Origin of the sequence: Streptomyces sp. NPDC060205, from assembly GCF_042728395.1 — a bacterium.
Taxonomy (GTDB): Bacteria; Actinomycetota; Actinomycetes; order Streptomycetales; family Streptomycetaceae; genus Streptomyces.
This window is the reverse complement of the sequence record NZ_JBHWZP010000029.1, coordinates 1-49848: the sequence shown is the minus strand read 5'-3', so window position 1 is coordinate 49848 and position 49848 is coordinate 1. Positions and strand designations below refer to the sequence as shown.

Sequence of the window (49848 nt, the reverse complement as noted above, 5' to 3'; positions counted from 1 at the left end):
GCTCCGCCGCCGACCCAGTTGGAGCCGCCATGACCTCCGGAGCCCCCACGAACTCCGCCGGACCCGCCGCCGACGAGGCCTCCCTCACGGACCATCTGCGGCACTGGGCCGAACTCCGTCCGCAGCAACGCGCCTTCAGCCACGTCGCCTTCCCCGACAGCTCCTGTGGCGGTCTGCACCGCACGCTCGGCTGGCGGGCCCTGCACGCCCGGGCCCGAGCGGTGGCGGCCCGCCTCGCCACCGTCGCGTCCCCCGGCGAACGGGCCGCCCTCGTCCTGCCCCAGGGCCTGGACTACGTCGCCGGGTTCCTCGGCTGTCTGTACGCCGGCGTCATCGCCGTACCCCTTTTCGGACCCGAACTCCCGGGCCACGGGGACAGACTGGCGGCCGTCCTCGCCGACTGCGAACCGGCCTGCCTGCTCGCCGACTTCGGCACGACCCCGGCGATCCGCGCCTTCGTACGGGACCACGGACTGCCCGACGTCCCGGTGATCCCCGTCGACCAACTCACCGTCCAGCGCCACGGGTTCGGCGCGTACGACGACGGCGGCCGAGCGCGGTCGCGCCCGGTGCCCGGTCCTCGGTCGGGCCCGGAGCCGAGGCCGCGGCCCGACGACGTGGCCTACCTCCAGTACACCTCCGGATCCACCCGCAGCCCGGCCGGCGTGATGATCAGCCACGCCAACGTCGTCGCCAACGCCCGCCAGGCACTCGACGCGTTCGTCGCCGACCCGCGCACGAGCACGACGGTCGGCTGGCTGCCGCTCTTCCACGACATGGGACTCGTCCTCAGCATCGCCGCACCCGTGGTGGGCGGCTTCCCGTCCGTCCTGATGGACCCCGCCGACTTCCTCCGCGACCCCGCCCGCTGGCTGCGCCTCCTCGGCTCGTACGAGGGCACGATCAGCGCCGCCCCGAACTTCGCGTACGACTACTGCGTGGCCCGCACGGCCCCCGAGGACGTCGGCGAACTCCGCCTGGAGCGCGTACGGGTGCTCATCAACGGCAGCGAACCGGTGCGGGCCGGCACGGTGGAGCGCTTCCGCAGGGCCTTCGCGCCCGCGGGCCTCGACGCCACGGCGCACTGCCCGGCGTACGGCCTCGCGGAGGCCACCGTCTTCGTGACCGCGAGCCCCCTGGACGAACCCCTCGCGGCCGTCGCCTGCCGGGCCGACGCGCTCGCGGAGGGGCGCGTCGAGGTGGTGACGACGGACGACGGGCACACGGAGTCGACCGTGCTGGTCTCCTGCGGCACCCCGGTCGGGCAGGAACTGCGGATCGTCGGCCCCGACGGCGGCGTACGGCCGGCCGGGCACGTCGGGGAGATCCAGCTGCGCGGGCCCAACATCGGCCTCGGCTACTGGAAGCAGGCCGGACTCACGGCCGAGACCTTCGGCTTCGGCGCGGGGGAGGACTGGCTGCGCACGGGCGACCTCGGCGCCCTGCACGAGGGGAGGTTGCTCGTCACCGGCCGCCTCAAGGACGTACTCGTCGTGGACGGGCGCAACCACTACCCCCAGGACATCGAGGAGACCGTGCAGTCGGTCGTCCCCCTGGTCCGCCGGGACCATCTCGCCGCCTTCGGAGTGACCCGGCCCGACGCCGTGGGCGAGGAACTCGTCGTGGTCGCGGAGCACCGCCGGGACGCCGACCCGACCGCGGACGACAGCCGCGGCGCCGAACGCGCCGTACGCGCCGCCGTCTCGGCCCGCCACGGGCTGCGCCTGGGCGCACTGCTGCTCGTACCGCCCGGCTCCGTGCCGCGCACGAGCAGCGGCAAGGTGTCCCGCGCGGCCACGCGGAAGCGGTTCCTCGACGCCGGGTTCGGGCCGCGATGAGCGCGTCGCGCACGGCGGTCCGCGCGCTGGTCACCGAACGGCTGCACGGCTGGTACGGGCTGCCGCCGGACGAGTTGACCGACGACCGTCCGCTGGCCGAGGCGGGTCTGACCTCTCGCGACGCGCTGGCCCTGACGGCCGCGCTCGGTGAACTGGTCGGCCGGCGGCTGCCGGACACGCTGCTGTGGGACGCGCCGACGATCGAGGCGCTGGCGGAGCGCCTGGCCGAGACCGAGGCCGAACCGAAGGCGGCCCCCGCCCCGGTCCCCGTACCGGCGGCCGCTGTCGCCGTCGCAGTCGTCGGCGTGGGCTGCCGCTTCCCCGGCGGTGTCACCTCCGCCGACGCGTACTGGCGGCTCCTCACCGGAGGCCGGGACGCCGTCGGCACCCTTCCGGCGGGCCGCTGGGACCCCTTCGTACCGGACCCGGCACAGCTGCCGGACGACGTGGTCCGGCACGGCGCCTTCCTCGGCGGGCTCGACGCCGTCGCCGGTTTCGACGCCGAGTTCTTCGGTATCCCGGCCCACGAGGCCACCGCCATGGACCCCCAGCACCGCATGCTCCTGGAGGTCACCCGCGAGGCCCTGGACCACGCCTGCCTCCCGGCCGACGCGCTCGCGGGCACCCGTACCGGTGTCTTCGTGGGCATCAGCGGCAACGAGTACGCGCTCCTCACGACCGCCGACCCGCGTGCCGTGGACGCCTGGACGGCCACCGGCGCCGCCCTCGGCGTCGCCGCGGGCCGGCTGTCGTACGCGCTCGACCTGCGCGGCCCCAGCCTGTCCGTCGACACGGCGTGCTCGTCGTCGCTGGTCGCCGTGCACCACGCCGTCCGCAGCCTGATGTCGGGCGAGAGCGACACGGCACTGGCCGCCGGAGCGAACCTGCTCCTGACCCCCGCCGTCACCCTCGGCTTCCAGCGCGCGGGCGCCCTCGCACCCGACGGCCGCTGCAAGGCCTTCGACGCCGCCGCCGACGGGATCGTACGCGGCGAGGGCTGCGGGGTCGTCGTCCTGAAACGGCTCACGGACGCCGAACGCGACGGCGACCGCGTCCTTGCGGTGATCCGCGCGACCGCCGTCAACTCCGACGGCCGCTCCAACGGGCTCACGGCCCCCAACGCCGAGGCCCAGCGCGCCCTCCTCGCCGTAGCGCACACCGCTCCGGCGACCGTCGACTACGTGGAGGCCCACGGCACGGGCACCGCCCTCGGCGACCCGATCGAGGCGAGCGCGCTCGGTGCCGTCCTCGGCCGTGACCGCGCCCCGGAACAGCCCCTCCTGATCGGCTCCGCGAAGACCAACCTCGGCCACCTGGAGGCCGCCGCCGGTGTCGCCGGCCTGATCAAGACCGTGCTGGCCCTGCACCACGGCGAGATCCCCGGCCAACTGCACTTCACCCGCCCGGGACCGCACGCCGACCTCGACGCGCTCGGGCTGCGCGTCGTCACCTCGCCCGAACCCTGGCCCCGCTACTCGGGCACCGCCACCGCGGGCGTCTCGGCCTTCGGCTTCGGCGGCACGAACGCCCACGCCGTCCTCACCGAACACCGCCCCGCCGCTACGGGACCGCCCGCGCCCGGAACCACCGGGCGGTCCGAGCGGCCCGCGCTGCTCCTGCTCGACGGCCCGACCACCGACCGCGTACGCGCGTACGCCGGTGAGCTGGCCGCCTGGCTGGACACCCCGGGCAGCCGACGCGTCCGCGACGCCGACCTCGCCCGTACCCTCGCGGGCCGCACCGGCCGCGGCCGGCACCGCGCGGCGCTCGTCACCCGCGACCGCACGCAGACCGTCACCGCGCTCACCCGCCTCGCCGACGGCCTTCCCTCCCCCCACCTGATCACGGGCCACGGAGCCCCCGGCGGACCCGGACCGGTCGTGTGGGTCTTCTCCGGTTACGGGTCCCAGTGGCCCGGCATGGGCAGCCGGCTCCTCGCGACGGAACCCGTGTTCGCGGCGGCCGTCGACCGCCTCGAACCCCTCCTGCGCGCACACGCGGACCTCTCCCTGCGCGCCGGACTGCGCCCCGACGCCGACCTGTCGACCCCCGCCACCGTCATGCCCGTCCTGTACGGCACGCAGGTCGCCCTCGCCGAACTGTGGCGCTCGTACGGTCTCGAACCCGCCGCCGTCATCGGCCACTCGCTCGGCGAGATCGCGGCGGCGGTCGTGTCCGGCGAACTGGACCCGGCGACCGGCGCCCGCACGGTCGCCGTACGCTCCCGCCTGCTCGCCCGACTGAAGGGCGGAGCCATGGCGGTCGTGGACCTACCGGCCGCCGAAATCCCCCTCGCTGCCAGGGAGTTCACGACCCTCCAGGTGGCCGTGCACGCCTCGCCGGCCCAGAGTGTGGTCACGGGATCGGCCGAGGACGTCACGGGACTGGTCGCCCGGGTGACCGAGGCAGGCGGCTTCGCCCGCTCGCTCGGGGTGTCCGCGGCCGGACACTCGCCCGAAGTCGAGCCGCTGCTGACGGAGTTCGCGAGGGAGTTGGGCGAGGTCCAGCCCGCGTCCCCCCGCTGCCGCCGCTACTCCACGACGCTCGACGACCCCCGGGAGGCCGCCCCCTGCGACACGGCGTACTGGGCGGCCAACCTGCGCAACCCCGTCCGCTTCGCCCAGGCGGTGCGCGCGGCGGCCGAGGACGGACACCGCGTCTTCGTCGAGGTCGCCCCGCACGCCACGCAGTCGCACCCGCTCACCGAGACACTGCGCGAGGCGGGGGCGCAGGACGCACTCGTGGTCCCCACGCTGCGCCGCGGCACCGACGACGCGGTGGGCTTCCGCACCGCGCTGGCCACGCTGCTCGTCCACGGCGTACGAGTGACCCGGCCGCGGGAGGGGCTTGCCCCGGGGGGCCGCATCGTGGACGTCCCGCCACCCCGCTGGCGGCACCGCCGGTTCTGGGCGGGCGAGGAGACACCGCCCGAGACCCCGCTCCGGACCGCGCCGGCCCCCGCCACGACCCCGCTCGACCGTCTCCGTCTGTGCGTGGCAGGGGTGATGGGCTACGCCCCCGACCACCTCGACCCCGACACCCCCCTGACGAACCTGGGCCTGGACTCCCTCACGGCCGTCCGCATCAGAACAGCACTCCACCACGAATTCCACACGGACGTGCCCCCAGCCACCCTCCTCAAGCAAGGCACGCTGAGAGCGATAGCAACCCTCCTGACGACAGCCCCGCCAGGGGCGCCGGAAACGGCGCGAGCAACCGCCCCGATAGGGGCGCGGGGAACGGCGCGAGCAACCACGACGCACCCGCACCCGAACGCCCCGATAGGGGCGCGGGGAACGGCGCGAGCAACCACGACGCACCCGCACCCGAACGCCCCCCTAGGGGCGCGGGGAACTGCGCGACCAGCCCCCACGCACCCGCACCCGCACCCGCACCCGCACCCGACAACCCTGCGCACCTTCCCCCACACCGGCAGAGCCACCCCCCTCTTCCTCGCCCACGCAGCAGGCGGCGACGCCACCGTCTACGCCCGCCTGGCGGCAAGCCTCGACGCCGACCGCCCCCTGTACGGGTACGACAGGCAACCAGAACCCGACGACGTCCCGGCCCGCGCCGCGGAGTTCGCCCGACGCATACGGCGGACGAGCGCCGACGGCCCATGGGCGATCGGCGGCTGGTCCTACGGCGGCCTCGTCGCCCAAGAGGCCGCCAGACTCCTCGCCCCCCAAGGCCAGGTCACGGCCTTGATCCTGCTCGACTCCGTCCTCCCCCTCCCCACCCCCCTCACCCCCGCCGAGCAGGCCCTCCACCACTTCCAAGACTTCGCCGCCTACGTGGAACGCACCTACGGCCCGGCACTGAACCTCCCGTACGACGAACTCGCCGAGCTCGACGACACGGCAAGGATCGACCTCGTCATCAAGGTGCTCAGGGACACCGTCGAACTGCCGGAGGCCGTCCTCGAACACCAGCGGACCTCCTACCTGGACCTGCGCAGCGGCGAACGGCACCGGCCGGGAACGTACGCGGGCCGCACCCTGCTCTACCGCGCGAGCGAACCCGCTCCGCACACCGTCCGGGACCCGCGCTACGAGCGCGAGGACGCGACGCTCGGCTGGGACGCGCACTGCACCGACCTGACCGTCGTCCCGCTGCCGGGCCACCATCTGTCACTGCTCGACCCACCGGTCGTCGACCACCTGGCCCGGTTGCTGACACGCGATCTGCGGGACTTCCGAGGCGTGACTCCTGACGCGTGACTCCTGACGCGTGACGCGGACTCCTGACGCGGGACTCTTGAAGGGACTTGCCCCATGACTCGTAAGCGCAGATGTGCCGCTCTGGCGGTCACGACGGCCCTGCTCGGCACGGGCGTCGTCCTCACCGCCCCGCCGACCGCCGCCGCAGCCGCCGCCCCCGTCGCGGAGGCCGCCGCGACCGCCACCGTCGTCGGCGAGACATGGCTCGACGCCCGGACCGTCGACCTCACGATCGCCTCCCCGGCGGTCGGCGCCGCCCTGCCCGTACGCGTCGTCCTGCCGACCGGCTACGCAGCGCAGCCCGACCGCACCTGGCCCGTCCTCTATCTCCTCCAGGGCGCGCACGACGACTACACGTCCTGGACCAGGGAGACGGACGCCGTCGACTTCCTCGCCGGCCACGACGTCCTCACCGTGATGCCCTCGTCGGGACCCACCGGCATCCCCACCGACTGGTGGAACTACGGAAGCGCCGACGCGCCGGACTACGAGACCTTCCAGGTCGACGAGTTGATGGGCGTGCTGCAGCAGAGGTTCCGGGCCGGGACGAAGCGCGCCGTCGCCGGGGTGTCCACCGGCGGCTACGGCGCCCTGGCGTTCGCCGCACGGCACCCCGGCACCTTCGGCGCGGCGGCCTCGTACAGCGGGATCCTCGACACCACGGCCCTCGGTATGCCGACCGTGCTGAACGCCATCGTGGCCCGGGAGTCGCTGCTCCCGCTGACCCTGTGGGGCAGCCATCTGCTCAACCGGGGCAACTGGAACCGGCACAACCCCTACACCCAGGCACGCGCCCTCCAGGGCACCGGGCTGTACATCTCCCAGGGCAGCGGGCTGCCGGGCGGTGTCTTCGGCAATCTCGAAGGCGCCCTGCTGGAGGGCACGCTCTGGGCGCAGGCCCACCGTTTCACCGCGCAGCTGGACGCCCTGGGCATACCGGCCCAGGTGCATTTCTACAGCGGGGGAGCGCACGCCTGGCCGAACTGGCGGCAGGAGTTCAAGGCGTCCTGGCCGACGCTCGCGCAAGGCCTCGGCCTGAGCTGACCCCCGGTCCGGGCGGACCCGAGCCGACCCCCACCCAAGGAGGAACCACCATGGACGCGCTGGCGCAGGCAGTCGTCGCGGGAGCCGACCGCACGGAACTGGCCCACCTCCCCACCCCCGGCCACTACACCGCCGCCCATCTGCGCGCGGAGGACGTGGGCAGTTTCGCCGGAGTGGCCGACAAGGACGTCCGCAAGTCGATCCACCTCGGTGACGTACCGATGCCCGAACTCGCCCCGAACGAGGTCCTGGTGGCCGTGATGGCGAGCGGCATCAACTACAACACCGTCTGGTCGGCGATGTTCGAGCCCATCCCGACCTTCTCCTTCCTGAAGCACTTCGGCCGCCAGGACCGGTGGGCGGCCCGGCACGACCAGCCGTTCCACGTGATCGGCTCGGACGCGTCCGGGGTCGTCGTCCGCGCCGGTTCGGGCGTGCGCAGATGGCAGGTCGGCGACCAGGTGGTGGTGAGCCCGGTCTACGTCGACGAGGAGGATCCGGCGACCCACGCCGACGGCATGCTCGGCAACGGCATGCTGGCCTGGGGCTTCGAGACCAACTACGGGGCACTCGCCCACTACGCGGTCGCCCGGGCCAGCCAGCTCCTGCCCAAACCGGCCCACTTGACCTGGGAGGAGGCCGCCTCGAACCCGCTGTGCGCGGGCACGGCGTACCGCATGCTCGTCAGCGACCGGGGTGCCCGGATGACCCAGGGCGACGTCGTCCTGATCTGGGGGGCGGCCGGCGGCCTCGGCGCGTACGCGGTCCAACTGGTCCGGGGCGGCGGCGGGATCGCGGTGGGTGTGGTCAGCAGCGAGCGCAAGGCGGAGTACGCCCGCCGCCTCGGGTGTCACGTGGTCATCAACCGCGAGGAGATCGGACTCGTCGGCGGCGAGGCGCCCGCGGACCCTGCCGTCGTCGGCAAGCGCCTCGGCAAGCGGATCCGGGCCGCGACGGGGGAGGACCCGCACATCGTCTTCGAGCACGTGGGCCGGGCCACCTTCGGGATCTCCGTCTTCGTCGTGCGCCGTGGCGGCGCGGTGGTCACCTGTGGCTCCAGTACGGGGTACCAGCACGAGTTCGACAACCGTTATCTGTGGATGCGCCTCAAGCGGGTCATCGGCAGCCATGGCTCCAACCTCCATGAGCAGGCCGCCGTGCACCGCCTTCTCGACCTCGGCCAGCTGGCTCCGGCGCTCACCGAGACCTATCCCCTCACCGACACCGCGGAGGCGGCCAGACTGGTCCAGAGCAACACCCACCTGGGCAAGGTCGGCGTCCTCTCCCTCGCCCCGGAGCCCGGTCTCGGGGTCACCGATCCGGCGCGCAGGGAACGGGTCGCCCGCCCGGCGTGATCAAATCGTAGTAACCCGCGGTAATGGCTCGGACGCGCCCAGGCCCCGTCACTCACGGCGGGGCCTTGGCCATGAGTGCGCCAATCCCCGGCAGGTATCCCGTGCCGTATGCACCTATTTACCCCGCGCATGTTGGATCATGATGGTGAGTCAAGGGATTTGTCGACCCAAAGGGCCTGGTCGGAGCCTGACGAAACCTTCACGGCGAGGGGTCGGCCACGGTGATCCGCTAGAGATCAAAACCGATAAGGTTCCCTGAGGTGCGGCGAGTTGACGCGACAGCGATCGTTTCTCGCTCGCCTTCCACGTATGCCCGTCACGGGGTCGACCACCTCGTGACGAGTGCAGCCCCCGAGTATCCCCCCTGTTCGATCGTGTTGCTTTGAAGGATGCAGATGGAACTTGCCACTCCGCCACCGGCGGCGCGGGCACCGGTCCCCTGGTACGGCTGGTGGCTGCTGCCACTGGCCTTAGGGGCCGGCACCGTCGTCGCTGCGGTCGTCGGCTCCGACCAGGTCCGAATACCCGCGATCGTCTCCGGCGTCGTCGTCACGGCCGCGAGCGCCGTCACCGTACGACTCCTGATCCGCTCCCAGCGCCAACTGCGCAGCAGCGCAGGTGAGTTCAGAAACGCGCAGGCCGAGCACGCCCAGCAGTGGCAGCAGCACCTGGCCGGCCTCGAACGTCAACACGCCGCCGAGCGCGCCGCCCACGACGCACAGCTCGCCGAGCAGGCCACGGCCTACGAGACGCGGATCGCCGAGCAGAACCGGGCCTGGCAGGACCAGCTGGACCTGCGGCTCGCCGCGGTCGCCCGGCTCGCCGACGACCTGCTGCCCCAGGCGCTGGAGCGGCTCAGGGCCGGTGACTCCATCGACGACCTGCTGCCCACGGCCGGCCAGGGCGCCGAGATCGGCGCCGATCTGCAGGCAGCGCTGCGCAAGGCGCTCAGGACCGCCCTCATGGGTGTCGAGCAGGAGCTCGACCGCTCCACCTCCGCCGAGCAGGCCGTCGTCAGCATCGGCAGCCGTATCCACGTACTGACGAGCAAGCTGCGCGGCCGGCTGCACGAGATGCAGGGCGAGCACGGCAGGCTGCCGTCCGTCGCCCAGGGCCTGATGGAGCTGGACCAGGAGCTCGGCCCCGCCGACTCCCTGGCGGCGAGCATCGGCGTACTCGGCGGCACCGACCGGCCCGGCCGTCAGTGGCAGGAACCGCAGCGGCTGCTCAGTGTGGTGCGCGGCGGCATCGGCCGGATCAGGGACTTCGACCGCGTCCAGGTGCAGTACCTGCCCGAACTCGGCGTCGACGGCGGTCTGGTGGACCACCTCACGCTGATCTTCGCCCATCTGCTGGACAACGCGGCGCGCTACTCCCCGCCCACCGAGCCCGTGATCGTGTCGGGCAAGGAGGTCCCGAACGGCGTCGGCGTCGAGATCCAGGACTCCGGCAAGGGCCTGAGCGAGGAGAAGAAGCAGGAGGCCCTCCAGGCGCTCGACGGCGTGGCCCCCGGCCCCGGTATCGGCGGCGTGTCCGAGGACGCGCACCTCGGCCTGCGGGTGGTGGGAGTACTGGCCCGCCGGTACGGCATCAGGGTCACCTTCGCGGACTCGCCCTGGCTCGGTACCTCGGTCGTCGTCGTGGTACCTCACAAGTACTTCAGCCAGCTGCCCGCCGCCGTCACCGCGCCGGCCCCGGCCGCCCAGGTCACGGCCGCGCCGGACACCGGGACCGCCGGGAGCGACACGGCGGCCACGGCCGCGCAGCCGGAGGCGACCGCGGACACCACGCCCGGCGGTCTGCCCAGGCGCCGCAGGCGAGCCGGGACCGAGCGTCCCGAGCAGGCCGCACACGAGGACGACTCCACCGCCACCGCCTCGCACGCGGTACCGCCGGACGCGTCCTTCACCGGCCTGGCCGCCTTCGCCACGGCGGGGCGTGAGCCGATCGCCGACCGTGAGCCGGCCTCCGGCGCCGAGTCCACAGAGCACCGCACGGAAGAGAGCGACTAGTCCTCATGACGCAACAGGGAACCGACGTGAGCTGGGCGCTCCGCGATCTGGTCGAGAGCATCCAGGAGATCCGCTTCGCCCTGGTGGCCTCCAGCGACGGGAAGGCCATCACCTCCTACGGCGCCGACGACCCGGACGACGTGGACCGCTTCGCCGCCGTGGTGGCGGGACTGCAGGCACTGGCCCAGCCGGTGGCCGAGCAGTTCCCCAAGTACGCCGGGCAACTGCGCCTCGCGATGATCGAGGTCGACGGCGGTCACCTCTTCGTGGTGCGCGCGGGTGTGGAGACCTACCTCGGCGTCCTGGCCAGGGAAGGGCTCGACCAGGGCCTCCTGGGCCATCAGATGAGGGACCTGGCCCGCAGGATGGGTGAGCTCCTCGGCACCACTCCGCGCCTGGAGGAGCACTCTGGATGAGTGGTCCCCGCCGACCCACGGACCCGTCCGGTCTTGAGCGCTACTACGTCCTCACGGGCGGCCGCAGCGGACCGGGCGGTTCGTCGTCGAGCCTTGACGTGGCGACCCTCATCACCTCCCGTGCGACGGCCGGCCCCGGCATGCAGCACGAACACGAGGAGATCCTCCGGCGCTGCCGTGATCCGTTGTCGGTCGCCGAACTCGGCGCCCACCTCGGACTGCCCTTCAACATTCTCGCGGTGCTCTTGGCCGATCTGCTGGACGCAGGCCGCGTTGAGGCCCGTGATCCCATCCCGGCGTCAGGCGCCGGTCGCGGGCCCGACCTCGCGCTCCTTGAGGAGGTACTCAGTGGACTTCAAAGGCTTTGACCATCCCGACCGCGACCCGGCCGACGGCGCGGCCGGTGCCCGCTCGGTGAAGGTGATGATCGCCGGCGGATTCGGCACCGGAAAGACCACCATGGTCCGGTCCGTCAGCGACATCAAGCCGCTCACCACCGAGGAGACGCTGACCCAGGCCAGCGCCGACGTGGACAACCTGATCGGGGTGGCGGACAAGCAGGAGACCACGGTCAGCCTGGACTTCGGCAAGATCGGCATCAACGACCAGCTGATGCTCTATCTGTTCGGCACCCCCGGGCAGGAGCGATTCTGGTTCCTGTGGAACGGCCTCTTCAAAGGCGCCCTCGGCGCCGTGGTCCTCGTCGACACCCGCAGGCTGGCCTCCAGTTTCCGGGCCATCGAGGAGATGGAGCGGCAGGACGTCCCGTTCGTGATCGCCCTGAACGTGTTCCCGGACTCCAAGGACCACCCGGTCGAGGAGATCCGGGACGCCCTGGACATCTCCCCGGACATCCCGGTGGTGGCCTGCGACGCCCGCGACCGGGCCTCCAGCCGTGATGTGCTCATCGCGCTGATACGGCACCTCAAGGACCGCTCCGCAGTCGCACTGGAGTCCCGATGACCGAGCAGCCCTTAAACGACGGCTCCGGCGCCCCGCGCGGCTGCCCGGTCGCGCACGGCGGGGGAGGGGACCTCACCCGCCTCTACGGGCCCGAGGCGGCCGTCGACCCGATCGGCATCTACGGGCGGCTGCGCAAGGAGCACGGGCCCGTCGCGCCGGTCCTGCTGGAGGGCGACGTGCCCGCCTGGCTGGTGCTCGGCTACCGGGAGAACCGGCGGGTGCTCGACAACCCCCGCCAGTTCAGCCGGGATTCGCGGATCTGGCGGGACTGGAAGGAAGGGCGTGTCGAGAGCACGTCCCCGCTGATACAGATGGTGGGCTGGCGGCCCGACTGCGTCTCGCAGGACGGCGAGCCGCACCGCAGGCTGCGCAGCGCCGTCACCGACAACCTGCAGGCCGTCTCGGGCCGCGGCATCCGCCGCCATGTCACGCACTTCGCCAACAAGCAGATCGACGCGTTCGCCGGAGCGGGCACCGCCGACCTGGTGTCCGAGTACGCCGAGTACCTGCCGATGCTCGTACTGACCAGGGTGTTCGGGCTCGCGGAGAGCGAGGGGCGGCGGCTCGCCGAGTCGTCCGCACAGGTCATCAAGGGTGGCGCCGAGGCGCTCGCCCACAACGACCGCATCATGCGGATCCTCGGCGAACTCACCGAGCGCAAGCGGGTGGAGCCCGGGTCCGACTTCACCACCGGGCTGCTGGAACACCACGCCGACCTCGACGAGGACGAGATCGTCAACCATCTGCGGCTTGTGCTGATCACCGCGCACACCACCACCAGCAACCTGCTGGCCCGGGTGCTGCAACTGGTCCTCACCGACGAGGGGCGGCTCTCCGGGCTGATCAGCGGGCAGCTGAACATCTCCGCCGTCGTGGAGGAGGTCATGTGGAACACCCCGCCGCTGGCCGTCCTGCCGGGGCGGTTCGCGACCGCGGACATGGAACTCGGCGGGCACCGGCTCCAGGAGGGCGACCTGCTGGTGCTCGGGCTGACCGCGGGCAACATCGATCCGGAGATCCGGCCCGACGTGGGTGTCTCCGTGCACGGCAACCAGTCGCATCTGGCGTTCAGCGGGGGGCCGCACGAGTGCCCGGGGCAGAGCATCGGGCAGGCGATCATCGAGACCGCCGTCGATGTGCTGCTGCATCGGTTGCCGGGGCTGCGGCTCGCGGTGGCTCCGGAGGAGCTCACCGCTACCGCGTCCACGTGGGAGGCACGGTTGGATCGGTTGCCCGTTCAGTTCGCAGCGTAGGCCCGTGGGCCCGTCGCCCCGTCGCCCCGTCGCCCGTAGGCCCGTTCGCCCGTTCGCCCGTTCGCCGGGCGGCGGGCCTTCGGCCGTTCTGGGTTGAGTGTTCTCCGCGGGTGCGTGGGGGCCGGGCGCGCAGTTCCCCGCGCCCCTCAAGGGGCGGCCCCTCTTCGGTGGTGCTGCCGAAGAGGGGCCGGGACATCGTTGTCAGACTGTCAAGAGGTCGTCCAGGGAGCCCTTGCCCGCCAGTTCCGCCTGGGAGGCGGGGGTCTCCTTGTCCGCGGCGTAGCGGCCCGTGGTCAGGGCCCATTCGTAGTTGCCGTTGATCCAGTGCTGGATGGCCTCCACGCCCATCCGGACCCGGCCGCGCTCCTCCTCGTCCAGACCGAGCTCGTCGCACATCTCCGGTACCTGCGCCTCCAGTCGGAGGTACTCGGCCAGGCACTCCGAGGTCATCCGGAACGCCTCGTCGGCCGCCTCCTGCCAGCTGCAGCGGCGCTCACGGTGCAGGACGGCTATCAGGTTGTGCCCGTCCCCCCGGCGTTTCTCGCGCTCGAAGGAGTGGATGTCGTTCATGAAGCCGATGGTGTCGGCGGCGAGGTCCCGCATCCTCTCCATCAGCGGATGCGCCTGCGCCGCCGCGGGCACCTCGAAGCCCCGGCTGCGCTCCCCGGCGTCGATGCTGTGGTGGATGCCCACCGTACGGCGCCGGAACGCCGCGTACTCCTGAAGGTCGAGCGTGCCGGCCAGACCGCGCGAGGCGAGGTCGACCTCCTCGGTGTGCGCCACCAGGAAACGGCCCCAGGAAGCCGCGAACCGTGTACGCCATGTCAGAGACATGCCATCCGAAAGATGGGCCCACACCTCGGCCCAGGCGACCGTGATGGGGCAGACCACCCGGGGGGTGATGCCCGCGGGCCGCAGCGGGGTGACGATGAGTTCCCGCGCCACGTCCGCTATGCGGTCGGCGCGGTCGGGCCTGCCCGAGTCGAACTGGTCGTCGAAGAGGAAGGCCAGCGAGAACCAGTTCATCAGGACGACCATGTCGTCGGCGGAGGCATGGGGATAGGTGCGGGCGGCGGCCTGGGGCAGATCCCAGGACCGGTACTCCTCGAAGCCGGCGTTGCTGCGCACCAGACCCTTGTCCCACACCCAGCGCAGATGGCGGGCCTGGGCATAGTCGAGATGCGTGCTGACCGGGGTGGCGAAGGGGAGGTCGAACCTGACGTCCTGCGGCATTCGCGTCCTTCCTTGATACGAATTCACAGGGCCCCCCACCCCTGCGCGCGGGCGTGCCAAAGTGACGCCCACTGACTCGAACTGCGCTTCCTGAGGCGAAAGTTGACTCGATTTACGCTACGAGGCTGCCCTGATCGTAAATGATCTATGCCGCGATCTGTTGCACGGGCTGTTCCGTACGCCACGGGGTACCCGGTCGACGAGCAGTGGACGGAGGGCCGTTCGCGCTCGACCGGTCTTCGGAGGAGAGATATGGCACTGGTAGTGGCAGGGTTCGTGGTTCTGGACTGTTCCGAGCCCGAGAAACTCGCCGCGTTCTACAAGGAGTTCCTCGATGGCGAGGAGACCGACGCGACGGCGAACCGGGTGGAGATCCAGGGTGCCGACGGCATGAGGATGGCGTTCCGGCGGGACGTGAACGCGACCCCGCCCAGCTGGCCGCGCCCTGAGAACTCCCTGCAGGCGCACCTGGACTTCCACGTCGACGACCTCGACGCGGCCGAGCGCAAGGTCATCAGTCTGGGCGGACGTGCGCTGGACGCCAAGGACGCGGGCGGCCCGTACGAGGAGCGGGGCTACGCCGACCCGTCGGGCCACTCGTTCACCCTGCGCACGGGCGCGGCGACCGCACCCAAGCAGGGCTGAGCGCGAGCAGGGCTGAGCGCGCTGGGCCGAGCCCGGGCGGCAGCAGGTCGTTCAGGCGCGGTGCGCGCGCAGGGCCGCCAGGGCGCGGTCCGCGTGCGCGCTCATCCGCAGTTCGCTGCGCACCACTTCGAGGATCGTCCGGTCCTCGGCGATGACGAACGTGACCCGCTTGGTGGGCGCCAGCGAGAAGCCGCGCTTCACCCCGAACAGCTCGCGGACCTTGCCGTCCGGGTCGGACAGCAGCGGATAGCCGAGGGTGTGCTTCTCGGTGAACTCCTGCTGGCGTTCGACCGTGTCACCGCTGATCCCCACCGGCCGCGCCCCGGCGGCCGTGAACTCGGCGGCCAGATCGCGGAAGTGGCATGCCTCGGCGGTGCAGCCCGAGGAGAGCGCCGCCGGATAGAAGAAGAGGACGACAGGGCCTTCGCCCAGCAGCTCGGAGAGCTGCCGGGGCGTGCCGGTCTCGTCCGGGAGGGTGAAGTCCTCGACGGTGTCGCCCACCGCTGCCTGGTTCGTCACGACTGGCTCCCTGACTGTCGGCCACCTGTAGGAAGGCCACCGTACTGGACGGTACGGAGCGTCAGTCGCGGCCCCCCTTGTCATCGCCGGGCCACACTCCGGTGGACCGCTCGATGGCCTTGGCGCCGGTGCGGTCCGCCGCGCTGCGGACGACCGCGAAGATCGCGCCCTGGACGGCCGCCGCGAGGAGCACCTCGCCCCAGCCGCGGTCCTTGTCCAGCGCGTCGGGCGCGTCGTCCTCGTGGCGGATCACCTTCCACACCTTCTGGAACGCCAGCCCGGCGAGGGTTCCGCTCGTCCAGCCGAGCAGGAACCCGACGGGCTTGTAGACGACGGGCAGGCTCTTTTTCTTCTTCGACACCTGGCTCTCCTTCGGTAGCTGTTGTCCGGGACATCAGGCGAGTGTCCAGTTCAGCGGCGAATACGCGGCCCGCTCTCCTCAGGGCCGGCCCGCCGCCGCTACCTCCTCGCCCTCGGGCACGGGACCGGGCGGGCTCCCGTCCCCGAACGGGCGCCCGCCCAGCTCCTCGCGCCCGTGCGAGGTCAGCCAGCCGGACAGGTCCGGGCCGAGCGGCACGATGCGGGTCGGGTTGATGCCCTCGTGGACCTGGTAGTAGTGCCGTTTGATGTGATCGAAGTCGACGGTGTCCCCGAATCCGGGCGTCTGGTAGAGATCACGGGCGTACGCCCACAGCACCGGATCCTCCGTCAGCTTGTGGCGGTTGCACTTGAAGTGGCCGTGGTAGACGGCGTCGAAGCGGACCAGGGTCGTGAACAGCCGGATGTCCGCCTCGGTGATCGTGTCCCCGACCAGATACCGCTGCCCCGCGAGCCGCCCCGACAGCAGCTCCAGCCGCCGGAACACACCCTCGCAGGCCGCCTCGTACTCCTCCTGGCCGGTCGCGAACCCGGCCCGGTACACCCCGTTGTTGACGTCCTCGTACACCTCCTCCATGACCTCGTCGATCTCGTCGCGGAGCCTTTCCGGGTAGAGGTCCGGCGCCCCTTCGCGGTGCAGGTCCCGCCACTCGGTGGCGAGGTCGAGGGTGAGCTGCTGGTAGTCGTTGGTCACCAGGCGCCCGCTCGCCACGTCCACCACGGCGGGCACGCTGACGCCGCCCGGAGCGCCCGGCTCCCGGGCCTCGTACGCCTCGGCGAGATAGCGGATGCCGAGGACCGGGTCGCGGCCCCCCGGGTCCAGCGTGAAGCGCCAGCTGCGGTCGTCCTGGATCGGATCGGTGACCGCCATCGGCAGGGCGTCCTCAAGGCCCAGCAGCCGCCGCGAGATCACCGCGCGGCTCGCCCAGGGGCAGGCCCGGCTCACGACCAGCCGGTAGCGCCCGGCCTCGACCGGCCAGCCGTCGCGTCCGTCGGCCGTCACCCGGTCCGCGAAGTGGCTCTTGGACCGCTTGAAGGACTTCTTCCCGTACGCGCCGTTGCCCTCGGTGTCGCTCATGCAGAGTCTTCCTTTCGTACGTCGCCCTCCGTACGGGTTCCCCGAAAACCGCCGTCACCTCGTGTGAGGCGGGGCGAGTGGGGCATTCGGCGGAGGTGAACCGTAAGCCTGTCTCCCCTTCGGACCGCCGTACCCGGGTCACCGTCCTGGTGGCGCTGGCCGCCAACCTCGTGATCGCCGTGGCCAAGGCCGTGGGCGGCCTGTTCGCCGGATCGCCCGCCCTGCTGTCGGAGGCCGCCCACTCGGTGGCCGACAGCCTGAACGAGGTCTTCCTCCTGGCCGCCCTGCGCCGCAGCCGGCGCCCCGCCGACAACCGTCACCCGTTCGGCTACGGAAAGGAACGCTTCTTCTGGTCACTGCTGGCCGCCGTGGGCATCTTCCTGATGGGCGGCTGCTTCTCCTTCTTCCAGGGCTTCGAGGCCCTGGGCAGCGAGGAGTCCGAGTCCCACAGCGGTTATGTGGCGGGGCTCGCGGTCCTGGTCGTGGCGCTCCTCGCCGAGGGGGCGTCCCTGCTGCGCGCGGTCCGTCAGGTGCAGAAAGAGGGCGGGTTCTCCTCAGAGATCCGGGACCCGGCGCTGCGTACCGTCATCGCCGAGGACGGCACCGCCGTGCTGGGTGTGCTCTTCGCGATCGCCGGCATGGCCCTGCACATGGTGACCGGCCAGGTCGTCTACGAGGCCTCGGCCTCCATCGCCATCGGCTGCCTCCTGGTCTACGTGGCGTACCGGCTGGGCCGTGACGCGCGCGACCAGCTGATCGGGCAGGCCACGGACGAGGAGTCGAGCGGCCGCATCCGTGCCCTGCTGGAGGCGCAGCCCGAGATCGACTCCGTGGAGTCCCTGCTGACCATGCAGCTCGGCCCCGACTCGACCCTGGTGGCCGCCCGCGTCGACCTGACGCCCGGTCTGGACAGCGAGGAGGTCGAACTCGTCGCCGTACGCATCAAGGCGTCCGTCCGCAATCTGGTCCCGGCGGTCGACCAGATCTTCCTCGACGTGACCGACGCCCGCCTGGCCCGCCGCGCGGCCGCACACGAAAATGGCCCCGCCGCGACGGGGGAGCGCGGCGGGACCTGAACATCGGGTGCCCGGCGTTCACCGGTTCATGCACCCCTTCTCGGAACGACTACATCGGCCACATCGACCGGAACGGCCGGTGTGGCCGTAACGGCTACGGGCCGGCGACCGGCTCCAGGACGAAGACCGGGATCTCGCGGTCGGTCTTCTTCTGGTAGTCGGCGTAGTCCGGGAACGCGGCGACCGCCCGCTCCCACCACTGGGCCTTCTCCTCGCCGGTCACCTCCCGCGCGGTCATGTCCTGGCGCGTCGGGCCGTCCTGCAGTTCCACATGGGGGTCGCCGACCACGTTGTGGTACCAGACGGGGTGCTTGGGCGCGCCGCCCAGCGAGGCGACGGCGGCGTAACGGCCGTCGTGCTCGACCCGCATGAGCGGCGTCTTGCGGATCTTCCCGCTCTTCGCGCCGCGCGTGGTCAGCACGATCACGGGGCGTCCCGTCTCCCGCAGGGTCGTTCCCTCGGTACCGCCGGAGCGCTCGTACAGCTCCACCTGATCGCGCACCCACTGGGTGGGACTGGGCTCGTACTCACCCTCAAGAGGCATGTGTCATCCATCCCATCGATCGTCGTCGTGTACGACTCGTGCAGGCTCGTGCCGACTGCGGCCGGCTCCTGCCGACTCGGATTTCAACACTCTCGCCTCGTCGTTTTCATCCCGCACGAGCCGTTTCACCCTCACACCTGCCCGAGTACGCCCGTACGAGTCATCACCGGAACGCCAGGGCCTAGAACGGGAAGTGCGCCTGCTGCGTGGCCAGGGTCACCCAACGGGTGTTGCTGAACGCCTCGATGCCCCAGCGTCCGCCGAAGCGCCCGTACCCGCTGCCCTTGAAGCCGCCGAAGGGCGCGTTCGGTTCGTCGGCGACCGACTGGTCGTTGACGTGCACGATGCCGGTACGGATCCGGCGGGCCACCCGGAGCCCATGGGTGCCGTTCTCGGTGATGATCCCGCAGGTCAGCCCGTGCTCCGTGGAGTTGGCGAAGGAGACGGCCTCGTCGTCCGTGGTGAACGTGCTGATCACGGCGAGCGGACCGAAGGCCTCCCCGTGGTACAGCTCGGCCTCCTCGGGAAGGTCGCTCAGGACGGTCGCCGGATGCACGGCCCCCTCGGGGGCGGCGCCCCCGGTGAGGACGGTCGCGCCCTTGGCGACGGCGTCCGCCACGAGCGCCTCGACCCGGCGGGCGGCGTCCAGCGTGACGAGCGGGCCGACGACGGTGTGCGGATCGGCCGGGTCGCCGGACGCGAGCGACTCGGTCTTCGCGGTGAACTTGGCGGTGAACTCCTCGGCCAGGCTCTCGTGCACGAGGATCCGGTCGGCGGACATGCAGATCTGTCCGGAGTTCATGAAGACGGAGAACACGGCCGCGTCGACCGCGTAGTCGACGTCGGCGTCGTCCAGCACGATCACCGAGTTCTTGCCGCCGAGTTCGAGGACCGCGGGCTTCAGATGCCGGGCCGCGTGCACCCCGATGATCCGGCCGACGTTCGTGGAGCCGGTGAAGTTGACGGCCCGTACGCGCTCGTCGGCGACCAGGGCCTCGGCGACGGCGGCCGCGTCCTCGGGGGCGTTCGTGACGACGTTCAGGACGCCGTCGGGCAGGCCCGCCTCGCGCAGGATGTCCGCGATGAACAGACCGCAGGCGATCGGGGCGTCCTCGCTGGGCTTCATCACCACGGTGTTGCCCGCGGCGAGCGGCGCGGCGACGGCCCGTACCCCCAGGATGACCGGGGCGTTCCACGGCGAGAAGGCGGCCACGACACCGACCGGCTCACGGACCGCGAGACCCAGCGCGCCCTCCTCCTGGGCGCTCAGGACCTCTCCGCGCGGCGCGGTGACCGCGGCGGCGGCCTCACGGAGGATGTTCGCCGCGAGACCGACGTTGAACATGGCCCAGGGCCGGGTACCGCCCACCTCGCCCGCCATGATCCGTACGGCGTCCTCCGTGCGGGCCTCCAGGAGGTCGGCCGCGGTGAGGAAGATCTTGCGCCGCTGCGCCGGACCGAGCGCGGCCCATCCCTCGAACGCGGCGTCGGCGGCGTCCACGGCCCGGGTGACGTCCTCGACGCCGGCCGCTGCGACCGTGGCGTACAGCTGTGAGCTGTAGGGGTTCACGTCCTCGGCGGTGCGGCCGGAGACCGCGGGCTGGTCCTTGCCGCCGATCAGCAGGTCACGATGGAGGGTCATGCGCGGCTCTTCCCGTCGGTCGACGCGCGCGACGCGCTCCGCGACGGAACGCCCGCGTTCGCCTGGTGAACAATTGTCCATTGAATCTTCAATGGGAGTCTGCAACCCGGCGCGGTGTCCGTCAATGGCCGTCCGGCACGCCGTTCGCGCCGGACGGGCCGTACGCGTCGATCAGTGCGCGGGCCGCCCGCCCGGCCCGCGCGGCGGGGTCCGCGCTCCGTTCGACGGCGGCCGTGACCATCGCGCCCTCCGCCAGCAGCTGCAGCTGCCCGGCCAGTTCGGCGGGCAGCCCCGCCTCGGCCACCAGGCGGCCCAGATACTCCCGGAAGGCCCGCTTGTGGGCGCGGACCTGCTCGGCCACCGCTTCCGACACGGCGCCCAGCTCCCCGTACGAGTTGATCCAGGCGCAGCCCCGGAAGTCGGGTTCACGGAACCACCGGCCCAGCCAGTCGAAGACCGCGAGGAGGCGCTGCCGCGCGTCCGTGTGCGCCTCGACGTGCTCGGCCAGCCGCTGCCGCCAGCGCAGGTCGCGCCGCTCCAGATAGGCCACCACCAGCTGCTCCTTGGCGGGGAACAGCTGGTAGAGCCTCTTGAGCGAGACCCCGGAGACGCCGCGGATGTCGTCCATGCCGACGGACTGTATGCCGCGCCCGTAGAACAGGGTCTCCGCCGCGTCCAGGGCCTGTTCCCTGGCGACCGCGCTCTCCATGTGCCGGCTCACTCCTCGCTGTCCTGGTGGCCTGCCTTGACGTGAGAACCACCGTTCTCTACGTTAACAGCGACCGCGGAGAACGTACGTTCTCCAGCCTGTGCCGAGTCATGGCGCTTGCCGGCCGACCGGCGAGCTCACTCCGAGGGGACCCCGTATGACCGACGCCGACCGCCCGCCCCTGCCGCCCTTCACCCGCGAGACCGCCGAGCGGAAGGTCCAGGCGGCGGAGGACGCCTGGAACACCCGCGATCCGCAGAAGGTCTCCCTCGCCTACTCGCGGGACTCGGTCTGGCGCAACCGCGGCACCTTCGTGCAGGGGCGCGCCGAGATCGTGGAGCTGCTCACCGCGAAGTGGCGGCGCGAGGAGGAGTACGCCCTGCGCAAGGACCTCTGGGCCTTCGACGGCAACCGCATCGCCGTCCGCTTCCAGTACGAGTGCCGTGACGCCCACGGCCAGTGGTGGCGTTCGTACGGCAACGAACTGTGGGAGTTCGACGAGCACGGCCTGATGACCCGGCGCGAGGCCAGCATCAACGACGTACGGATCGAGGAGAAGGAGCGCCGGATCCTCGGCCCGCGGCCGGACGCCGAGCGGGGGCGGTCCTTCCCGGTTGAGTAGGGTTCCCGGGTGACCGAACAGGCCCGCAAACCCTTCCTGTACGTCGTCGTCTGCGCGGCCGGAGTCGCCGACGGCGTCGGCGAGTTGATCTCCCTGGCCCAGCAGCGGAACTGGGAGGTCGGTGTGATCGCGACCCCGGTGGCGACGGGCTTCTTCGACGTCACGGCGGTCGAGACGCGGACGGGCCGGCCGGTCAGGTCCGCCTGGCGCTCGCCCGGCGATCCGCGCCCGTTCCCGGACCCGGACGCCGTCGCCGTGGCGCCCGCGACCTTCAACACCGTCAACAAATGGGCGGCCGGAATCTCCGACACGCTCGCGCTGGGCACGCTCTGCGAGGCGTACGGGATGGGTGTGCCGATCTCCGTACTGCCCTGTGTGAGCGAGGCGTTGACCGCCCACCCCGCCTACCGGGACAGCCTGAAGAGGCTGCGCGGGATGGGCGTCAGGTTCGGGGAGCACGCCTTCGGCGGACCGGAACAGCGCGGGTTCCGCTGGGAGCAGGCGCTCGATCTGCTGGCGCGCTGACCTCAGTGCCGGGCCGCGGTCAGCCGGTCTCCCGGACGTAGTCGTCGCTGTCGGGCGTCGACACCTGGAGGTCCCGGCGCACGATGCTCAGCCGGTCGCCGAAGCCCGCGAGGGCCTTCTTGAAGCCCTTGTCGGTGTACTCCACGACGACGGCCCTGTCGTCGAAGGCGTCCGCGTACGCACCGCACTCGTCGTACGCGCCGCACTCCTCCACCACGGCGAAGTCGAGCCCGGCACGGCCACGTCGGTCTGCCAACTCGACGGTGTTCTTCTGGGCGATGGCCAGGCCCCGCGCGTGCGCGCGCTCCGAGAGCAGCTTGATGAAGGACACCGCGTCGTCCGCGGTCAGCAGGCCGTCGGAGCGGGTGTAGCTGTCGTAGTTGTCCGGCTCGACCGCGTCGAAACCCTTCTTCGCGCAGCCGTCGATCCACTGGTCGACCCGGGCCGCGACCCGCTTGCGCTTCGCGGGCGTGCCGATGTCGAGCAGCGCCTCGTCCCAGTCGGCGTCGATGACGACCTCGCCCCGCTCGTCCCGCAGCAGCAGGTCGTCGGGCCAGTCGTCCTGCTCGTCGGGCTGGGCCTGGAAGCCGTTGACGTAACAGATGTTGTAGAGACCGGGGGCGGGGTCGGCGGTGCGGTCGCGCGCGACGATCCCGACGCCGGACGGCGGGGTGTAGGCGCCGCCGATCTGGTAGTCGAAACCGTCGGGCACGGGGGGTAGCCGGACGGGTCCGGAACTCGACTTCGTGCTGGTGGGGCTGCCTGTGGTGTCGGCGGGGTCCTTGGTGTCCCCGTCCGGCGAGCAGGAGGCCAGGGCCGCCAGGGTGACCAGGGCGGCAGCCGCCCTGAGGAATCCCGTGCGGGGGCCACGGTTGGCGGGCATGTCCGCTCCATCGATCGCGAGTACGGCCCCGCCTCGGACTCCGTGACGGTCCTGGCGACTTTGGCCGGACTGCGGAGCTTGTCCACCGGCTGGGCGCACGTCTGGGTGCCGGGGTGTTCGCCTCGGCACGTTTGGATCAAAGCGTGTGGGGGGTTGTGCGTCAAGTTCACGGTTCGCTTGCCGCGGGCCGCTTGCCGCGGTGGGCTTGGGCTTGTCGGGTGCGGGTGGGTGGGGGCTGGTCGCGCAGTTCCCCGCGCCCCTGGGTGGGTGGGGGTGGCGGGTGGGGGTTCGGGTGCGGATGGGTGGGGGTTGAGCGCGCAGTTCCCCGCGCCCCTGGGTGGGTGGGGGTGGCCGGGGGTTTTTCGGGTGCGGGTGCGGGTGCGTGGGGGTTGGGCGTGTGGTTCCTCGGGCTCCTGGGGCACCCGGTGCCGTCGGGAATGGGGTCGTGCGTGATAATCGTGCATATCGTGTGACGGTCGGGCATTTCTTCCGGAGTGGCGAGGGGCACGAGATCTGCGGAAGGAGACGCGTGAAGCACTCGGCGGGGACGGACGGCGGCGCCTGGATCGTCGGGAGGGACCGCGAACTGGCCCTGCTGACCGGGCTCGTGAAGGGGCTGTCCTCGGCGGATCCGGCGACGGAACGTCCCGGGACCGGTGTGCTGGTGGTCACCGGGAGCCCGGGCTCGGGCAAGAGCGTCCTCCTGGACGAGGCCTGCCGGACCGCCCGCGCAGCCGGCGTACGGGTGCTGCGCTGCACGGGCTGCGAGGTCGAGTCGGGGCTGCCCTTCGCGGGACTCCATCAGCTGCTGCGCCCGGTGCTGGACCTTGCCGAAGAGCTTCCCGCCCGCCAACGGACCGCCCTGCTGGGTGTGTTCGGACTGGACGAGGACGTGGAACCCGACAACGCCCAGAATCCGCTGCTCACCTCCCTCGGCGCGCTCACGCTCCTCTCCGACCTCGCGGCGCGCGGCCCGGTCCTGCTGGTGGTGGACGACGCCCACTGGCTCGACGTGGGCACGCTCGACACCCTGGCCTTCGTGGCCCGGCGCCTGGAGGGCGAGCCCGTCGCGATGCTGGTGGCGGCCCGCGACCAGTCCGTACCCGCGCAGTTCGCCCGTGAGTTCCCGCTGCTGAGCGTCGACCCGCTGGACGCCGCGTCGGCCGGACGCCTCCTCGATCTCCAGCCGGAGGCCCCCGCGGGCCGGGCCCGCTCCCGCATCCTCGACGAGGCCGCCGGGGTGCCCCTCGCGCTGGTCGAGCTGGCCAGGGCCGTGGCCCGCGACCCGCGTGCCGCCCGGGACGCGCTGCCCCTCACCGACCGCCTGGAGGCGATCTTCGCCCAGGACCTGCCCGCCCTGCCGCCCGCCACCCGGCAGCTGCTCCTGCTGGCCGCCGCCGCGGAGACCGCAGAACTGCCCCTCATCCTGTCGGCCGCGGCCCCCGACACGACCCCCGCCGACTGGCACCCCGCCGAACGGGCCGGACTCATCCGCATCGAGGACGGCCGCCTGCGCTTCCGGCACCCGCTGATCCGCTCGGCCGTCTACCAGTCGGCGACCTACGCACAGCGGCACGCGGCCCATCAGTCGCTCGCCGAGGTCTTCACCGGCGACCCGGACCGCCGCGCCTGGCACCGCGCCGCCGCCGTCGAGGGCGTGGACGAGGGCGTCGCCGAGGAACTGGAGGTCGGCGCGGGCCGGGCCCGGCGCCGGGGCGGGTACGCGGCCGCCGCCACCGCGCTGGAACGCGCGGCCCAGCTCAGCCCCGACCCCGCCGACCGGGCCCGCCGTCTGGTCCGCGCCGCGACCATGGCGATGTACGCCGGACACCCCCGCTGGGTCGCCGAGATCACCGCCCGGGTCACCGCGCTCACCGAGGACCCCGCCGTACTCGCCGAGGCCTCGCTGCGTGCGGGCTGGGCGCTCGCGGTCACCACCCAGTTCGAGGGCTCGCTCGGCTATCTGCTGCCGCTCGCGGACGCCGCGACCGACGACAACCCCGTCCTCGCCCTGGACGCGCTGGCGACGGCCACCACACCGGCGTACAACGCGGGGGAGTCCGCGCACCGCGAGAAGATCGTGCGCATCGCCGAACGCGTCCCCGTGCAGGAGGACGACAGCGACCGCCTGTGGATCCTGGCGGGCACGGACCCCCTGCGCCACCGGACCCGGGCCCTCGCCCTGCTCCACGCCGACCAGGACGACACCGACCAGGACGGTACTGGCGGGGGTGGTCCGTCGGCCGACGAGGACAGTGGTCCCGTACGGGACCGGCCCCTCTCCCAGCTGATCACCTGGGGCGCGGCGGCCTGGTTGCTCGACGAGACCGGCGAGGCCGTCCGGCTGCTGGGCGCCGCGCTGGAGCACCTGCGCCGTTCGCCGACCGCCGGTGCCAACGCCACCGTGGCCCAGGCCCTCGCGCTCGCCCAGTACGAGAGCGGCGCGTGGTCGGCGGCCCGCGCCTGTCTCGACGAGGCGTACCGCACGGCGGCCGAGGGAGGCCTGGAGAACGTGGCCATCGGCGCGCCGATCCTCGGAGCCACCCTGCTCGCCCTGCGCGGCGACGCGGACGCGGCGCGCACCGCGGTCCGGCGCGCCGTCCACGGCGTGGACCTGCCCACCTGCCGCAGTCTGCAGGTGCGGGCCCACTACGCGCTGGGCGCGGCGGCGCAGGCCGAGGGCGACCACGCGACGGCGTACGACCGTTTCCGCGCCGTCTTCACCGAGGACGGCGAACCCGTGCACTTCCACGCCTCCGACTACCACCTCGCCGACCTCGCGGCCGTCGCCGTACGCACCGGGCGCGCCGAGGAGGCACGGGCGGTCCTCGACGCGGCCGGGCGGCGGCACGCCGAGGGCGAGGTGTCCCCGCGCCTCGCCGCGCTGGTGGACCGGGCCCACGCCCTGCTGGCCGAACCGGACGACGCCGAACGGCACTTCCGGCAGTCGCTCGCCCGTCCGACGGGCGACCGGTGGCCCTTCGAGCGCGCCCGGACCCGGCTCGACTACGCGGAATGGCTGCGCCGCCGCCGACGCGCCACCGAGGCACGGCCACTGCTCTCCGCCGCCCTGGAGGTCTTCGAGAACCTCGGCGCCCGGCCGTGGACGGAACGCACCCTCGCGGAGCTGCGGGCGGCGGGCGTCCACGCCACCGCCGCCGCCACCTCCGGCCAGGACCCGGATCTGTCCGAACTCACGCCGCAGCAACTGCAGATCGCCCGGCTCGCCGCGGCGGGCCTGACCAACCGTGAGATCGGGGAACGCATCTTCCTGTCGCCGCGCACGGTCGGCTTCCACCTCTACCGGATCTTCCCCAAACTGGGCGTCACGGCCCGCACCCAGCTGCGCGACGTGCTGCCCGACGCCCTGCGGGAGGTTCCCGGGGCTTGAGCGCGGGTAGCGACCGGCCGTGCTGCCGCGACGGCGGCGCCGGGCTACCGTGCGTACGGCAGGCCAGGAGACCGTGACGGATGCAAGGAGAGCCGTGAGCACCCCGCACAAGCCGCTCGTGATCCTGCGCCCCGACCCGCACCCCACAGAACGCATCTTCAGGCCCGACACGCTGGCCCGGCTCCACGACCGCTTCACCGTCGTCGAGCCCGACAGCGAGGAGGCCTTCGACCGGGCACTGCCGGACGCCTTCGCCGTCGTCGGCCAGCCCGACCTGCCCGCCGAACGCCTGGCCCGCGCGGGCGAGTTGAGAGCCCTGCTCAACATCGAGGGCAACTTCTTCCCGAACGTCGACTACGACGGGTGCTTCCGTCGCGGCGTGCACGTCCTTGGCTGCGGGCCCGCCTACGCCCAGGCCGTCGCCGAGTACGCCCTCGGGCTCGCCCTCGACCTGGCCCGCGGCATCAGCCGCGAGGACCGCGCCTTCCGCGCCGGCCGGGAGCGGTACGTGTCCGAGAGCACCGCCGACTCCGTACTGCTGCGCGGCGCCGACATCGGCCTCATCGGCTTCGGGAACCTCGGCCGCAGCCTCCACCCGCTCCTCACGCCCTTCCGGCCGACCCTGCGCGTGTACGACCCCTGGCTGCCGCCCGCCGTCCTGCGCGAGCAGGGCCTGGTGCCGGCCACGCTCGACGAGACACTGGCCCGCAGCACCTTCGTCTTCGTGCTCGCCACCGTCACCGACGACAGCCGCCATCTGCTCGGCGGACGCGAACTGGCACTGCTGCCCGACGGAGCCCGGCTCGTCCTCGTCAGCCGCGCGCCCGTCGTGGACTTCCCCGCACTGCTCGCCCGGGTCGCCGAGGGCCGCCTCCTCGCCGGGATCGACGTCTGGCCCGACGAACCCGTCGCGGCCGACGACCCCGCCCGCTCCCTGGAGGGCCTGGTCCTCTCCGCCCACCGCGCGGGCGGCATCCCGGACGCCTTCCTGACCATCGGGGACATGGTCGTCGACGATCTGACCCTGCTGGCCCAGGGACTGCCGCCCGCCCGGATGCAGGCCGCCGCCCGTGAACTCGTCGGCCGCTACCGCAACCGCCCCGTCGTCTGAAAGGCCCGGACCCCGGACATGAAGATCCCGGACACGATCCCGGACATGAGGATTCCCTGTGACGGCCTCCTCTTCGACAACGACGGCGTGCTCGTCGACTCCGACCTCGGCGTCGACCAGGCGTGGAGCCGCTGGGCCCGGGCCCGCGGGCTCTCCGCCGAGAAGGTCACGGCGATGGTGCACGGACGGCGCTCCGCCGACACCGTCGCCCTCCTGGTGGCCGACCCGGGGGAGCGGCCTGCCGCCCTCGCCGAGATCGACCGCCTGGAGATCGAGGCGGCCGCCACCACGACCGCGCTGCCCGGCGCCCTCGACCTCCTGACGAGCCTGCCGCGGGGCAGCTGGGCCGTGGTGACCTCCGGGGTCACCGCGCTGGCCCGCGCCCGCCTCGCCGCCGCGGGCCTTCCCCTGCCGCCCGTGCTCATCACGGCGGACGACGTCACGAACGGCAAGCCCGCCCCCGACGGCTACCTCGCGGCGGCGGCACGCCTGGGGGTGGACCCGGCGCGGACCGTCGTCCTGGAGGACGCCGTCGCGGGTGCCAAGGCGGGGGAGACGGCAGGTGCGTACGTCATCGGGGTCGGGCCGCGCGGCCTGGACACCGGCGCCCAGGTCGTCGTACGCGATCTGCGCGGGCTGACCTGGCACGACGGTGTACTCGACCTGGGCGCCGCGGACCTGCTGCGCTCCTGACCCGGCGGGCCCTGCGGTTCAGTGCGGTCCCGCCGGGGCGAACTCGGTGCCGCACGGGCCCGCGCCCTCGCTCTCCAGCAGGGGGACGGGATCTCCGCCCATGGTCAGGGTGGGGTAGTGGCGGCCGATGCGTTCCGTGGAGCGGCCCACGTAGTGGCCGATGAACGAGCGGCGGAAGCGGTCCGTGCTGCGGTTGGGCGGGGAACCGTGCACCAGGCTGCCGTTGAAGAAGAGGACGTCCCCGGGCGCCATGTCCACCGGTACGGCGGACAGACCGGGCGGCGGTGGCACGTACTCGCGGGCGAACGACAACCCCTCGTCGGCCTCCTCGGGGCAGAACAGGTCCATGCGGTGGGTGCCCGGGACGACCTCCAGACCGCCGTTCCCGCGGTCGATCGCATCGCAGGCGATCCAGGCGGCCACGCAGGTGCCCGGCTCGGTCCGCAGATAGAAGTTGTCCTGGTGCAGGGCCTGTCCACGGGCGCCCGGCGGCTTGAAGTAGAACATGCTCTGGGCCGCCAACACCTCTTCTCCCAGCAGGAGTTCGAGCACTACGCGCAGCCGGGGTTCGAGGAGGAAGCGCCGGGCCAGGTCGTTGATGCGGTGCGGCTGCATGACCCGGGGGTAGACATCCAGCGGGTCGGCGGCCGAGGCGGCCCCGGTGGCTCCGATCGCGCGCGGCTGGAAGTGCCCCGGGACCGGTCCGGCCGCGTGCAGCGCGGTGAACCCGTCGCACAGGGCCTCGATCTCCGCCGGGGCGAACAGCCCGCGCGCCACCGCGAAGCCGTCCTCCTCGAAGCCGCCCAGGAGGCCCCTGTCCGTGACTGTCGTACGACCGCTCATGCGACGACCCTTTCCCTCCGGTGTCCTGTATGCCTCACGCTAGGGACAAGCGCTTTCCGGGAGGATGCCTGTGCGTGCTGACGACTTGCCCGAGGCTGCCGCGCCGTCCCCGCCGCCGGGCCTGGTGACCGTCGGCCGCTTCGACGAGCGCCCCGGCTACAGCGTCGACCGGCCGGGCGGCGCGGACAGCTGGCTCTTCACCTGGACCACGGACGGCGCGGGACGGCTGGCCCAGGGGGTGACCGAGACGCGGTCGGGCACGGGCGACCTGGTCGTCCTCGGTCCCGGCGTGCCCCACCGGTACGCGGTCGCGCCGGGTGCCCGGCGGTGGACGTTCTGGTGGGTTCACTGCCAGGCCCGCCCGGCCTGGACGGACCGGCTGCGGCGTCATCTGCTCGGTGACCGGCTGTACGCCGTCACGCCGGTACCGGCCGCCGTGCGGGACCGGCTGGAGCAGGCGTTCCGCCGGATGCTCGCCGACGCGCGGTGGACGGGGGAGGGCGCCCCGCCGGCCATGGAGCCCGGGGAGCCCGGGGGACCGGTCGAGCCCGGGGGCGGCCGGGTCGCCGTCGCCCACGGCACCGCCGCCCGCGAACTCGCCCTCTGCTCCCTGGAGTCGATCGTCCTGCTCACGACCGCCACCGCGACCGCGACGCCGGGCGGGGAGACGGACCGTCCCGGCGTCGACGCGCGGATCCGGCGGGCCGAGGCCCGCATGGCCGCCGACCCGGGAGCGCCGCACACCGTCGACACCCTGGCCGCCGGGGTGTCGCTCTCGCCCTCCCGCTTCGCTCACCTCTTCACCCAGCAGCTCGGCCAGTCACCGATGCGGGCGCTCCTCGCCGCCCGGCTGCTGCACGCGGCCCGGCTCCTTGAGGCGACCGACCTGCCGGTGGAACGGGTCGCGGTGGCCGCCGGCTTCACCAGCCCGTTCCACTTCAGCCGGGTCTTCCGACAGCGCTACGGAGCCCCGCCCGGCGCGTACCGTGCGGGACTCCGGCACTGACGGCGTGCCCCGTCCGCGGCTCTAGCCGTGGCGGCGTTCGGAGGCGAAGGCCGCCAGCCACGCCAGCGGGGCGTTCCAGTTGATCGTCACCTCGTTGGTGGAGTACGAGCCGATGTCGTCGATGTAGCAGGCGGCGGGGGCGCATCCGGCGAGATGCTCCTGTGCCACCGGGTCCTGCAGACCGCTGTTGGGGCCGCCCGCGAGGGAGCCGGCGGGCGGGTTCGGCAGCGAGGCGTCGTACTGGTGCGCCCAGAACCTGTGGTGCTGGTTCTTGGCGTACGTGTCGCCGTAGCCGGTGACGTAGGAGAGATCCAGGGCGTTACGGCCCAGCAGGTAGTCCAGCGACTCCAGCACCCCTGCCCGGTACCGCTGTCGGCCGGTCAGCTCGTAGGCGGTGGCCACGACGATCGCGTTGTTGGTGACCTGGCTGTTGGAGCCCCAGACGTATCCGTTCGCGGGGATGGGCACCGCGTAGCCCTGTCCGGCCATGGTGGTGAGGTGTCCGTCGGCGGCGGCGGTCACGGACGCCCGTACGCGCCGGATGTCGGAGGCGGGCAGCCCGTTCGGCACGGTCGCCAGGGTCAGCCGGCCCAGCGCCGCGGTGTCGGCCCAGTTGAAGCCGGTCGCCGTGAGCGCGTCCGCCGAGGTGTGCCAGGGCGAGGAGGTGACCGCGTCCCGGTAGGCACGTTCACCGGTCGCCGCGTACAGCTCGGCCGCCGCCCAGTAGAAGTCGTCGGTGACCTGGGTGTCGTTGTAGGGGCCGCCGCCGGTGCTGTCCGAATCGGGCGCGTACAGCGCGGGGTTGGCCTTCGCCGCGGTCCACGCCGTGCGTGCCACGCCCAGGCACCGCTTCGCGTACGCGGAGTCGTACGGCCTGAACACCCGCGCGCACTGGGCGGCCGTCGCGGCGAGGTTGAGCGTGGCCGCGGTGGACGGGCGGTGCAACTCGCGGGGCTGGGGGTCCTGGTCGGGCCGTGTCGGTATGCCCGTCCAGGCCGCGTCGTGGATCTTGTGGAAGGCCATCCCCGCGTAGGGCCTGGCTTCGGGGACCTGCATCCGCATGAGGAAGTCGAGCTCCCAGCGGGCCTCGTCGAGGATGTCCGGGACACCGTTGCCGCGTTCGGGGATCCGCAGGGTCGAGTCGCCGAGCGCGGACGCGGTGCCCGCCCGCTCGGCCCGTGCGAAGGAGTCGACGAGCGTCCAGACGGAGATCCCGCCGTTGACGACGTACTTGCCGTGGTCGCCCGCGTCGTACCAGCCGCCCCGTACGTCCTGGGTGTAGTCGCACACCCCCGCCTGGCACGGGACGTTCGTGTCGCCCTGGTTGGGCGCGACCCCGAGATGCCCGGCGGGCCGTGCGTACGCGGGGCCCACCAGGGAGGCCTCGATCGGTGTGCCGCTGCGCTGGTGGTAGAAGAAGGCCAGGGACTCGGTGCGCAGGGTGTCATAGAGGTTCGCGCGGATGTCGAAGGGCGCGCTGCTCCAGCCGTCGACCACGAGGACGAAGCCCGTGCCCGTCTTGCGGAACGCGGAGAAGTCCGCCGTGTGGGTCGTCTCGCCCGAGGCCGCTTCCGTGCCGTGCACGACGGTGCGGCCCGAGGCGGCGGTGGCGCCCGACGCGCTGCGCAACTGCCAGTTCAGCGGCTCGGAGGCCGCGGTGACGACCGTGGCGCGCTTGGGGCCGTCCGGCAGGTAGCCCGCCTGGTTGACCCTCACGGGCGTGGTGGCCGCGGCGGGGTCGACTGCGGACTGCGCTCCGGCCGCGCCGGGCGCGAGGGCGAGCCCGCCGGTCAGCAGGACGGCTGTCAGCAGCGCGGCGGTCATACGTCTCCCGGCGCCCTCGGCTCTTGCGGTACGAGGATGCGTGGGACGGCGGCGGTGCACGTGCGGGAACATGGGCATGGAGCGTCTCCCGGTGCCTGGAATGGGGTCCATGGATGGCGTCCGGCGTGGACGACGAAGGGGTGGGAGCGCTCCCAAAACGGGAGCATTGCATGGCCATGTCACAGCGTCAATGCCCTTCGCGCGACCTCGCCCGTACGCGTGACGCCGGTCCCGAACGTACGAACTCAGGCCCCGAACACCCGCAGGGAGAGCCAGAGCGCCAGCACGGCCGGGATCAGCGTGGCGGGCACGGTGAGCAGGCCGAGGCGGGTGAACTCGCCGAGGTTCACGCTGTGATCGTGCTGGTGGACGATCCGCCGCCACAGCAGGGTCGCCAGCGAACCGGCGTAGGTGAGGTTCGGGCCGATGTTCACCCCGAGCAGGACGGCGAGGATCGGGCCGGGGCCCGCCGCCGCTGCCAGGGGCAGCAGGACCAGGACCGCGGGCAGGTTGTTGATGAGGTTCGCCAGTACGGCGGCGAGGACCGCGATGCCGAGCAGCGCGAGCAGGCTCGACGAGTCCGGGACCAGATGACCGAGCGCGTCCGAGAGGCCGTTGTCCACCACGGCGCGCACCACGATGCCCAGGGCCAGGACGAAGGCGAGGAAGGGCAGCGAGGTGGCCCGTACGACGGCGAGCGGGGTGGTGCGCCCGTGGGCCAGCGCCCGGACGGCCAGGACGAGGGCTCCCGCGAGGGCCGCCCAGGCCGGCTCGATCCCCACCGCGGACGTCACGACGAAGCCCGCGAGGGTGCAGGCGACCGTGACCAGCGCGAAGACGGGCATGTCGACGGGCTCGGCCCCGGCCGCCTCCGGTGAGTCCCCGTCCACGTCGCTCGGCTCGGCCAGTTCGGCGGCGAAGAAGCGCCGGAAGACCAGGTACTCGGCGGCGATCGCGACCAACCACGCGGGACCCATCAGCAGGGCGAACCGGGTGAAGCTGAGCCCGCTGGCCGTGAACGCGAGCAGGTTGGTGAGGTTGGAGACGGGCAGCAGCAGCGACGCGGTGTTCGACAGATGGGCGCACGCGTACACCTGGGGCCCCGGGCGGGCGCCGAGGCGGGCCACGGTCGCGAACACCACGGGGGTGAGCAGGACGACCGTGGCGTCCAGGCTCAGTACGGCCGTGATCACCGACGCGAGCAGGAAGTTGGCCGCCAGCAGGCGTTGTGGCCGGCCCTTCGAGGTGCGGGCCAGCCAGGCGCCGCAGGCCCGGAAGAGGCCCTCGTCGTCGCAGAGCTTGGCGAGCACGAGCACCGCGGCGAGAAAGCCCACGACCGGGCCGAGTAGTTCGGCCTCGGCGCGCGCGTGGTCGAGGGAGATGGCGCCGGTGGCCATCACCAGTCCGGCGGCCGGGACGGCCACGGTGGCCTCCGGCAGACCGAACGGCCGGATCACGGCACCGGCCAGTACCGCCACGAGCAGCAGAGCGGAAAGAGCGGTCGCGAGTGTCGAGCTCAGGGTTCGTCCTTGGAAAGTGATGGTCGGTTTCGGTCGTCCGGTCGTTCGGTGCAATCGAATCAGACGACGGGGCACCTAGGCGGATGGGGGTGCGAGTGTCGCCGCCCCGTCCTTCTGCTCGCTCTCGGGTCGCGTATTCCAACGAAATAGCGGTGTCCGTGCTTCTTTCGAATTGCATTGCCCCGGCTCGCTGTTGACACTTTGTCTCTGACAAAGGGCGTACGGGTGAAGGGGATTGAGAACCGTCTCTTGTTACCTGAGGGTTCACTGTGTCAAAGTGCAGCTTGTCGGCGTGCAGACAACGCTTTCCGTACCCGTTGGTATGGACTAATTCCGCTTGGGGCTCTGGAGGAAATAGCACGTGAGCGACGCGACCCCGGTGCATTCCCCCACGGCCGGCAGCCTGTTCGATACGACCGACGAACGGCTCGCGGCAGAGCTGAAGAAGGGGCCGGGCAAGACGCCCGCCCGCTATCCCGCGGGAGAACTGCTGGGCCGCCACTGGGTGCCCGTCTTCTCGTACGCGCGTCTGTGTACGAACGATGCGCAGCACGCCGGAATGCTCGCCACCGCCGCTTTCACCCGGCTTTTCGGAGAATCCGTTCGACAGGTCGGACCCAGAGCGGCATGGCGTCCGGAGTTGCTCGTCACCGTGCGCCGAATAGCGGGCGAATGGGACGCGGACAAACGCCGGGGGATGCTGAGTCCGCGGTTGCGCTCCGCTCAGGGCGGCGGCGGTTCTGCCGCGGATCGGCTGCTTCCGCCGACTGACCGGCGGCTGGTGTCCCTGGCGTTCCAGCGGCTGCCGGAGGCGGCGCGCTGCCTGCTGTGGCACGCGGAGGTCGAGGCCGAGGAACCGGCCGTGCCGGCTCGGCTGCTCGGCCTGTCCGTCCCGGACGCCTCCCGGGCGCTGGAACGCGCACGGGAACTGCTGCGCCAGTACTGCCTCGAAGCGCATCGCGAACTCGCTCCCGACGACGAGTGCCGCCGCTACAGCCGCCTCCTGGACGTCTCGCTCCGCCGGGGCGGCAACAGCGTCGACCCTGACCTGCGACAGCACATGACGGCCTGCGGACACTGCCCGTACTCGGCCGAGCAACTCGACCAGTCGGGAGACCGGCTGCCCGTGCTGCTGGCCGAAGGGGTACTGGGCTGGGCGGCCCACCCCTACCTCGCCTCCCGGCCCGGCCGCCGCCCCGGAGGCGAGGAGACGACGGCGGGCCCGGTCGTCTCCACGACACCGGGCACGGGCCCGGACGCCGGACGCCATCCGGGGGTGGACTTCTTCGCGACCGGGGGTCCGTACCCGGGAGCCGACGAGGCGACTTCCGACGCCGGCCCTGACGGGGGCGGCGCCGCGGCCTCGAAACCGGGCGAGGCGGCGGCCGAGAGCGCGGGCGCCGGCGCCGGCTCCGGGCACGGCCACGGCTCCGTCTCCGGCTTCGGGCACGGCCCCGGCTTCGGGCACGGCCACAGCCCTGTCTCCGGCTCCGGGCCCGGCCATGACCTCGGCTCCGGCACTGGGCAGGGCCGAGGTTCCTTTCCTGCCCGCGGGCAGGAAGTGGGCTCCTACCGCGGGCCCGGCCCGCAGGCCGGTGCCGGGCGTGGCCCGGGTGGCGAGCCTGGTCCGGCTCCCGGCTCCACCCCCGGCCGTGTCTCCGCCTCCGGACCCGGCTTGGGCAGAGGTCTCGGTCCCCGCCCGGGGGTGGGGTCCTACCGCGGGCCCGGCCCGCAGGCTGGCACCGGGCGTGGCCCGGGCGGTGAGCCTGGCTCGGCCTCCGGTGAGGGTTCGGCCGCTGGCCTTGGAGGAGGTCCCGGGCTCAGCCCGGGGGCGGGTCCCTACCGTGGGTCCGGGCCGCAGGCTGGCACCGGGCGAGGTCCGGGTGGTGAGCGTGGCTCGGCCTCCGGTCAGGGTGCGGCCGTTGGCCTTGGACGAGGTCCTGGGCTCAGCCCGGGCTCGTTCCCCGGCCCCGGGCAGGGGCAAGGGCGAGGTCCCGGGCTCAACCCGGGGGCGGGTCCCTACCGTGGGTCCGGGCCGCAGGCCGGTGCCGGGCGTGGCCCGGGTGGTGAGCTCGGCTCGCCCTCCGGCCCGAGTTCGAGCCCGGGCTCGTCCCCCGACCTCGGGCAGGACCAAGGGCGAGGTCCCGGGCCCCGCCCGCAGACGGGGCCATACCGCGGGTCCGGCCCGCGGGCCGGTGCCGGGCGTGGCCTGGGTGGCGAGGCCCGTTCGACCCCCGGCGTCGATGCCGGTGTCGGGCTCGGCGGTGGGTCCCAGGGTGGGTCCGGGGCCGAGGGCCGGGCCGGGGCCGAAGGCGGGTCCGGGCTTGTCGACGGGCTGGACGTGGATCCTGATGATGTCTGGGGAGCGAGTCCCCGGCAGGGGGGCGGCGGCCGGGCCGCGGGGACGAGGGCCGTTCCGGGGTTCGGTGGGGTGTACAGCGGTGTCGGGGCGGGCCGGGGCCGGCGGCTTGGGCCCCGGCATGCTCTGCGGCTCTCGTCGCGCGCGGGTGAAGGCGTCCCGCGGCGGCGCCGGGATCTCGCCCTGGCCGTGCTCGTCGTCAGCGGATGCGTCCTCGTACCGCTGGTCCTGTGGTGGGCCGGCGACGGGGACGAACCCGCCCGTTCCCCGGGCGCCGGGACGACGGCCGAGGAGCCGGTCGACGTGCCGACCAGGATCGGCGCCGGCGACACCGGACCCGGCGCACTCGGCGGACGCCTGCGCAACCAGGGCAGCGGCGACTGCGCCGGTGTCGCCGACGGCAAGGTCGGTGTGGGCGCGGAGGTCGTCCTCGCCACCTGTACCGCCTCGGAGCGCCAGCAGTGGTCGTACGAGAGCGACGGGCTGCTGCGGAGCCTGGCGGACCGGGACCTGTGCCTCGACTCCCGGCTCCCCTCCCCGGTCCGTCTGGGGCCGTGCGAGGGGGAGAAGGACCGGGCGGGCGTCCGCTACGACTTCACGGCGGACGGAAATCTGGTCCCCCTGGGGCAGCCGGCGCTCGCGCTGGCCCCCGGCTCGGGGGAGGAGGAGACGGGGCTGGTCCTCAGGGCCCGCGGCGGCGGCCCCGCCCAGCGCTGGGAGATCGACACCTCCGTGGACTCGGTCCAGATGGAGTGGATCACCTCGTACACGGACGGGGAGACGGCGAAACCGGCACCCGCACCGACCGTAGACCCGAGGCCGAGTCACACCGCGTCACCGGCCCCCGAGCCGAAGCCCACGCCGTCCGAGGCGACCCCGGCCCCGCGGCCCACGACGTCCGCTTCCGGCTGGACCTGTTACGGCTACTCCTGCTGGTACGACGACGGATCCGGCGGCCACGGAGGAGGAGGCGGATACGGCGGTGGTTACGGAGGCGGCGGCTACGGGGGCGGCTACGGCGGCGGGCACTGACCCGGCGGCGTAGCGGTCCGCACCGTCTCAACCGGCCTCGGCGTCCTCGCCGAACACCAGCTCCGCCCAGATCGTCTTGCCCTCGGTGGTGTGGCGGCTGCCCCACCGCTGAGTGAGCTGGGCGACCAGGAGCAGCCCGCGGCCACCCTCGTCGAACGTCTTGGCGCGGCGCAGATGCGGCGCGGTGTGGCTGGAGTCGGAGACCTCCACGATCAGGGTCGCAGCGCTGTGGATGAGCCGCAGCCGGATCGGGCGTTCGCCGTACCGGATCGCGTTGGTGACGAGTTCGCTGACCACCAGCTCGGTCGTGAACGCCGCCTCGCTCACGCCCCAGGTCTCCAGTTGCCCGACGACCTGCTTGCGGATCGGGCCGACGAGCGCGGGATCGGCCGGCACCTCCCAGGTCGCCACCTGGGAGGACGGCAGGCCCTTCGTCCGGGCGAGCAGCAGGGCCACGTCGTCCGAGGCGCCGGTGGGCGGCAGCAGCGACTGCAGGATGTCGTGGCAGGTCTCGTCGAGGGAGCCCGAGGCCCGCGCGAGCGCCCGGGACAGCAGCGCACGGCTCTCGTCGAGGTCACGCTCGCGGCTCTCGGTGAGACCGTCGGTGTAAAGGGCGAGGACGGTGCCCTCGGCGAGCCGCAGCTCGGTCGACTCGAACGGCAGCCCGCCCACACCCAGCGGCGGCCCCGGCGGTACGTCGATCTCCTGGGGCGGCCCGCCGGGCGGGCGCATCACCGGCGGCGGATGACCGGCACTGGCGAGCGTGCAGCACCGGGTGACCGGGTCGTAGACGGCGTACAGGCAGGTGGCGCCGACCTCGCCGGTGGTGCCCTCGCTGCCCGCCTCCGCGGAGAGCCGTACGACCAGGTCGTCGAGGTGGGTGAGCAGTTCGTCGGGCGCCAGGTCGATGTCGGCGAGGGTGCGTACGGCGGTCCGCAGCCGGCCCATGGTGGCGGACGCCTGCAGTCCGTTGCCGACGACGTCTCCGACGACCATGGCGACCCGCATCCCCGACAGCGGGATCACGTCGAACCAGTCGCCGCCCACCCCCGCCCGCGCCGCGGGAAGATAGCGTGAGGCCGCCTCGACGGCGGCCGTGCGCGGCAGCGACCGGGGGAGCAGGCTGCGCTGCAGCGCGATCGCGGTCTCGCGTTCGCGGGAGAACCGGCGGGCGTTGTCGATGCAGACGGCCGCCCGGGCCGTGACCTCCTCGGCCAGCAGTACGTCGTCGGCGGTGAACGGGTCGGGCCGCCGGAACCGGGTGAAGACCGCGACGCCCAGGGTCGCGCCGCGGGCCCGGACGGGCACGGACATCGTCGAGTGGATGCCGTGCTCCCTGACCCGGTCGGCGCGTACCGGGTCCCAGGCGAGCCATTCCGAGAGCGTGGTCGCGGCGTCGGCGGCCACGATGGGCCGGCCTGCTACCAGGGAGTCGGCCTGCGGCGAGCCGGCCGGATAGGTGTCGACCTCGCCCAGCTTGACCACCGACTCCGGGTTGCCGGGATGCACCGACCGGTGGGCGGCGCGGCGCAGACTGACGGGCGCGAAGACCGGTCCGATGTACGGTTCGCCGCCGCGGTCGGGAGGATCCACCAGGTCGACGCTGACGAAGTCGGCGAGTGCGGGCACGCACACGTCGGCCAGCTCCTGCGCCGTACGGGTGACGTCGAGGGTGGAGCCGATACGGACGCTCGCCTCGTTCACCAGCTGCAGCCGTTCCCGGGCGAGGTACTGCTCGGTGAAGTCGTGGGCGGACAGGCAGATGCCGCGCACCCGGCCCTCGGCGTCGGTCAGCGGAGCCATCCGCGCCAGCCAGGCCTGGGCGCGGCCCTCGGGAGCGGTGCCCAGATACGTCTGCACGTCCTCACGTCTACCGGTGCGGAGCACCCGGAGCATGTGCCCCTCCAGCTCCTCGTTCTGGGGCCGGCCGCCGATCTCCGGGATCCGCAGACCACGGATGTGCTCCTCCGGCAGGCCCATCGACTCGGCCATCACGGCGTTGACCCTGCGCAGCCGGAGCCGCTCGTCGAAGATCGCGGTCGCACAGGGCGACTCGTCCAGGAAGGTCGAGGTGAGGGAGTCGTCCTGGGCCGCCAGGGCGCCGTTCTCCAGCGGTGTCACGACGAGCCAGTCGCTGCGCTCGCCCAGTTCGGGGCGCCGCCGGTGTGCGAGCAGCCAGACACGCAGGGTGTGCCCGTCCTCGTGGCGCAGGGCGAGCGTGCCGATCCAGCGGTGGTCGGCCGCCGGACGCCGCAGATCGCCGGCGTCGGGTGCCAGCAGCTTCGCGGCGGGCCGGCCCACGACGTCGGCGGGTGCATGCCCGAGCAGACGCCGGGCGCCCTCGTTCCATTCGACGACGACGCCGTCGGCGTCGATGACGGCTCTCGCCGTGGAGGTCTCGTCGAACGGATAGCCCGGGCCGTCGCCCGATGTCTCGCTGTGGCTCCTCACATCGCCGCCACTCCATTGCGCACGCACTCACGGTGAACAGGTGCATCACTTGTGTTCCAGGGTAGTGCGTCCGGCCCCTTGTCACCCGGTACGGCGGTTCCCGGCCCCGCGCACCGGCCTGCGTACCGGACCCCGGCCGCCGGCGGGGAGTTTCGGGCCCATGCGCCGGGATGGACAGAGCGCGCTTACCCGAGCTTTAACGGGCACATGTGTCGCACTGTCAGAACCCGTTCCTATACGGGTAGTTGGGAGCGAGTAGTGGTGAGCAGGGTCTCCACTGCTCGCTGAGGGCGGTGGCCCGGGGCGCTCCGCGGATCAGCCGCCTGGAGGTCCCGTCTCGCTGGCCTCCCGCTCGCCGGCCCTTTCCGCGCCGTGCCCCTGGGCCGCCCGGTGCTCCTCGGCCGTCGGCTTCGCCACCTGGGTGTCCTCGCCGTACAGCGCACGGGAGAGCCGGGTCCGCAGACCGAGCGCCCGCCCGTTCGGACGCGGCACGCCGTTCGCGTCCTTCGCCGGGCCGGGGCCGAGCGGCCGGGGCTGCTCGTGCCGGGTCAGGGTGTGCAGTTCGGCGGGGGACAGGGGCCGGTGCAGTTCGACGTACTCGCCGTGCGGGAGCCGTTTGATCACGCCGGTCTCGCGGCCGTGCAACACCAGCTCCCGGTCCCGGCGTTGGAGGCCGAGACAGATGCGCCGGGTCGCGAGGAAGACGAGCACCGGGACGGTGAACACGGCGATCCGCACGGCCCAGGTGACCGTGTTGATGGACAGATGCAGACGGGTGGCCACGATGTCGTTGCCGCCGCCCGCGAGCAGGATCAGATAGAGGCTGATCCACGCGGCGCCGACGGACGTACGGACGGGCCGGTTGCGCGGCCGGTCCAGGAGGTGGTGTTCCCGCTTGTCGCCGGTGACCCAGGATTCCAGGAACGGGTAGGCGCCGATGAAGACCAGCAGGAGAGGGAAGACGACGATCGGGATCAGCACGCCCAGGACCAGCGTGTGTCCGGCCACGGTGATCTCCCACCCCGGCATGATGCGTACCAGCCCCTCGGCGAAGCCCAGGTACCAGTCCGGCTGCGCCCCCGTGGACACCTGGTCGGCGCGGTAGGGGCCGTACGACCAGACCGGGTTGATCGACGCGACCGCCGAGATGAGGGCGATCACCCCGAACACCAGGAAGAAGAAGCCGCCCGCCTTGGCCAGGTAGACCGGCATGAACGGCGAGCCCACGACGTTCCGTTCGGTCTTTCCCGGGCCCGGGAACTGGGTGTGCTTGTGGTACACGACGAGGATCAGGTGGGCGACCACCAGGGCCGCCATGATCCCCGGGATCACCAGGATGTGCAGCGAGTAGAAGCGCGCGATGATGTCGTGGCCGGGGTACTCGCCGCCGAACAGGAAGAACGACAGATACGTGCCCACGATCGGCACCGACAGGACGGCGCCGTCCACGAACCGCATCCCGGTGCCGGACAGCAGATCGTCGGGGAGCGAGTAGCCGAACAGCCCCTCGAAGAGGCCGAGGAGCAGCAGCGTCCAGCCGAACAGCCAGTTGACCTCACGGGGCCTGCGGAACGAGCCCGTGAAGAAGTGCCGCATCATGTGCATGAGCATCCCGGCGATGAAGATCAGCGCCGCCCAGTGATGGATCTGCCGGATCAGCAGACCGCCCCGCACGTCGAAGCTGATGTCCAGCGTGGACGCGTACGCCTCCGACATCCGGATGCCGTTCAGCGGGACATAACTGCCGTTGTAGGTCACCTCGTTCATCGACGGGTGGAAGAACAGCGTCAGGTAGACGCCGGTCAGGATCAGGATGACGAAGCTGTAGAGGCAGATCTCCCCGAGCAGGAACGACCAGTGGTCCGGGAACACCTTGCGCAGATACTTCCTGCCGAGGGTGTGGGTGCCGAGGCGGCCGTCGAACCAGTCCGCGACACGCTGGCCCGAGGACGCGGCCGGTCCTGACGACCCGGCCGTCGGCCGCTCGGTGGCGGTCACGCGTCCGCCCTCTTCCCGGCGGTCCCGGCGGTCTCTGCGTTCTCTGCGGTCCCGGCGGTCTCTGCGGTCTCCGCGGGCTCCACGTGGGTGAGCTTGTCGGGGTTGGTGACGACGTAGACGCCGGACACCCGGTCGCCGTCCGGGGTGAGGTCCAGGACGATCACCGCGTAGGGGGCGGTGCCCGCGAACAGCACCGCGGCGTCGTCGCCGTTGACCCGCCGGTAGCGCAGGTCCAGGTGCTGCCCCGTGCCCCGCGAGGCACTGGCGGTGAGGAGGCGGATGGCCTTGTCCCGGCCGTGCACCGGCCGCAGCCCCGCCGGCCGCCGCTTGCCGCCGCCGTCGGTCCACACCGTCACGTCCGGCGCGAGGATCTCCATCAGCGCGCCGATGTCCCCGCCGAGCGTGGCCTCGACGAACCGCTCGGTCGCCTCCCTGCGCACCCGTGGATGCGCCTCGTACAGCGGGCGGCGGGCGTGGACGTGCCCGCGGGCGCGGTGCGCGAGCTGGCGCACCGCCGCGGGGCTGCGGTCGATGATCTCCGCGATCTCGGTGTGGGCGTACCCGAACACCTCGTTCAGGACGAACACCGCCCGCTCCAGCGGGGTCAGCGACTCCAGGACGACGAGCATCGCCATGGACACGGACTCGGTGCGCAGGGTGCGTTCGGCCGCGTCCGCCGGTGGCTCCTCACCGGCCGCTGTCACCAGCGGCTCGGGCAGCCACGGACCCACGTACGTCTCACGCCGCCGGCTGACCGCGGCCCGGCGGGTCAGCGCGTGGTTCACCGCGACGCGCACCAGATACGCGCGCGGGTTCTCGATGTGCCGCCCCGGCGACCGTTCGCGGCTGCCGGACCAGGACAGCCAGGTGTCCTGGAGTACGTCCTCGGTGTCGGCGACACCGCCGAGCAGGTTGTAGACGATCGCGAACAGCAGCTCGCGGTGATCCAGGAACTGCCGTGTCGCCGACGTCAGTTGCTCATCGGTCAGAGGTGCCGGACTGTCGGACATGCCTGTGCCTCCCGTAGCGCGCTCACTACTGCGAGGGCTTCGGGGGGCCGGGATGTGACAGGTCACGAGGGAATGTGACACAGGTCTCACGGATGCGCGGCGCCGGGCGCCATCGTGAGGAGGGGCGCGGGCCGACCCGCCCTCGGGGCCGCCGACCGAGGGCGGGAGATCGGGGTCGACGGCCCGTTTCGCGCGGGAGAGCCGCCGTCCCGCGCGGGGCCTTCCGAGAAGGGCCGGGTACCAGTGGACTCCCGGTCCCCGCACGCCGGGAGCGTGCGCGGGCCTCCGGCGCGGGTACACGCTTCACACGGGGTGCTCGGCGGCCGGTGTCCGGCCGAACCGTTCCGCCCGTCATGAGTTGACCGCCAGGGACCGCACGATGCGGAGAAGGACCGCACGAGTTGCTGGAAGGTGCCGGACGAGTTGCCGAGAAGGACCGCGCGACTTGACCGGGATGGACACTGACTTTCCTTCAAAGGGCGGATGTTGCCGAAGTGGCTCACGCGCCTTGTTGGGCGTGAGCGACATGTGCAAGGGTGAACTTCCTCGCACATGGCCCATGGCCAGGTCTGATTCACCGTTCGGGATTTCATCGTGCCGCCGGGCCCGAAAGGCTCACGGCCGGCGGATGCCGATCGGGAGACGTCCCGGCCGCTTTCCGTGCGCCGCGCCCGAAAGGTACGCACCAATAGGAGCTCCTTTTCGGCGGTCAGAACTCCTGTGTGCCACCTTGTGCCGTGGAAGGAAACCGCTCAGTGCACACCCCCCACCCGCCCCGTCCGCCGTATCCGCCCGTCTCCGGTGCCGCCCCCGGGGAATCCGACGAGAGCCTCGCCGCCCTCCTGCGGGCACAGCCGGAAGGCGAACTGGCGCACCCCGTCGCGCTCCTGCTCGCACGGCACTGGACGTCGGCACACGACTACGCGGTCATCTGCCTCGCCTCCTCGGCGGACGCCGCCTCGATGGTCACCGCCGCCGCCTTCCAGCAGGTGACGGACCGCCTCCGGCGCGCCGGGTCCGCCGCCGCCCTGCGCCCCCAGCTCCTGGTGGCCGTACGGGACATCGTGACGGTGTGGTCCGCGGAGGACCGGATATCCGAGGAACTTCCGGATCTCCGCAAACCGGCCGGCGGGCGCGGTATGCGCGTCACGAAGTCCATGACGCCGGAAAACCGCAAGCTCGCGGAACGTTCTTTCCAGGCTCTCCCGGGACTCGCCCAGTGCGTGCTCTGGCACACCGAGGTCGAGGCCGAGCACATATCCGTACCGGCCGGTCTGCTGGGCATGGATGTCGACAACGCGTCGGCGGCACTTGAGCAGGCCCGCGAGAAATTCCGCGAAGGCTGTGTACGGGCCCATCGCGAACTCGCGCCGAACAAGGAATGCCGCCACTACAACCGCCTCCTGGACGTTCCGATTCGGCGTGGCGGCGCCTTGCTCCCCGATGTGCAGCAACATCTGCTGGCGTGCCGTTTCTGCCGTTACGCGGCCGAGCAACTGAGCCATTTCGAGGGCGGTCTCGGCGGACTGCTCGCCGAAGGCGTCCTCGGCTGGGGCGCCCGCCGATATCTGGAATCGCGGCCGAGCGGCGGCCGTCCGGCGGTCCGGACCGTCCGGCACCCCGGCAGACGCGCCGGCGGCGGCGTCCGTCCCCGCCCGCTGTCCCGGCGCTCCGCCCGGCAGGGACGGCACTCCTCCCCGGGCCCGCGGTACTCGAAGGCGATCCTCACCGGAGCCGGTCTGGTCTCGGTGGCCCTGCTCGCGACCGTCCTGGTCACGAACCTGTGGTCACAGGACGACGACGGCGCCGACCCGTCGGCCACCGCCGGGGCGTCCGCCGGTCTCACCCCCGGTGGGCAGGCACCGCCCGCCCGGTCGTCCGCCCCGCCCGACTCGGCCGGCCTGCCCACCGGGCCCGTCCGGACCCGGCTGCGCAACCTCGCCGCCGACCTCTGCCTCGACATCAAGGGCGGAAGGGCGAAAGCCGGCGCGGGCGCCGAACTGGACTCGTGCTCTGCCGTAGCGACACAGAAGTGGTCGTACGAGAAGGACGGCCTGCTGCGCAGCGCGGCCGACCCCGGGCTGTGCCTGGACTCGCATGTGGACGCCGGCGTGGTCGTCCTGGGCAGCTGCGCCGCGGCGTCCGCCAAGAGGGGTGACGACGTGCGCTACGACCTCACCGTGCGGGGCGAGTTGCTGCCCCGCTGGCAGGCGCAACTGGCCGTCGCTCCCGCCGCGGACGAGACCGGGGCGGAGGTGGTGGTGAAGATCCGTGACCGCGGCGACGACCAGCGCTGGCTCACCGACGACACCGCGGCGACGCCCGAGTCGCTGTCGATAGCGGGCACGGACGCGCCGTCCGGCGGGCCGACCCCCGCCCGGTCCGCCGCGGACACACGGATCGGCTCGAAGGCAGGCGCCGGAGCCGGCCCGCCTCCCGCCGAACAGCTGCCCCTCCTGCTCGCGAGGTCGGTCACCGCCCTCGGCCTGTGACCTTCGGCGCGGCGGACGCCCTCGCGGCCACGGCCACGGTCAGGCGGTCTCCTCCGCCAGGTCGTCGGTGCCGAGGTCACCCGGTCCGGCGTGTCCCGACAGGGCGAGCGTGAGGTCGAGTTCGGCCAGCAGACAGCGGATGACGTGCTCGACACCGGCCTGGCCGTCGAGACCGAGCCCGTAGGCGTACGGCCGCCCCACGAGCACGGCCTCGGCGCCCAGCGCCAGTGCCTTGAAGATGTCGTCGCCCGTGCGGACGCCGCTGTCGAAGAGGACGGTCAGCCGGTCCCCGGCGGCCTCGGCCACCCCGGGCAGCGCGTCGGCGGCGGCGACGGCACCGGCCACCTGGCGGCCACCGTGGTTGGAGACGACCACGCCGTCCATCCCGGCGTCGACGGCCCGCCGGGCGTCGTCGGGGTGCAGGACGCCCTTCAGGACGATGGGCCCGTCCCAGTTCTCCCGCAGGAACTCCAGGTCGGGCCAGGTCTTCGCGGGATCCGCGAACATCCCGACGAAGTGCATGACGGCCGCGTTCGGGTCCTCGTGCACGGGCTTGGCCAGCCCGGCCCGGAACGCCGCGTCGGAGAAGTAGTTGGCGGTGCCCACGCCGTGCAGGAACGGCAGGTACGCCTGGTCCAGGTCGCGGGGCCGCCACGCCAGCAGAGGCGTGTCCAGCGTGACGAACAGCGCGGTGAACCCGCAGGCCTTCGCCCGGTCCAGGAAACTCCGCGTGACCTCGCGGTCCTTCGCCCAGTACAGCTGGAACCAGCGTTCCCCGTCGCCCATCGCCTCCGCGACCTGCTCCATCGGCGTACTGGAGGCGGACGACAGGATGAACGGAACCCCCTGTGCGGCGGCGGCCCGGGCCGCGGCGCACTCGGCGTCCGGATGCATGATCGACAGCACGCCGACCGGCGCGAGCGCGAGCGGCGCGGGCAGCGGCCGGCCCAGCACCTCGACGGACAGGTCGCGTTCGTGGACGTCCCGCAGCATGCGCGGCACGATCCGGCGGCGCTCCAGCGCGGCCCGGTTGGCCCGTGCCGTACTGCCGTTGCCCGCGCTGCCCGCCACATAGCCCACCGGGCCGGGCCCCAGCCGCTGTTCGGTCAGCTCCTCCAGCCGGGTCAGATCGGTGGGCAGCCGGGGCACCGCTCCCGTCAGCCCGTTCAGATAGATCTCGTACTGGAAGTCCGCCCAGTGCTTCGTCATCCGTACGCACCGCCTCTCGCCCTGTGTCCCGTGGCCGGGCCCGTGCCGCTCCTGCCCACGGCCCCGCGACGATCCTGACGAGCGGGACAAGATCCGTCCAGTACGGGGACGGCACGCTCAGACCGGGAACGACACCCGCACGGACACCAGGCGGCCCGCCGGGTCCAGGTCCGCCGAGACGGGGAACCAGCCGTCGCCCTGGCCGGTCATCGCGCACAGCACCTGTGCGCCGCCGACCCGTACGGTGCCGGACTCCAGCGGGGAGGCGCGGACCGCCCGCATGATCTGCCAGTGGTGGGAGTGCGGGCGGAAGTCCACCATCAGGCGCCTTCGCGGATCCGCGTCCTTCCAGTCGAAGAGCGCGGTGGCCAGCCGCATCGCGTCCGGCAGCGGCAGACCCGTCCAGCCCCTCACGCCCTCCTCACCGGGCTCGCCCAGGCCGGGGGCCGCGAACTCGGCGGCGGCGTCGTCCTCGGCGGCGCCCCAGAACGCGACGTCGGCCAGCCCGTCGACCGGTTCGTCGTGCCGCCAGGCGCTCAGCGCGTCGGCGTCGCCGAAGAGCAGCCGGGCCCAGTCGACGCGGATCTCCCCCAGTTCCACCGACTTGACGGCGGGGGAGGGGTCGACGAGGACCGCGATGCCGCCGTCCGTCGCGAGGACCGGCAGCGGGCGGTTCCTGGGTACTCCGCCGAGGGCCACGACCGGCACGCCGTTCATCAGGAAGCAGCCTCCGCCGCGCTGCACGCACCGGCGGACCCGCTCCCGGTGCGGCACCCGTTCGGCGCGGGCTTCGAGCGCGGCGTCGAGACCCTGCTCCCGGCAGTGCGCGTCGAAGAGACCGACCAGATGAGCCGCCCCGGACGCCGGGATGTCGTGGAGCGTCCGGCCGGGCTGCCGGTCGAAGGAGTGGGCCGCGCTGTCGGCGTCGGGGCCGGTGATCAGGAAGTCGGTCGCCGCGCGCACATCGGCGGCGACCGCCGGATCCGCGATGCCGAACGCTCCCGGGTCCACCAGCGCCGGCGAGCCCTCTCCGCTCCACATGCCGAGATGACCGCCGTCGACGACCACCAGCTCACCGGACGGACAGGTGATCTCGCCCAGTCCGTAGATCTCTCCCATGGCGGGGCAGTCTACGAAGACCGCGTTCCCGGGCAGCCCCCCTGCGGCGGGAGCTGTCCGGATTTCGCTGTCGGGGGCCGGCGGGGCCGCGCGGGGCGAGGGCCCGGGGGACAGTCAGCCGTCCGTGGTCATCGGGCCGCGGTTCGCCCCGGCGCCGGCGCCGTGCACGGCGCCGGCTTCGGCCTCGGTTCCCGTGCCCGGACCGGTGATCGGCGGTACCGGCACGTCCACGGTACGGACCAGCCGCGCGCCGTTCGGCCCGTACGCCGCCCTCGGCTCGGGGAAGAACCACAGCAGGCCCAGGAACAGGACCGCCGCGACGGCCAGGGAGATCGGCAGTCCGATGTCGACCCCGCCGGCCAGATCGCCGAGCGGTCCCACGAACTGGCCGGGGATGTTCGTGAAGAGGACACCGAGCAGCGCGGAGACCCACCAGGCGGTCATGCCGCGCCAGTTCCAGCCGTGCGTGAACCAGTAACGGCCGCCGCGCTGGCGCCGGTTGAAGACCTGCAGCGCGTCGGGGTCGTACCAGCCGCGACGGGTGAGGAAGCCCAGCATCATCACGACCATCCACGGGGTCGTACAGGTGATGATCATCGTCGCGAACGTCGAGATGCTCTGGACGAGGTCGAAGCCGAAGCGGCCCACGAAGATGAACGCGATGGACAGCACACCCACCAGCACCGTCGCCTGCACCCGTGACAGCCGCGGGAACACGGAGGAGAAGTCGAGCCCGGTGCCGTACAGCGCGGTCGTGCCCGTCGCCATGCCGCCGATCAGCGCGAGCAGGCACACCGGCAGGAAGAACCAGCTCGGCGAGATGGCCAGCAGCCCGCCGACGAAGTTCGGGGCCGCCGGATCGACGTACTCCGGGGCCTTGGTCGCGATGATGCTCGCCGTCGCGAGACCGAAGACGAAGGGCAGCAGCGTCGCGATCTGCGACAGGAACGCGGCCCCGACCACCCGGCGGCGCGGGGTGCTCGCCGGGATGTAGCGCGACCAGTCGCCGAGGAACGCGCCGAAGGACACCGGGTTCGACAGCACGATCAGCGCCGAGCCGATGAACGACGGCCAGAACAGATCCTGGGTCGCCGCGTCCGCCGACGCCGTGAAGACGCCCGCGTACGACGGGTCGAAGTCCCCGGCGAAGGCCGCCAGGCCGAGCAGGAACAGCACGGTCGCCGAGGCCACCGCGACCTTGTTGACGAACAGCATGAAACGGAAGCCGTACACGCACACCGCGAGCACCAGCACGGCGAACAGCGCGTACGCGACGACGTACGACAGGTCGCCGCGCTCCAGGCCGAAGAGCCGGTGCGCGCCGCCGACCAGGGCGTCCCCGGAGCTCCACACCGAGATCGAGAAGAACGCGACCGCCGTGAGCAGGGACAGGAACGAGCCGACGACCCGGCCGTGCACGCCGAGATGGGCGGAGGAGGAGACGGCGTTGTTCGTGCCGTTGACCGGCCCGAAGACCGCCATCGGGCACAGGATCAGCGCGCCCGCGAGCACTCCGAGGAGGGTCGCCGCGAGTCCCTGCCAGAAGGAGAGCCCGAAGAGGATGGGGAAGGCGCCGAGGACGCAGGTGGAGAAGGTGTTGGCCCCGCCGAAGGCGAGCCGGAAGAGATCGAGCGGGCTCGCGCTGCGGTCCGCGTCGGGGATCCGCTCGACACCGTACGGCTCGACCTCGGTGAGCGACGGCGGCGGCGTGACGGCGGAGGCCGGGGCGAGCGGGGAGTTCTGGGACAAGGAGGGGCTCCAGCGAAGGACCGGCCCTGGCGGGCTGGGCGGGGGAGCGCGTGGTGACGCGGCTGACGGGACGGCGTGTCGTCGCGCGGGGGTGGGCGCGGCGCGGGGAAGCCGTCCCCTGGTGCGGTGGTCTGCCGAAGCTATGGGGCGGACCGAGGGCCGCACCAGTGGATGGACCATCCATCTTTGCGCTCCGGGATAGATGAATCATCTCCATCTCCGTACCCCTCCCGCTGGGGATGCGGCGGCGCGGCAGGCCTGCGCCCAGCCTGAAGCGGAATGTTTCAGGCCTATTGCTGAGCAGGGGATATTTGGCCAGCGGGCCTCCGCGGTGACGTGGCGCCCGCTCAGTTCCAAGGGGGCCGTGTTCGATTTCCGTCACTTCGCGCCACTGATTCAATACGCAAGGTTACTGAAACGCGTGGGGTCGACGTGTGTTTCCGCCGCGGAATCGGCAGACTCGCGCTCGCCGCACCGGCAACACCGAGCCGGTGCGGCGTTCGACCGAGCGGAAGGATGCACACAATGCCGAACACCGCGCGCTGGGCAGCGACGATCACCCTGACGGCCACCGCCGTATGCGGTCCCCTGGCCGGGACCGCCCTCGCCGCCTCATCGCCGACCGCGCTCTACGCCCCCTCGTCCCTGGTGTTCACCACGGGCCACGGGGAGATCGCGGCCGAAGCCACACCTGAACGCGCGGTCACCCTGAACTGTGCGCCGACGGCCTCGGGGACCCACCCGGCCGCCGTCTCCGCCTGCGCCGAACTGCGCGCGGTGGGCGGCGACTTCGACGCGCTGGCAGCCAGATCCGACGTCCTGTGCACCCGTGAGTACGACCCCGTGGTCGTCACGGTCGACGGTGTCTGGCAGGGCAAGCGGGTCTCCTACGAGCGCACCTTCCCCAACGAGTGCGTGAAGGAGTCCTACGGGACGACCGTCTTCACGTACTGACAGGGCCGAGGTCGCGTGGTCCTCCGGGTGCGTCGGCGGAGGCCCGCGTAAGCGGATGGGGAGTGCGAGCCCCCGTCGCGGAGTACCGCGTGACCTCTCCACAGGGGCCGGCGGAGAGACGGAGTGGGGCCG

At 72.4% G+C, this 49848-nt stretch carries 37 protein-coding genes; 20 read left to right on the top strand and 17 right to left on the bottom strand.

What is annotated here, in order from left to right:
* Positions 1 to 29: 29 nt before the first annotated feature.
* The 9 genes from ACFWGJ_RS07850 to ACFWGJ_RS07810 all read left to right on the top strand — a co-directional run bounded on the left by ACFWGJ_RS07850 (position 30) and on the right by ACFWGJ_RS07810 (position 13101).
* The gene (locus ACFWGJ_RS07850; protein WP_387321695.1) at positions 30 to 1838 is read left to right on the top strand and encodes a fatty acyl-AMP ligase; all 1809 of its coding nucleotides are present in this window, start codon (positions 30 to 32) and stop codon (positions 1836 to 1838) included.
* On the top strand, positions 1835 to 6058 hold the full coding sequence (locus ACFWGJ_RS07845) for a beta-ketoacyl synthase N-terminal-like domain-containing protein (protein WP_387321694.1): 4224 nt from the start codon (positions 1835 to 1837) through the stop codon (positions 6056 to 6058). The genes ACFWGJ_RS07850 and ACFWGJ_RS07845 overlap by 4 nt, the downstream gene beginning before the upstream one ends.
* A 54-nt stretch (positions 6059 to 6112) precedes the next feature.
* On the top strand, positions 6113 to 7102 hold the full coding sequence (locus ACFWGJ_RS07840) for an alpha/beta hydrolase (protein ID WP_387321693.1): 990 nt from the start codon (positions 6113 to 6115) through the stop codon (positions 7100 to 7102).
* 50 nt (positions 7103 to 7152) lie between these two features.
* Complete coding sequence (ccrA, locus tag ACFWGJ_RS07835; RefSeq protein ID WP_387321692.1) at positions 7153 to 8457, top strand: crotonyl-CoA carboxylase/reductase; 1305 nt, start codon at positions 7153 to 7155, stop codon at positions 8455 to 8457.
* Between the two features lie 395 nt (positions 8458 to 8852).
* Positions 8853 to 10469: an ATP-binding protein gene (locus ACFWGJ_RS07830; protein ID WP_387321691.1), complete on the top strand. Its 1617-nt coding sequence runs from the start codon at positions 8853 to 8855 to the stop codon at positions 10467 to 10469.
* A 5-nt stretch (positions 10470 to 10474) separates the two neighbouring features.
* Positions 10475 to 10885: a roadblock/LC7 domain-containing protein gene (locus ACFWGJ_RS07825; protein WP_055611716.1), complete on the top strand. Its 411-nt coding sequence runs from the start codon at positions 10475 to 10477 to the stop codon at positions 10883 to 10885.
* On the top strand, positions 10882 to 11253 hold the full coding sequence (locus tag ACFWGJ_RS07820) for a DUF742 domain-containing protein (protein WP_387321690.1): 372 nt from the start codon (positions 10882 to 10884) through the stop codon (positions 11251 to 11253). The genes ACFWGJ_RS07825 and ACFWGJ_RS07820 overlap by 4 nt, the downstream gene beginning before the upstream one ends.
* Positions 11234 to 11848, top strand: coding sequence for an ATP/GTP-binding protein (locus ACFWGJ_RS07815; RefSeq protein WP_387321689.1), 615 nt, complete (start codon positions 11234 to 11236; stop codon positions 11846 to 11848). The genes ACFWGJ_RS07820 and ACFWGJ_RS07815 overlap by 20 nt, the downstream gene beginning before the upstream one ends.
* Entirely contained in the window at positions 11845 to 13101 is a 1257-nt protein-coding gene (locus ACFWGJ_RS07810; protein ID WP_387321688.1) for a cytochrome P450, read from the top strand. The genes ACFWGJ_RS07815 and ACFWGJ_RS07810 overlap by 4 nt, the downstream gene beginning before the upstream one ends.
* Before the next feature lie 201 nt (positions 13102 to 13302).
* Here ACFWGJ_RS07810 and ACFWGJ_RS07805 read toward each other — a convergent pair whose 3' ends face one another.
* Positions 13303 to 14334 carry a 7-epi-alpha-eudesmol synthase gene (locus tag ACFWGJ_RS07805; protein ID WP_387321687.1) on the bottom strand — a complete coding sequence of 344 codons (1032 nt, stop codon included), beginning with the start codon at positions 14332 to 14334 and terminating at the stop codon, positions 13303 to 13305.
* 252 nt (positions 14335 to 14586) lie between these two features.
* Between ACFWGJ_RS07805 and ACFWGJ_RS07800 the strand changes: the two genes are divergently transcribed.
* The gene (locus ACFWGJ_RS07800) at positions 14587 to 14979 is read left to right on the top strand and encodes a VOC family protein (protein WP_387321686.1); all 393 of its coding nucleotides are present in this window, start codon (positions 14587 to 14589) and stop codon (positions 14977 to 14979) included.
* A gap of 51 nt (positions 14980 to 15030) precedes the next feature.
* Here the strand turns inward: ACFWGJ_RS07800 and ACFWGJ_RS07795 are convergent, their stop codons facing one another.
* The 3 genes from ACFWGJ_RS07795 to ACFWGJ_RS07785 all read right to left on the bottom strand — a co-directional run bounded on the left by ACFWGJ_RS07795 (position 15031) and on the right by ACFWGJ_RS07785 (position 16954).
* Positions 15031 to 15498, bottom strand: a complete 468-nt coding sequence (locus ACFWGJ_RS07795) for a peroxiredoxin (RefSeq protein ID WP_387321685.1) — start codon at positions 15496 to 15498, stop codon at positions 15031 to 15033.
* A 61-nt stretch (positions 15499 to 15559) separates the two neighbouring features.
* A complete protein-coding gene (locus ACFWGJ_RS07790) occupies positions 15560 to 15859 on the bottom strand; it encodes a DUF4235 domain-containing protein (protein ID WP_107022306.1) in 300 nt (99 codons plus the stop codon).
* A 78-nt stretch (positions 15860 to 15937) separates the two neighbouring features.
* Entirely contained in the window at positions 15938 to 16954 is a 1017-nt protein-coding gene (locus tag ACFWGJ_RS07785) for a glutathione S-transferase family protein (protein WP_387321684.1), read from the bottom strand.
* A 95-nt stretch (positions 16955 to 17049) separates the two neighbouring features.
* On the opposite strand from ACFWGJ_RS07785, the gene ACFWGJ_RS07780 reads away from it, so the two are divergent.
* On the top strand, positions 17050 to 18030 hold the full coding sequence (locus ACFWGJ_RS07780) for a cation diffusion facilitator family transporter (RefSeq protein WP_387321683.1): 981 nt from the start codon (positions 17050 to 17052) through the stop codon (positions 18028 to 18030).
* 94 nt (positions 18031 to 18124) lie between these two features.
* Here ACFWGJ_RS07780 and ACFWGJ_RS07775 read toward each other — a convergent pair whose 3' ends face one another.
* The 3 genes from ACFWGJ_RS07775 to ACFWGJ_RS07765 all read right to left on the bottom strand — a co-directional run bounded on the left by ACFWGJ_RS07775 (position 18125) and on the right by ACFWGJ_RS07765 (position 20925).
* Positions 18125 to 18574 (bottom strand): nitroreductase family deazaflavin-dependent oxidoreductase, encoded by a 450-nt coding sequence (locus ACFWGJ_RS07775; RefSeq protein WP_387321682.1) that lies wholly within the window; start codon positions 18572 to 18574, stop codon positions 18125 to 18127.
* A 181-nt stretch (positions 18575 to 18755) separates the two neighbouring features.
* On the bottom strand, positions 18756 to 20216 hold the full coding sequence (locus ACFWGJ_RS07770; protein ID WP_387321681.1) for an aldehyde dehydrogenase family protein: 1461 nt from the start codon (positions 20214 to 20216) through the stop codon (positions 18756 to 18758).
* A gap of 121 nt (positions 20217 to 20337) precedes the next feature.
* On the bottom strand, positions 20338 to 20925 hold the full coding sequence (locus ACFWGJ_RS07765; RefSeq protein ID WP_387321680.1) for a TetR/AcrR family transcriptional regulator: 588 nt from the start codon (positions 20923 to 20925) through the stop codon (positions 20338 to 20340).
* A gap of 157 nt (positions 20926 to 21082) precedes the next feature.
* On the opposite strand from ACFWGJ_RS07765, the gene ACFWGJ_RS07760 reads away from it, so the two are divergent.
* Positions 21083 to 21547: a DUF1348 family protein gene (locus ACFWGJ_RS07760; RefSeq protein WP_387321679.1), complete on the top strand. Its 465-nt coding sequence runs from the start codon at positions 21083 to 21085 to the stop codon at positions 21545 to 21547.
* A gap of 9 nt (positions 21548 to 21556) precedes the next feature.
* Positions 21557 to 22072 (top strand): flavoprotein, encoded by a 516-nt coding sequence (locus tag ACFWGJ_RS07755; protein WP_387321678.1) that lies wholly within the window; start codon positions 21557 to 21559, stop codon positions 22070 to 22072.
* Positions 22073 to 22091: 19 nt separating this feature from the next.
* Here the strand turns inward: ACFWGJ_RS07755 and ACFWGJ_RS07750 are convergent, their stop codons facing one another.
* Positions 22092 to 22955, bottom strand: coding sequence for an endo alpha-1,4 polygalactosaminidase (locus tag ACFWGJ_RS07750; RefSeq protein ID WP_387321677.1), 864 nt, complete (start codon positions 22953 to 22955; stop codon positions 22092 to 22094).
* A 529-nt stretch (positions 22956 to 23484) separates the two neighbouring features.
* Here ACFWGJ_RS07750 and ACFWGJ_RS07745 point away from each other — a divergent pair.
* The 3 genes from ACFWGJ_RS07745 to ACFWGJ_RS07735 all read left to right on the top strand — a co-directional run bounded on the left by ACFWGJ_RS07745 (position 23485) and on the right by ACFWGJ_RS07735 (position 28150).
* Entirely contained in the window at positions 23485 to 26346 is a 2862-nt protein-coding gene (locus ACFWGJ_RS07745; RefSeq protein ID WP_387321676.1) for an AAA family ATPase, read from the top strand.
* A gap of 94 nt (positions 26347 to 26440) precedes the next feature.
* On the top strand, positions 26441 to 27457 hold the full coding sequence (locus ACFWGJ_RS07740; RefSeq protein ID WP_387321675.1) for an NAD(P)-dependent oxidoreductase: 1017 nt from the start codon (positions 26441 to 26443) through the stop codon (positions 27455 to 27457).
* A gap of 45 nt (positions 27458 to 27502) precedes the next feature.
* Positions 27503 to 28150, top strand: a complete 648-nt coding sequence (locus ACFWGJ_RS07735) for an HAD-IA family hydrolase (RefSeq protein WP_387321674.1) — start codon at positions 27503 to 27505, stop codon at positions 28148 to 28150.
* Positions 28151 to 28168: 18 nt separating this feature from the next.
* Here the strand turns inward: ACFWGJ_RS07735 and ACFWGJ_RS07730 are convergent, their stop codons facing one another.
* Positions 28169 to 28993 (bottom strand): phytanoyl-CoA dioxygenase family protein, encoded by an 825-nt coding sequence (locus tag ACFWGJ_RS07730; RefSeq protein ID WP_387321673.1) that lies wholly within the window; start codon positions 28991 to 28993, stop codon positions 28169 to 28171.
* 64 nt (positions 28994 to 29057) lie between these two features.
* On the opposite strand from ACFWGJ_RS07730, the gene ACFWGJ_RS07725 reads away from it, so the two are divergent.
* On the top strand, positions 29058 to 29999 hold the full coding sequence (locus tag ACFWGJ_RS07725) for a helix-turn-helix domain-containing protein (RefSeq protein WP_387321672.1): 942 nt from the start codon (positions 29058 to 29060) through the stop codon (positions 29997 to 29999).
* A 21-nt stretch (positions 30000 to 30020) separates the two neighbouring features.
* On the opposite strand, the gene ACFWGJ_RS07720 is transcribed toward ACFWGJ_RS07725, so the two are convergent.
* Both ACFWGJ_RS07720 and ACFWGJ_RS07715 read right to left on the bottom strand, forming a co-directional pair.
* Entirely contained in the window at positions 30021 to 31823 is a 1803-nt protein-coding gene (locus ACFWGJ_RS07720; RefSeq protein WP_387321671.1) for a glycoside hydrolase family 9 protein, read from the bottom strand.
* Between the two features lie 245 nt (positions 31824 to 32068).
* A complete protein-coding gene (locus ACFWGJ_RS07715; RefSeq protein ID WP_387321696.1) occupies positions 32069 to 33343 on the bottom strand; it encodes an SLC13 family permease in 1275 nt (424 codons plus the stop codon).
* A 361-nt stretch (positions 33344 to 33704) separates the two neighbouring features.
* Here ACFWGJ_RS07715 and ACFWGJ_RS07710 point away from each other — a divergent pair, with 361 nt between their 5' ends.
* A complete protein-coding gene (locus ACFWGJ_RS07710) occupies positions 33705 to 36734 on the top strand; it encodes a ricin-type beta-trefoil lectin domain protein (protein ID WP_387321669.1) in 3030 nt (1009 codons plus the stop codon).
* 27 nt (positions 36735 to 36761) lie between these two features.
* Here the strand turns inward: ACFWGJ_RS07710 and ACFWGJ_RS07705 are convergent, their stop codons facing one another.
* The 3 genes from ACFWGJ_RS07705 to sigJ all read right to left on the bottom strand — a co-directional run bounded on the left by ACFWGJ_RS07705 (position 36762) and on the right by sigJ (position 42193).
* Entirely contained in the window at positions 36762 to 39185 is a 2424-nt protein-coding gene (locus tag ACFWGJ_RS07705; protein WP_387321668.1) for a SpoIIE family protein phosphatase, read from the bottom strand.
* Positions 39186 to 39500: 315 nt separating this feature from the next.
* Positions 39501 to 41183, bottom strand: a complete 1683-nt coding sequence (locus ACFWGJ_RS07700) for a cytochrome bc complex cytochrome b subunit (RefSeq protein ID WP_387321667.1) — start codon at positions 41181 to 41183, stop codon at positions 39501 to 39503.
* A complete protein-coding gene (sigJ, locus tag ACFWGJ_RS07695) occupies positions 41180 to 42193 on the bottom strand; it encodes an RNA polymerase sigma factor SigJ (RefSeq protein ID WP_387321665.1) in 1014 nt (337 codons plus the stop codon). Before sigJ ends, ACFWGJ_RS07700 begins: the two co-directional genes overlap by 4 nt.
* 755 nt (positions 42194 to 42948) lie before the next feature.
* Here sigJ and ACFWGJ_RS07690 point away from each other — a divergent pair.
* The gene (locus ACFWGJ_RS07690; RefSeq protein WP_387321664.1) at positions 42949 to 44685 is read left to right on the top strand and encodes an RICIN domain-containing protein; all 1737 of its coding nucleotides are present in this window, start codon (positions 42949 to 42951) and stop codon (positions 44683 to 44685) included.
* Between the two features lie 39 nt (positions 44686 to 44724).
* Here the strand turns inward: ACFWGJ_RS07690 and ACFWGJ_RS07685 are convergent, their stop codons facing one another.
* The 3 genes from ACFWGJ_RS07685 to ACFWGJ_RS07675 form a co-directional block, all read right to left on the bottom strand.
* Positions 44725 to 45894, bottom strand: coding sequence for a lactate 2-monooxygenase (locus ACFWGJ_RS07685; RefSeq protein ID WP_387321663.1), 1170 nt, complete (start codon positions 45892 to 45894; stop codon positions 44725 to 44727).
* Positions 45895 to 46011: 117 nt separating this feature from the next.
* On the bottom strand, positions 46012 to 47013 hold the full coding sequence (locus ACFWGJ_RS07680) for a hypothetical protein (RefSeq protein WP_387321662.1): 1002 nt from the start codon (positions 47011 to 47013) through the stop codon (positions 46012 to 46014).
* 114 nt (positions 47014 to 47127) lie between these two features.
* Positions 47128 to 48762, bottom strand: coding sequence for a purine-cytosine permease family protein (locus ACFWGJ_RS07675; RefSeq protein ID WP_387321661.1), 1635 nt, complete (start codon positions 48760 to 48762; stop codon positions 47128 to 47130).
* Positions 48763 to 49287: 525 nt separating this feature from the next.
* Here ACFWGJ_RS07675 and ACFWGJ_RS07670 point away from each other — a divergent pair.
* A complete protein-coding gene (locus ACFWGJ_RS07670) occupies positions 49288 to 49716 on the top strand; it encodes a protease inhibitor (protein WP_387321659.1) in 429 nt (142 codons plus the stop codon).
* Positions 49717 to 49848: the final 132 nt, after the last annotated feature.

What these genes read in the sequence shown, in the direction of transcription:
- ACFWGJ_RS07720 (WP_387321671.1), bottom strand. Translation starts at nt 31,823, where the DNA reads ATGACCGCCGCGCTGCTGACAGCCGTCCTGCTGACCGGCGGGCTCGCC.
- ACFWGJ_RS07845 (WP_387321694.1), top strand. Translation starts at nt 1,835, where the DNA reads ATGAGCGCGTCGCGCACGGCGGTCCGCGCGCTGGTCACCGAACGGCTG.
- ACFWGJ_RS07725 (WP_387321672.1), top strand. Translation starts at nt 29,058, where the DNA reads ATGCCTGTGCGTGCTGACGACTTGCCCGAGGCTGCCGCGCCGTCCCCG.
- ACFWGJ_RS07850 (WP_387321695.1), top strand. Translation starts at nt 30, where the DNA reads ATGACCTCCGGAGCCCCCACGAACTCCGCCGGACCCGCCGCCGACGAG.
- ACFWGJ_RS07825 (WP_055611716.1), top strand. Translation starts at nt 10,475, where the DNA reads ATGACGCAACAGGGAACCGACGTGAGCTGGGCGCTCCGCGATCTGGTC.
- ccrA (WP_387321692.1), top strand. Translation starts at nt 7,153, where the DNA reads ATGGACGCGCTGGCGCAGGCAGTCGTCGCGGGAGCCGACCGCACGGAA.
- ACFWGJ_RS07770 (WP_387321681.1), bottom strand. Translation starts at nt 20,216, where the DNA reads ATGACCCTCCATCGTGACCTGCTGATCGGCGGCAAGGACCAGCCCGCG.
- ACFWGJ_RS07760 (WP_387321679.1), top strand. Translation starts at nt 21,083, where the DNA reads ATGACCGACGCCGACCGCCCGCCCCTGCCGCCCTTCACCCGCGAGACC.
- ACFWGJ_RS07685 (WP_387321663.1), bottom strand. Translation starts at nt 45,894, where the DNA reads ATGACGAAGCACTGGGCGGACTTCCAGTACGAGATCTATCTGAACGGG.
- ACFWGJ_RS07750 (WP_387321677.1), bottom strand. Translation starts at nt 22,955, where the DNA reads ATGCCCGCCAACCGTGGCCCCCGCACGGGATTCCTCAGGGCGGCTGCC.
- ACFWGJ_RS07810 (WP_387321688.1), top strand. Translation starts at nt 11,845, where the DNA reads ATGACCGAGCAGCCCTTAAACGACGGCTCCGGCGCCCCGCGCGGCTGC.
- ACFWGJ_RS07800 (WP_387321686.1), top strand. Translation starts at nt 14,587, where the DNA reads ATGGCACTGGTAGTGGCAGGGTTCGTGGTTCTGGACTGTTCCGAGCCC.
- ACFWGJ_RS07670 (WP_387321659.1), top strand. Translation starts at nt 49,288, where the DNA reads ATGCCGAACACCGCGCGCTGGGCAGCGACGATCACCCTGACGGCCACC.
- ACFWGJ_RS07785 (WP_387321684.1), bottom strand. Translation starts at nt 16,954, where the DNA reads ATGAGCGACACCGAGGGCAACGGCGCGTACGGGAAGAAGTCCTTCAAG.
- ACFWGJ_RS07730 (WP_387321673.1), bottom strand. Translation starts at nt 28,993, where the DNA reads ATGAGCGGTCGTACGACAGTCACGGACAGGGGCCTCCTGGGCGGCTTC.
- ACFWGJ_RS07840 (WP_387321693.1), top strand. Translation starts at nt 6,113, where the DNA reads ATGACTCGTAAGCGCAGATGTGCCGCTCTGGCGGTCACGACGGCCCTG.
- ACFWGJ_RS07820 (WP_387321690.1), top strand. Translation starts at nt 10,882, where the DNA reads ATGAGTGGTCCCCGCCGACCCACGGACCCGTCCGGTCTTGAGCGCTAC.
- ACFWGJ_RS07830 (WP_387321691.1), top strand. Translation starts at nt 8,853, where the DNA reads ATGGAACTTGCCACTCCGCCACCGGCGGCGCGGGCACCGGTCCCCTGG.
- ACFWGJ_RS07765 (WP_387321680.1), bottom strand. Translation starts at nt 20,925, where the DNA reads ATGGAGAGCGCGGTCGCCAGGGAACAGGCCCTGGACGCGGCGGAGACC.
- ACFWGJ_RS07805 (WP_387321687.1), bottom strand. Translation starts at nt 14,334, where the DNA reads ATGCCGCAGGACGTCAGGTTCGACCTCCCCTTCGCCACCCCGGTCAGC.
- ACFWGJ_RS07775 (WP_387321682.1), bottom strand. Translation starts at nt 18,574, where the DNA reads ATGCCTCTTGAGGGTGAGTACGAGCCCAGTCCCACCCAGTGGGTGCGC.
- ACFWGJ_RS07735 (WP_387321674.1), top strand. Translation starts at nt 27,503, where the DNA reads ATGAGGATTCCCTGTGACGGCCTCCTCTTCGACAACGACGGCGTGCTC.
- sigJ (WP_387321665.1), bottom strand. Translation starts at nt 42,193, where the DNA reads ATGTCCGACAGTCCGGCACCTCTGACCGATGAGCAACTGACGTCGGCG.
- ACFWGJ_RS07680 (WP_387321662.1), bottom strand. Translation starts at nt 47,013, where the DNA reads ATGGGAGAGATCTACGGACTGGGCGAGATCACCTGTCCGTCCGGTGAG.